We start from the raw sequence: 55277 nt of genomic DNA on the forward strand, positions 1-55277 counted from the left end.
ATCGCGGCCGCCATCGACAAGAGCCCCGCCGCCACACGCCAGATCGCCTACCGCGCCCGCAAACACGTCGACGCCCGCCGCCCGCGCACACCGGCTTCCCCCGAAGAAACCCAGGCAGCGCTGAATTCGTTCCAGTCCGCACTCGAGACCGGGGACCTACAGGGACTGCTCGACGTCCTCGCCCCGGACGTCGCCTTCGTCAGCGACGGCGGCGGCTTCAAACTGGCGGCCCTGCAACCGGTCGTCGGCGCCGACAAGGTACTCCGCTACATGGCCGGCAGCCTCGCCAAGGCCGGCGGCATCTTCACCAGTGAGAGCACGACAGTCAACGGCAACCCCGGACTCATCCTGCGCGTGGACGGCGAGATCGACGGCGTGCTGTCCTTCCGCGTGGAAAACAGCCGTGTCGCCGGCCTCTACTACGTCCGCAACCCCGAAAAACTCACCCGCATCGAGTCCGAAACCGCCCTCGCCTCCCGCTGACCCTCCCCCGCGGCACGGCCGACCGAGGTGCGCGTCAGCAGCAGAAGCAGGTGTAGACGCGGCTGATCTTGCCGTAGTTGCGGAACGTAAGACAGGGGCGCGGGCGGTACGGGGATCTCCCTGTACCGCCCGCGCCCCTGTTGTTGGCCTACGAGGTGTTCGACCAGGTCGGCGCGGGTGGCGGCGAGCAGGGCGGCGGACCGAGCCGGCGTCACCACGTCTGCGGGCACGTCACCCGGGTTGCGGCGGTCGTGGCGCCTCGGGGAGAACCTGGTACACCAAGGGCGTCGACCTGTGGTGCGCGCCGACGGTGGACGACCGGGACGCCCGGCCGCCACGCGGTCCACTGCGCCGGTCGGGCTCGGACGGAGCCACGCTAGGACCTGTCCGGCCGACCATGCCGCAGACGCGGGGTGCGGCACGCACCGCCGCTCTCCTGCGACCTGATCGGCCGGACAGGCCCTAGGCGCGCAGCACCGACGGTCCTTCCTCGGCGATGCGGGCAACCACCTCAGGGGGTAGCCCGTCGTCGGCCACGATGGTGTCGAGCCGGTCGAGCGAGGTCACCTTGAACCGCTCGACGATCCCCCACTTCGTGCTGTCGGCGAGCAGTGCGACCGAGGAAGCCGCTTCCATCACGGCCTGCTTGAGCAGCACTTTGTCGGTGGAGTGGCTGGTCACACCGTGGGCCAGGTCCCACGAGCCGGCGCTCAGAAAGCCGATGTCGATGTTCAGCGCCCCGATGGCTTTGGCGGCAAGCGGTCCGCTGCTCGAACCGCTCGAAACGTCTACCTCACCCCCGGTGTGAATGGCTTGCACGTTCGGAAGGCCGCAGAGTGCGAGGGCGGCGTGGAAGTCGTTGGTGACGACGGTGAGGTCGGTGCGGGCGGCCAGAAAGGGGACCACCGACTGGCACGTCGTGCCCGCGTCGAGGAACACCACCATGCCGTCTTCGACAAGGCCCGCGGCGGCCTCGGCGATGGCTTGCTTGCGGGGCAGTTCGAGCACGGCCCGCGATGCCCTCTCGCGGGGCGGTGCGTTGCCGACCCATTCCGCCAGCCTGACCCCGCCCTGCACCGAGACGACCTGACCGCTCTTCTCCAGTGCCGCGATGTCCCGGCGCACCGTCATGTGGGAGACGTTCAGCCGGTCGGTGAGCTCGTGGATGCTCAGCACCCCGCTGCTCCGCAGCAGGCGGAGGAGTTCCTGGTGTCTCTGTTCGGGGATCAGAGGTGCCCTGCTCATCACGTCTCCTCGAGGACGGGACCAATGAAGATCAGGTTAACTTCCCGCCCGCCGACTAGTGACAAGTTGTGAATCCATGTTCTAGCGTGTTCCACCATGGTAACGAAGTTTAAATCCCTTGACGCGATCACCAGCACGGGCGCTCTCCTGATCGTCCGCCTGGACAGCGCCGAGGAAGCCCTGGCCGTGTCGGAAGCAGCCATCGAGGGCGGTATACGAGCGCTGGAGATCACCCTCTCCGTTCCGGGCGCACTGGATGTCATCTCGAAGCTCTCCGGCAGGTACGGCAAGGACGGTGTGGTCGTCGGCGCCGGCACGGTGCTGGACGACCACGCGGCGCATGCCTGCATCTCGGCGGGCGCCGGACTGCTGGTCAGCCCGAACCTGAACCCCGCGATGATCGAGACGGCCAACCGCTACCAGGCCGTCACGGTGAGCGGGGCCTTCACCCCGTCGGAGATCGTCGACACGATGCAGGCGGGCGCCGACATCGTGAAGCTCTTCCCGGCCGAATTCGTCGGCCCCGAGTACGTCCGAACCGTCACCGCCCCTCTCCCCCAGGCACCCCTCATGCCCGCGGGCGGCGTCACCCCGGACAACGTGAAGGCCTGGTTCGACGCCGGCGTCGTCGCGGTCGGCGTCGGAAGCTCCGTAACGAAGGCAGCCCGGCCCGACGGCGACTACCGCCGGGTCACCGAGGCCGCCAAGACCATCCTGCAGGCCATCGGGGAAGCGCGCGGCTGACGCGTGAGCCACCTCTCCTAACGATTCCCGAGCACCCCTTGCAGTGATTCGTCCCCTTCCACAACCCTTGCGGTGATCCCCCCAGGAGACTCTCCATGTCCCAGCCGCTCTCCAGCCTCGAGGCTCCCGACACCGATCGCCTCGACCCGGTGAAACCGATCCGCATCCGCTGGGTGCTGGTCGCACTCCTCGTCATCGGCGGTGTCGTCAACTACCTCGACCGCGCCAATCTGAGCATCGCCAACACGACCATCTCGAAGGAGTTCGACCTGAGCTCCACCCAGATGGGGCTCCTGCTCTCGGCGTTCGCCTGGCCCTACGCCCTCGCCAATCTCCCGGCCGGCTACCTCGTCGACCGCTTCGGCCCCAAGCGGATGTACGCCTGGGCAGCCGGGCTCTGGTCGCTGGTGGCGATGGTCTCCGCGGCGGCCAGCTCCTATGGAGCGATGTACGCGGCGCGTGTGGCCCTCGGCGTTGCCGAGGCCCCGTTCTTCACCTCCAGCCTGAAGGTCAACGAACGGTGGTTCGCCCAGAACGAGCGCGCGCTGCCGATATCGATCGTCAACACCGGGTCGCAGATCGCCAACGCCCTCGCTCCGCCCCTGCTCACCGCCCTCATGCTGCTGCTCGGCTGGCGCGGCATGTTCATCACCATCGGCGCACTGGGCATCCTGATCGTGCTGGCCTGGCTGCGTGTGTATCGCGACCCCACGCTGCGCGAGCAGATGGCGATCAAGGGTGAGAAGGTCGAGCCCCCCGCGCCTGTCAGCGAGAAGAAGGCCGGCTGGGGGCAGCTGTTCCGGCAACGGAACACCTACTTCATGGTCATCGGCGCCTTCGGCATCTTCTACACGGTATGGGTCTACCTGACCTGGCTGCCCAGCTACCTGGAGACCTCCCGCGGCTTCAGCCTCTCCACCACCGGCTGGCTGGCCTCCGTGCCGTTCCTCTGCGGCATCGCCGGCGTCCTCTTCGGCGGCTACCTCTCCGGACGCCTCATCCGCCGGGGCGTCTCCCCCGTCATGTCGCGCAAAATCCCGATCGCCGCCGGCGCGGCCTTGGCGGCCGCCGCGGTGCTTCCCGTGGCCTACGTCGAGAACACCCCGCTCGCGATCGCACTTCTCTCCGTGGGCTATTTCGCGGCACAGATGCCGATCGGCTGTCTGTGGACCCTGGCGTCCGACGTCGCGGAGCCGCACCAGGTGGCTTCACTGGGTGCCATCCAGAACTTCGGCGGATTCCTCGGCGCGGCGCTGGCCCCCATCGTCACCGGAGCCATCCTCGATTCCACGGGGGGCAACTACAACTACGTGTTCGTCGTCGGCGGAGTGCTCCTGCTCGTCGGCGGTATCTCCTACCTGTTCTTCGTCCACGACCGCCGGTCCGCGACGGTCTGACACACCGCCGGGGCGATCCCACCTGGTTCGCCCCGGCATGCACCCTCATGAGAGCCGCAACATGACCACTCCACGGGCCTACTTCGTGATCGGGCCGGCCGGGTCCGGGAAGACCAGCGTGGCCCGGCTGCTCGCCGAGCAGACCGGCGCCGCCTACATCGACAAGGACACCGCCGGCACCCGCTTCACCGAGGCGCTCCTCGAACTCGCCGGCACGGACAAGACCGAGCGGGATCTCAACCCGTACTACCAGTCCGTCGTGATGGAACTCGAGTACCTGACCATCCTCGACCTGGCCCGCGACAACCTGACCGTGGGCCGGCCGGTCGTACTCGACGCGCCCTTCGGCCGCTACTTCTCCCGCCCCGACTACCTCACCGAGGTCGCCGAGCGCCACTCCTGGCCCCGCGAAGTCGAACCGGTGATGGTGCGGGTTCAGGTCGACTCGGCCACCGCCCGCGAACGCATCCGCGCACGCGGCTACGCACGGGATCTCTCCAAGCTCGCCGATTGGGACACCTTCTGGAAGAAGGCACAGAACAACGAGTGCCTCTGGTCGAGCCGACACCAGCTGGTGTTCGACAACCGGGCCGACGGCATCACCCGGGCTGAGGTCGCTCACGCCCTGGACGGCCTGACCTGACACTCGCGTCAGCCCTCGCCGACGCCATGGCGCGGTTCCTGGTCCTCGTCGTTCAGCCCAGGTCGGACATGTCGAGTACGAAGGTGATGCTGTCGGCGATCGTGTCGGCGTTCGGTGGTGGCGATGGCGGCGGTACGGCGTCCGCGGCGGCGGTTCGTGGCCATGGAATGGTCCCTTTCTTGATCTTTGATGGGGTCGGCTCTGGGTCGAAGGGCGAAAGATCGGGCGTGGTACGCCGGGCAGGGCGGGCTCCGGGAAGGCCGGTCCCGGTGAGCCGCTGATCGGCGGGTCAGGCCCAGGGCTGGTCCACGGGTGCCACGGGTGCCACGGGTGCCGCGGGTCGCTTGCGGCGGCTCGCGAGGAGACCGCCGGCCGCGCCCAGCGAGACCAGGCCCATGCCGACGGCGGCCATGATCCCCTTCGCGCCGTCCATGGTGAGGTAACAGACCGCGGCCACGCCGCCGTTGAACAGGAACAGGAACCAGAGCACCGGCGGCGTCGACAGGAACGCCTTGATCTTCGGCTTCTTCGCGATGCGCGACCCCGCCAGCAGCGAGACGGCGATGCCGGCATAGGTGGCCACGTCCTTCTCCGTGCCGTCCAGGACGGCACCGGAGGCGGAGCTCGCGGCGAGGCCGCCCACGAAGAACGACCAGAGCAGCAGGTTGGCGACGAACGACTTCACTGGAGCGAGCAGCGACTTCACGGAATGGTCCTTCGGGAGGGAAACGCGGGCGACTCGAGGCCCACGGATCGGTCGCGACCTCTGCCGACTACGATCCCGTCGCACGCTCGCCGCCACGAGGGACCGTCCTCCCGACTCCATGGTGTAGCCCGTTACACCCTGGGATCGATCACCCGCCGACCGTCACGCGCCCTCCGGACTTGATCCGCGTCCGAGGCGGGCCCTGGCGTGCGTGCGTTCAACCTCCGCTGACAGACTTCCCACAGGGGGGCTTTATGTTGGTCGGCGAGCGTGGGGTGCATGCATGGACATGACCACAAACCACGTACCCCCGAAACCGAGCGCAGCCGCCGCTGGTTCATGAACAAGTCGCTGCTCGTCGGCGGTGTCGCCGCGGTGGCGACCATGACCGGTTGTTCCGCGAGCGATTCCGACTCCGCCGGCGCGTCCACCACCTCGTCGGCCTCCGGCCCTCCGAACGGCATGCCGTCCGGCGCTCCCTCGGGCGCTCCCTCCCGGGGGCCCGGCGGAGCGCCCGGCGGGGGCGGTATGGGTCCCGGGGCCAGCGAGGTGAAGTACGACGACTTCACCGGTCTCACCACCGACGGGAAGACCGTCGACGACCTGTACTCGATCCACTCCACCGACGTCTCCACGGACGCGCTGGTCAAAGCCGCGCAGACCTTCCTCGACAACCTCTCCACGAAGCAGCGGAAGGCGACCCTGTTCGACATCCAGGCCGACGAATGGCTGGCCTGGAGCAACGTCGACGGGTACGAGCGCGAGGGCGTCCGGATGGGCGACCTGACGACCAAGCAGCGCAACCTCGGATACGCCCTGCTCGGCGCGGCCCTGTCCGCCGACGGGCTCACCCAGACCCGCAACATCATGAAGCTCAACGCGTACCTGGGTGACTACAGCGGCGGCAACCAGGAGACGCTCACCGAGGGCCACTACTTCTTCACCCTCATGGGCACCCCCTCGACCACGAAGCCGTGGGGCTTCCAGTACGAGGGTCACCACGTGGCCATCAACTACTTCGTCCTGGGTGACCAGGTCGTCATGACGCCGACCTTCATGGGCTCCGAGCCGACTTCGGCCACGTACAAGGGCGAGAAGATCGCCCTCTTCAAGAAGGAGACCAAGGCCGGTCTGACGCTGCTGCGTTCCCTGAGCGACAGTCAGCAGACCAAGGTGATCTCCTCGACGGTGGAGAAGAGCGGCACCGACATGAAGGCCGGCGCGGGCTCCGACAACCTCGAGCTCGCCTACGAGGGCCTGCCCGGCTCCGAACTCACCGACGCGCAGCGCGACAAACTGCTCGACCTGGTGCGGGTGTATGTCGGCTACATGGACGCGGGCCACGCCGAGGTGCGGATGAAGGAGGTGGAGGAGCACCTCGACGACACGTACTTCTACTGGCTCGGCGAGACGAAGGACAGCTCCGCGTTCTACTACCGCGTCCACAGCCCGGTCGTGCTCATCGAGTACGACGCCCAGTCCCCACTGGCCTTCGGCAACAAGGGCAGCGGCGGTGGCATGGGCGGCCCCAACGGGACGCCGACGCAGCAGCACATCCACACGATCATCCGCACCCCGAACGGCAACGACTACGGCGTGGACCTGCTCAAACTCCATCTGGAGAACGATCACTGAGCAGACTCGAGGAGGGGGCCGCGGGCCGGCACCGCGCGCGAGTTAACCTCGGTTCATTCGACAGACGCAGCAGCCAGGAGGCAGCAATGGCGAAGGTACCGGCCGCGGCGGTGGCCGCGGGTGGGCTCATCGGCGGGTACGGCGTGGCTCGTTGGACCAAGAAGCGGCAGCTCGGCGGGGTCGTACTGGCCGCTGCCGGAGCCGCGGCCGCGCAGCAGTGGCGGCAGCAGGCCGGCGGGAAGGCCGCCGGGGCACTGACCGCCGCGTACGTCGCCGCCTTCGCCGGGTCTCATCCGCTGGCCAAGAAGGTGGGTGCCTGGCCCTCCGTGTTCGGCGTCGCCGGGGCCGTGGCCCTCGCCTCGTGGGTCGTGGCCGACCGGCGAGCCTGAGCCCGTACGACCGATCGCCCTGTACGGCCCACGGTCACGTGCTTGCGTACGGGTCCGTCCCGGACGCAGCCCCGAGCGCGACCCCCGGCTTCGACTCGCCCCCCACGCCCTGAAACGCCCGCCTATACCCGTACGGACTCGTCCCCACCACCCGCTTGAACCGCTCCCGGAACGCCGTCGGCGAGCCGAACCCGGCCTGCGCCGCGATGCGCTCCACGGGATACGTCGTCGTCTCCAGGAGGAACTGGGCGCGGCGCACCCTGGCCCGGTGCAGCCACTGCAAGGGCGTGGTGCCGGTCTGTTCGCGGAAGCGGCGGTTGAGCGTACGGGTACTCATGCCGGCGTGGGCGGCGATGTCCTCCAGGGTCAGGTCGCGGTCCGCGTTCTCCTCCAGCCAGCCGAGGAGCGGCTCCATGGTGGCGCCGGCCGGTACCGGCGGCCGGGACTGAATGATGAACTGGGCCTGCCCGCCCTCCCGTTCGAGCGGCATGACGGACATCCGGGCGGCGTGCGCGGCGACGGCCGAACCGTGGTCCCTGCGGATCATGTGCAGGCACATGTCGAGCGCGGCGGCCGCGCCGGCCGAGGTGAGGAACTGGCCGTTGTCGACGTAGAGGACGTTCGGGTCGACGGTCACGGCGGGATACATGTCCGCCAGGTCCTGGGCCGCGATCCAGTGGGTGGTCGCGCGCAGCCCGTCCAGGAGGCCGGTGGCGGCGAAGACGAAGGCGCCCACGCAGACCGAGGCGATCCGGGTGCCGTTCGCGGCCGCCGCGCGCACCGCCTCCGCCACACCCGGCGGGAGCGGGACGGTCGGGTCGGCGACGCCGGGCAGGATGATCGTGTCGGCGTCGGCGAGGGCCTCCAGTCCGTACGGGGCGCGCAGCGCGAACGGGCCCGCACTCACCTCGTCGCCCGGCGAGACCGAGCAGACGCGGATCCGGTAGGCCTCACGACCGTCCGGCAGCCGGGCCCAGCCGAAGGTGTCGATCGGGGCGGAGAGGTCGAAGGGGATGACCTGGTCGAGCGCCAGTACGGCCACGGTGTGCATGGCCAGAGTGTAGGCATACGGTGGGTTCTGGCCAAGGGTGCGGGAGGTGCGTGCATGATGCTTGCCGGCTTGCCTCCCCGCCTTCCAGGCCTGGCGAGAATCCGTTGCACCCTGGCAGAACTGTCACTTCTGCGGGGTTTGGGTCCGCCCGTAGCGTCACCCCGTGACCAAGTTCCTTCTCGCCGTGCACGTCCTCGCCGCGATCGTCGCCATCGGGCCCGTCACGGTCGCCGCCAGCATGTTCCCGCCCATCGCGCGCAAGGCCCTCGCCGAGCCGGGGGACGCCCAGGCCCGTTCCGTCGTCCGGCTGCTGCACCGCATCTGCCGGGTCTACGCCACGTTCGGCGTCGTCGTCCCCGTCTTCGGGTTCGCCACGGCGAGCACCATGGGTGTGCTCGGTGACACCTGGCTGATCGTCTCCATCGCGCTGACGGCACTCGCCGCGGTCGTGCTCGGCGCGCTGGTCCTGCCCCGGCAGACCGCGATCATGGAGGGCATCTGGGACGGCGTCGGCGCGGTGACTCCTCGGACCACGGCCCGACTCGCCATGTTCACCGGCATCTTCAACCTTCTCTGGGCCACCGTCACGATCCTGATGATCGTTCGCCCGGGGTCCACGACGGGGGCGTAGGTGTATTGATCACCACCACTGCGCGAGCGTCAGTTCCTCTCTCCCCGAATCCCCCGAATCCCCCAGTTCTCCCGACTCCGCCCTGAACTGCCGCGCCACCGCCGCCGCGACCAGCGCCCCCGCCGAGATCACCAGCGTGAAGAACGCCCAGGCCAGCGGCCAGATCGCCGCGTCCGGAGGCTCCGGGTGGGTGTGGAAGGAGACGTACATCAGCGTGGCCGGCGGCACCGCCACCAGCAGCAGCGGCCAGGCCAGCGCGTCCCGGTGGCCGAAGTAGGCCGCCAAGAGCAGCAGGGCGACGGCGAGGAGGACGACGCCCGGGACGGTCACCGGGGTCGTCTCGGTGATCGACCCGCTCGTCTCGGGGCGACTGCGCAGATCCCAGGGGAGGCAGAGGAGGTACGCCGCGCAGGAGAGGGCGGCGCCGAGCACGCGCGTCAGCCAGCGTTCCGGCCAAGGGCGCGTTCGCAGCGGGCTCAACAGCTTCTCGGTCATGCGTACGAGGGTTCCGCGGCCCGGGGCGGCCCGACAGAGTACGGGTACTCAACGGGTACTCAGACGCCGCGCCTGATCCCCGCCGCTCACGCCCCACACTCACACCCTCTGCGCTCACGCCCCCACCATCCGCGACAGCGTAAAGATCAGCAGCCCCGCCAACGACCCCACCACCGTGCCGTTGATCCGGATGAACTGCAGGTCACGGCCGATGTGGGCCTCGATCTTCTTGGTCGTGTGCTCGGCGTCCCAGCCGGCGACCGTGTCGGTGATGAGGGAGGTGATCTCCTTCCGGTACGTCGTCACGACGTACGCCGCAGCACCCTCCACCCAGCCGTCGACCTTGGCCTGGAGCTTGGGCTCGGTGGCCATGCGGGCGCCGAGGGACAGCAGCGAAGCGCGGACGCGCAGCCGCAGTTCGCTGCGCTCGTCCTCGGCCGCGGACACGATCATGGACCGTACGGCGGTCCAGGCGGAGGCGATCAGGTCCTGGACCTCGCCGCGGCCGAGCACCTCGCCCTTGAGCCGCTCCACGCGCGCGCGGGTGTCGGTGTCGGACTGGAGGTCGGCGGCGAAGTCGCCGAGGAAGCGGTCGAGGGCGCCGCGGGCGGGGTGGGAGGGAGCGTCGCGCATCTCGGAGAGGAACCGGAGCAGTTCCTTGTAGACCCGCTCGCCGACCTTCTTGTCGACGAACCGCGGGGTCCAGCCGGGCGCGCCGCCCTGCACCGCGTCCATGACCTGCTCGTCGTGCAGCACCAGCCAGTCGTGAGCCTTGACGCAGATCAGGTCCACGACCCGCTTGTGGCCACCGTCCGCGACGATCTTCTCCAGCATCTTCCCTATGCCGGGCGCGATCTCCTGGGCGTCCGCGCGGCGCGTGATCGCCTCGCCGACCACCGCCTGCACGTCGGAGTCCCGCAGGACGGTCAACGCCCCCCTGAGAGCGGTCGCCAGCTCCGCCGTGACCCGGTCGGCGTGGTCCGGTTCGGCCAGCCAGGCACCCAGCCTGCCGCCGATGCCGACGGCGCGCAGACGCTGTCGTACGACCTCCTCCGAGAGGAAGTTCTCGCCGACGAACTCACCTAGCGACACGCCCAACTGGTCCTTCTTGGTGGGGATGATCGCGGTGTGCGGGATGGGCAGGCCGAGCGGGCGGCGGAAGAGGGCCGTGACCGCGAACCAGTCGGCGAGCGCGCCGACCATGCCGGCCTCGGCCGCCGCGGCGACGTAACCGGCCCAAGGGCCCGCGCCCTCCTGGGACGCCCACTTGGCGAGGACGTACACGAGTGCGACGAAGAGCAGCAGGCCGGTCGCCGTCACCTTCATACGGCGCACCCCGCGGCGTTTCTCCTCGTCGGCGGGGCTGAACGTGTTCATCGCGCGGCCCACCGGGCCGGGGGCGGTCGTCGTGCGGCCCACGCGGCCGAGGGAGGTCGTCGTCGCTTGGTTCGCGGGGGCGCCGGGCCGGGCATGCTGCCCTTCGGCGCCCACTTCATCCGGTTCTGTACGTTCCATCCGCTCCACCCGTTCGATGGCCTTCGATGCCTTCGATGACCTTCGATGGCCTCTTGCCCATGGCTCATTGTCTCTTTGCCCCTTCCTGACCGACTCCCGGAACGAAACAGGAGTTCCCGGCGTCTTGTCCGGAGGGGGCAAAGTCCGGGGGATCTCAGGGGGCACCTGGCTGCATCTCCGGGAGATCTCCGGGGCACCCCGGGGAATCTTCGGGGTGCCCCGGGGCACCCCGGCGGCATCCCGGTCGGGGCCCCGTCGATCTTGCCCCCACCCCATGCAGCATCATGTGTTCATCACATCGGAGCCTCGGGCTCCCATCGCTCGAGGAGACACGCACCGCATGACCAAGCGTCATGGTTATGCCCTGCTGGCCGCGATAATCGCCGTGATCGTGGTCATTTCCGGCGCCATATACATGGGCGCCGCATCCGACATCGGCAGCGGCAGCGGCCCCCGGAACGCCCTCCGCAACAACCCCACCCCACGGAACTCGGCCGCGCCCGCCTCCGTCGGCACCTGGGTCAGCACCTGGTCGACGTCCCCCGCCGGAGCCGAGCCCGGCACCGAGACAAACGGCATGGCCGGCCGCTCCGTGCGCAACGTCGTGCACGTGAGCGTCGGTGGCACGAGTGCCCGCATCACCCTGTCCAACCTCTACGGACAGCAGCCGCTGAACATCACGCACGCCTCGATCGCCGTCGCCGCGGCCGAGAACGACGCGGCCGACACCGCCGCGTCGGCGGAGGCCGACACCATGCGCCGCCTCACCTTCGGCGGCCGCACCACGGTGATCATCCCGGCCGGGGAGCAGGTCATCAGCGACGCCGTGCGCGTCGGGATCCCGCAGGACTCCGACGTCCTCGTGACCACGTACTCCCCGACCCCGTCCGGTCCGGTCACCTACCACCGCAACGCGCGACAGACCTCGTACCTCGCCGAGGGCGACCGCACGGAGGACGTGACCGGCACCGCGTACGCGGAGCAGACCACGTACTGGCGCTATCTGACCGCCCTCGACGTGCTGAGCGACGAGTCGTCCGGCACCGTCGTCGCCCTGGGCGACTCGCTCACCGACGGCGTCACCTCCACGGACGACGCCAACCACCGCTGGACGGACATCCTTTCGGACCGGCTGCGGACCGCGCCCGCCTCCGGCGACGCGGCCGACGTGCCCCGCTACAGCGTCGTCAACCAGGGCATCAGCGGCAACCGCGTACTGACCGACGGGCTCGGCCTGCCCGCCGACAACCCGAGCGGCCTGAACCGCTTCGACCGCGACGTGCTCGCCCGCACGAACGTCAAGGTCGTCGTCATCGACCTCGGCGTCAACGACATCCTGCGCGGCCCCAGCCGGATCGACCCGGAGACGATCACCGACGGGCTGCGCGAGCTGGTCCAGCGGGCGCATGCCCGCGGGCTGCGGGTTGTCGGTGCGACGCTGATGCCGTTCGGGGGGCACCGTGGCTCTACCGACGCCCGTGAGGCCGTACGGCAGGCCGTCAACGAGGAGATTCGGGCGGGCAAGGTGTACGACGCGGTCGTCGACTTCGACAAGGCGGTACGCGATCCGTACGATCCGCGTCGGATACGGGCCGATTACGACTCCGGGGATCATCTGCACCCCAGCGACAAGGGGTACGAGCGGATGGCGGACGTGTTCGACCTGGAGGACCTGAAGGGGTCGGCTCCGGCGGAGCTGTAAGTGTGGGTGTGGGTCGCGGGTCGGCTGCGGGCCGTGGGGGCTGATCGCGCCCCCGCGGCGAAGCCGCACCATGTCGACCACGGCCGGAGATCAGACAGTCACCGTTCCTCCGACGAACGCGCAGTTCCCCGCGCCCCTGTCGGGCGCTCCACGCCCGCCCCAGATCAGTAGTCGCCGCTCCTCCGCCTGTCACGGTCCTCGCGGCGTTCCCGGTGGCGCTCGCGGCGCTCCCCGTGGCGTTCGCGGTGTGTCTCGTGGTGGTCGCGGATCAGGTCGTGGGCCTCGTCGAGCGCGTCGAACACGACGTCGAGGCCGTTCTCCCGCGAGCCCTCCAGCTCCCTGCGGGCGGCCTTGCGCTCCAGCTTCTCCTGGCGGCGCTCCTCCTTCAGGCGCAACCGCTCGGCCCGGGTGATCTTCCGCTCGACGCCGACACCGCCCCAGAAGGCGAAGCCTGTGACGATCACGCGCGGGCCGCCGGGGTCCCCGGGCCGCCCCTCCTCGCGGTGGTCGAAGCCGCCCATGATGCCTATACCGCGGACGACGACCTCGACGCCCGGCGGTACGACGACATTCATACCGCCCATGATCGCGACGCAGTTGATGACGACCTCGCGGTCGGCGAAGTTCGCGTCCCGCAGGTCGATCTCGCCGCCTCCCCAGAACGCGAAGGAGTTGAACCGCTTGGGCACGGTCCAACGGCCCTTGCGCTGGAACCCCGCCATGATCGCGACACCCCACGAGGACGAGCCCTCACCGCCGACGATCCGGTCCGCCCACGCCCCGCCGCTCCCCACCGGCTGCTTGACCATGGAGACGGGCGCCACGGCCGCCGCGCCCGGCAGATCGCGGGTGATCGGCGCCAACTCCCCGTACGTACGTGCCTTGTACGTCGCCTCCAGCCGCTCCTCGAATTCCTCCATGTCGAGGCGGCCCTCCGCGAGGGCGTCCCTCAACTGTTCGGAAACTCGCTCACGGTCGGCGTCGGAGGCGCGCAGCTCCGGTTCGTCGGTCATGTACAGCAGCCTACGAGTTCCCCGCCCGGGGGGCTACGAGAGAGCTTTCTCCGGCGGGGGTTTGGGGGTGCCCGCCGTGGAATTGCCCGCCGTGGAATTGCCCGCCGCGGACCTGTCCCCCATGGAATGCAGCATCTTGGCGATGACCGCCTCGATGTCGGGCTCCCGCACCGAAAGATCCGCCAACGGATACTCCGCCGCGATCCGCGCCACCAGCGGAGCCGCCGACGCCGCCGCCGGGAAGGCGAGCCACTGCCGCGGCCCCTCCACCTTCACGACCCGCGCCGACTCCACCTCGATCGGCGGGAGTTCGCGCTCCAGATCGACCACGAGGGTCCGCTCACTCTCCCCCACCTCGTGCAGCCCGGCGAGCGGGCCGTCGTACATCAGCCGCCCGTGGTCGATGACCATCACGCGCTCGCACAACTGCTCGATATCCTGCAGATCATGGGTGGTGAGCAGCACCGTCGTGCCACGTTCGGCGTTCAAGTCCCGCAGGAACTCCCGGACTCTCGCCTTGCTGATCACATCGAGCCCGATCGTCGGCTCGTCGAGATAGAGGATCTCCGGATCGTGCAGCAGGGCCGCCGCGATGTCGCCGCGCATCCGCTGGCCCAGCGAGAGCTGGCGCACCGGGACGTCCAACAGGGCGCCCAGTTCGAGGAGTTCGACACAGCGGTCGAGGTTGTCGCGGTAACGGGCGTCCGGGATGCGGTACATGCGATGCATCAGGCGGTACGAGTCGATCAGCGGGAGGTCCCACCACAAGGTCGTCCGCTGCCCGAACACGACCCCTATGCGTTGCGCGAGCCGGGTGCGTTCGCGGGTCGGGTCGATGCCCGCGACCCGCAGCCGGCCGCCGCTCGGGGTGAGGATGCCGGTCAGCATCTTGATGGTGGTCGACTTGCCGGCGCCGTTCGGGCCGATGTAGCCGACCATCTCGCCGCGCGACACGGTGAAGGAGAGGGAGTCGACGGCCCGCACCTGGCGCCGCTCACTGCGCAGGAACCCGGTCTTCTTGCGCACGTCGAAGACCTTTTCGACGCCGTCGAGTTCGATGAAGTCACTGTCCACGTCCACGTCCGTCCACGTCCACATCCACATCCATGCCCACGTCCATGTCCACGGCTGCCGCCACTCTCAACTCCCCGTGCTGCGATACGAACGAAGTCCCGCCCGCCACGCGACCCCCGCCAGCGCACAGCAGCCCGCCGCGACCAGTGGTGGTGTGAAGGCGACCCACGTCGGCAGGTCGATCGGATAGGGCCGTCCCAGCACATACAGCGCGGGCAGCCAGTTGGCGAAGGCCAGCGGGAGCACGAACGTCACCCCGCGCACCAGGTCCTGGGCGAAGACGGTCGGCGGGTACTGCAGGAGCGTACTGCCGCCGTACGTGAAGGAGTTCTGCACCTCGGAGGCGTCCTGGGCGACGAACTGGAAGGCCGCCCCCGCCACGAACACCGCCGAGAAGATCGCACCGCCGCTGAGCAGCATCAGCGGAATCAGCAGCAGTTTCAGCGGCGTCCAGGAGATGTCGAGTACGGCGATGGCGTACCCGAGGACCAACAGCCCCTGGGCGATCCGGCCGAGACGACGCAGCGCGAAGCGGTCCGCCGCGACCTGCGCGAGCACCGGCACGGGGCGCACGAGGAGCGTGTCGAGGGTGCCGTCGCGCACCCGGCGCCCGAGCCGGTCCATCGAGCCGAGCGCCAGGTCGGCGAGGCCGAAGGCGGTGCCCGCGACGCCGTAGAGAAAGGCGATCTCGGGCAGGCTGTAGCCGCCGAGCCGGTCGATCTGCGAGAACATCAGCAGGATCGCGACGAAGTCGAGGCCGGTCAACACGAAGTTGGCCACGGCGGTCAGCGCGAAGGAGGCCCGATAGGCCATCGTGGAGCGGATCCACATGGCGGCGATCAAGCCGTAGGCGCGCAGCCCGTCGCGCACGCGGGCGTACGCCCCTTGCCTGGCCCATGAGTTGTCGCTCGCGCTACCGACAGCCCACATCGGCTCCGGCACCCGGCTACCGCTACCCACCCTGCACCACCACCCTCCGCGTCGCCGCCGACTGGATCAGCCGCCCCAGCCCCAGCAGCCCGATCGCCCAGGCCGCCTGGAAGGCGTACGTACCCAGCGGATCCGCCTCGCCGAGCAGCACGTCCGCGGGGGCCTGGATCAGGGACGCCCAGGGCAGGGCGCGCGCCACCTCGCCGAACACGCCCGGGAAGAGGTTCAGCGGCAGCAGCATCCCCGAGCAGAAGACCCCCAGGATCATGGACATTTGTGCCACGCCCGCCCCGTCGAGGAGCCAGAACGCGGACAGCGCCACCAGATACCGGATCGAGAAACTGACACACACTCCGAGGGCGACCGCGACCAGGAAGGCGATCCAGGTCATTGGATCGGCGGGCAGGGCGAGTTCGAAGCACAGCGCGCCGAACGCCAGCGGAACCACGCCGCGCCCCAGCAGATGGAACAGCGCCCGTCCCACGTCGTGGGCCAGCCACCACAACTGGAGGTCGGCGGGCCGGTACAGATCGATCGCGATGTCACCCGTACGGATGCGCTCGATCAACTCTTCCTCGAAGCCGCCGCCCATCACGGCCACCACCATGATCATCGCCTGGGACAGCCACACATAAGTGAGCGCCTGGGCCTGGTCGTAGCCGCCGAGGTGCGGTTTGTCGTCCCACAGCGCGATGAAGACGTACGCCAGGATCAGCCCGAAGACGGTGTTGGTGAACACTCCGGCCGCGGTCGCGGTCCGGTAGGTGGCGAAGCGCCGGAACGCGCCCTTCGCGACGGTCGTGTACAACCGCCCTGTCCCCACGAGGAAGTCCTCCTTCTTGCGCCAAGAGAGCCGGTTGGGAGCCGTTTTGGCCGAAGCGGAGGAGCCTAGCCCCCCGTCGGCTTCGGCTGCCAGGCATTTTCCGGCCGTGACGCGTGCCGGGATCCGGGAACGGAACGCATGGTGCGACAGTCTTCAAGTGGGGGCGCACAAGGCGTACGAGGGCGTACAGGAACGTACGACGCGAAACAGGAGTCCGGCGAACAAATGAATGACAAGCCGCAGCCGCAGCGGAACAGCCAGGGCTGGGCGCCCAGGGAACCGGAACCAAGACCGGCACCACAAGAAGCACCAGGCAAGCCCGGCAAGCCGGGCAAGAAGCCCAAGCCCGAGCGCACCGGCCGGCGCCGTCTCATCCCGACCTGGCGCATGGTGCTCGGCGGCTTCATCATCGCGATCATGATCCTGGCCGGGATCTTCGTGCTCGGCTACTACCTGGTCCAGATCCCGCCCGCGAACGCCGCCGCGACCAAGCAGAGCAACGTCTACCTGTACGCGGACGGCAGCCAACTCGCCCGCGACGGCGAGGTCAACCGGGAGATCGTCTCGCTCGCGCAGATCTCCAAGGACGCCCAGCACGCGACACTCGCCGCCGAGGACCGGGACTTCTACACCGAGTCGGCCATCGACCCCAAGGCGATGATCCGCGCCGCCTGGAACACCTCCACCGGCAAAGGCCGGCAGTCCGGCTCGACGATCACCCAGCAGTACGTGAAGAACTACTACCTGGGCCAGGAACAGACCGTCACCCGGAAGGCGAAGGAGTTCTTCATCTCCATCAAGCTCGACCGGGAGAAGAGCAAGCCCGAGATCCTCGAGGGCTACCTCAACACCAGCTACTTCGGCCGCAACGCGTACGGCATCCAGGCCGCCGCGCAGGCGTACTACGGCGTCGACGCCAAGAAACTGACGGTCGGCCAGGGCGCCTACCTCGCGGCGCTCCTCAACGCGCCCAGCGAGTACGACGTGATCGCACACCCCGAGAACAAGTCCGCGGCGGTCGCCCGCTGGAGCTACGTACTCGACGGCATGGTCGAGAAGAAGTGGCTGACCGAGGCGGACCGGGACAAGGTCACGTTCCCGATGCCGAAGGAGGCCAAGGGCTCGGCGGGCATGTCCGGCCAGCGCGGCTACCTGGTGCAGGCCGTCAACGACTACCTCATCTCCCACAAGGTCATCGACGAGGACACCCTCACCACCGGCGGCTACCGCATCACGACCACCCTGCAGAAGTCGAAGCAGGACGCCTTCGTCAAGGCCGTCGACGACCAGGTGATGGACCACCTCGACAAGAAGAACCGCAAGGTCGACCGGTACGTCCGCGCGGGCGGCGTCTCCATCGACCCGGCCAGCGGCAAGGTCGTCGCGATGTACGGCGGCATCGACTACACCCAGCAGTACGTCAACAACGCGACGCGCCGGGACTACCAGGTCGGCTCCACCTTCAAGCCCCTCGTCTTCGCCTCGGCCGTCCAGAACCACTCGCAGACCCAGGACAGCCGCATGATCACACCGAACACGGTCTACGACGGCACCGACCAGCGGTCCGTGCGGGGCTGGAACGGCGGCTCGTACGCGCCCGAGAACGAGGACGGCTACTCGTACGGCCAGATCAGCGTGCGCACCGCCACCGACAAGTCGGTGAACTCGGTGTACGCACAGATGGCCGTCGACGTCGGCCCGGACAAGGTCAAGCGGACGGCTGTCGCCCTCGGCCTCCCGTCGGACACTCCCGACCTGACCGCCACCCCGTCCATCGCGCTCGGCCCGGCGACGGCCAGCGTCCTCGACATGGCGGAGGCGTACGCCACCCTCGCCAACCACGGCGAGCACGGCACGTACACCCTGGTCGACAAGATCACCAAGGACGGTGCGGAGGACGTACAGCTGCCGCGGCAGGTGACCAGGCAGGCAGTGAGCCGCGAGGCCGCCGACACGACCACCGCCGTCCTGCAGAGCGTCGTCGAGGGCGGCACCGGCACGGCCGCGCTGGCCGCCGACCGGCCCGCCGCCGGCAAGACCGGCACCGCGGAGGAGGACCAGGCCGCCTGGTTCGCGGGCTACACCCCCGACCTCGCCACCGTCGTCGCCGTCATGGGCCAGGACCCGGACACGGGCGCGCACAAGCCCCTGTACAAGGCCCTCGGCCAGGCCCGGATCAACGGCGGCGGCTACCCCGCGCAGATCTGGGCCCAGTACACGAAGGCCGCGCTCAAGGGCACCCCGGAAAAGGACTTCGACCTTCAGCTCCAGCCGGGCGCGGAGGAGCAGCAGCTCCCGCCCGCCGAACCCGCCGAAGAGTCCCCCGACACCGGCGACGAGGACGACGAGGCGGCGGACGACGACGAGACGGAGGGCGGCGAGACGGACGACAGCCAGGAGACCGGAGGGCAGACGCAGGGCCAGACCGAGGGCCAGACGACAGGCCAGACACAGGGGCAGACCGCGGGCCAGACCGAAGGTCAGACCCAGGGCGGGACGAACGGCGGCACGACCGACGGCGGAACCACCACCGGCCAGACCACCACGGGCGGCACGCCCACCACAGGCGGCACCACCGACGGCGGAACCACCACGGACGGCGGCACGACCGACGGCGGTACGACGGGGACGCCCGGCATCACCGCGGGCACGGGGCCGCTGAGCCGCATCAGTGCCCGGAGGTGAGCTTCAGCCCCACCACGGCCACGATCAGCAGACAGACGAAGAAGATCCGGGCGGCGGTCGCCGGCTCCCCCAGCACGACCATGCCGAGCACCGCCGCCCCGGCCGCGCCGATCCCGACCCAGACGCCGTAGGCGGTACCGATGGGCAGCGACTTCGCGGCGTACGACAACAGGACCATGCTCGCGACGATGCCGGCACCCGTGAGGACGCTCGGAACCAGCCGCGTGAAACCGTCCGTGTACTTCATCCCGATCGACCAGCCGACTTCGAGCAGACCGGCGACGAGCAGCAGGACCCAGGCCATGACGGCACCTCCGTGATCGATCAACAGGGGTGCGTCGTCTTTGCGGTCCCGGTACGGCGCGTCTCGTCGGGGTCCCCCAAAGGTAGCAAAGAGCCGCCAAAGGGGCTGGTGACGATGGTCACCAGCCCCTTTGGCGTACGTCCTACAGGTACAACCCCGTGGAGTCCTCGGACCCCTCGAACCGGTCGGCCGCCACGGCGTGCAGATCCCGCTCGCGCATCAGCACGTACGCGATCCCCCGCACCTCGACCTCGGCTCGGTCCTCGGGGTCGTAGAGGACGCGGTCGCCCGGTTCCACCGTCCGTACGTTCTGCCCGACCGCGACGACCACGGCCCAGGCGAGGCGGCGGCCGACGGCCGCCGTCGCCGGGATCAGGATGCCGCCGCCGGAACGCCGCTCACCCTCGGCGGCGTCCTGCCGGACCAGCACGCGGTCGTGCAGCATCCGGATGGGCAACTTGTCGTCATGGTGGATGCTCTGCTTGTCCCGATTGGCGCTCACGCCCCGAACCTACCTGCCTTCGACCGGTCCGTACGCCGCCGGGTCAGCGCTTGCGCCGACGCGAGCCGACGGTGAGCAGTCCTACGACCCCGACCACGACCAGGGCCACGGGCACGATGCGCTCGAGTCGCGGCGCGCCCTCCTCGGTGACGAACCGGCCCGTCACGTCGGTGACGACACGGTTGACGCCGACGTAGGCGCGGCCGAGGGTGTGGTCGATGTTCGAGGCGACCTTGGCCTTGGCGTCGCCGACGATGGTCTTCGGGTGCACCCGCACGCCGATCTCGTCGAGCGTCTCGGCGAGGGTTTCGCGGCGGCGCTTGATGTCCGCCTCGATCTGCGCCGGAGTCCTGGTATCCGACGTTCTCGACGTATCCGACACCGCGCTGCCTCCGTGGTCGTGTGCTGATCCGTACCGTTTCCGATTCCGTGTCCCGACAGTCTGTCAGCTCGGACCACGCCGCACCCCTCGGCACCCCCCATTACGCTCGTCCGTAGTTCCGTACGCAGTTCCGTAAGCATTCCCGGCCACGTGAGGTACCGATGAGCGAGCGACTCCAGCCCGGCGACACCGCCCCCGCCTTCACCCTGCCCGACGCCGACGGCAACGAGGTGTCTCTCGCCGACCACAAGGGCCGCAAGGTCATCGTCTACTTCTACCCGGCCGCCCTGACCCCCGGCTGCACGAAGCAGGCCTGCGACTTCACCGACAACCTCGACCTGCTCGCGGGCGCCGGCTACGACGTCATCGGCGTCTCCCCCGACAAGCCCGAGAAGCTCGCCAAGTTCCGCGACAAGGAGTCCCTCAAGGTCACCCTGGTCGGCGACCCCGACAAGACCGTCCTGGAGGCGTACGGCGCCTACGGGGAGAAGATGAACTACGGCAGGACATACGTCGGCGTCATCCGCTCCACGATCGTCGTGGACGAGGAGGGCAAGGTCGAGCGCGCCCTGTACAACGTGAAGGCGACGGGCCACGTGGCCAAGATCATCAAGGACCTGGGCATCTGACGCCCGGCCCCTCACGAACGGCCCAAACCGGACGATACGGTGCGGGTCGTTCCCATTCCGGGAATCACCAGTAACTGGTTCAGGGGGACAGCGGGCGCCAGCAGGCTTCTCACCGGGAAACCCCCGCTCCCTCCGGGCCACCTGCCCGGTACGATGACACGCGGCTAGCGGCGGTGGCGCAACTGGCGACGCAGCAGACTTAGGATCTGTGGCCCGTGAAACGGCTTGAGGGTTCGAATCCCTTCCGCCGCACCCATGGACGGTCTGCGAATCCCTTTGATTCGCAGACCGTTCCTGCACGTGCGCTCAGCTCAACAACTCCCCCACCACCGGCACCAACGCCCGGAACGCCTTCCCCCGATGGCTGATCGCGTTCTTCTCCTCGGCGGACAGCTCGGCGCACGTGCGCGTCTGCCCCTCCGGCTGGAGGATCGGGTCGTAGCCGAAGCCGTTCGTGCCCACCGGCGCATGGCGCAGCACACCCCGCAGCTGCCCCTCGACCACCCGCTCCGTGCCGTCCGGCAGCGCCAGCGCCGCCGCGCACGCGAAGTGAGCCCCCCGGTGCTCGTCGGCGATGTCGCCGAGCTGGGCCAGGAGGAGGTCCAGGTTCGCGCGGTCGTCGCCGTGGCGGCCCGACCAGCGGGCCGAGAAGATGCCGGGGGCGCCGTTGAGGACGTCGACGCAGAGGCCGGAGTCGTCGGCGACGGCGGGCAGGCCGGTGGCCTGAGCGAGGGCGTGGGCCTTCAGGAGGGCGTTCTCGGCGAAGGTGACGCCGGTTTCCTTGACGTCGGGGATGTCGGGGTAGGCGTCCGCGCCGACGAGGTCGTGGGTGAGACCTGCGTCGGCGAGGATCGCCTTCAGCTCGGTGAGTTTTCCGACGTTGCGGGTGGCGAGGATCAGGCGGGTCATGCCCACCAGTATCCCGAGTCCCCCGCGGTGTCCGTTACGGCGTGCAGACCTTCGTCAGTTCGCCCGCCGCGTCCGTGACGGGGCTGACGTCGGGGGTCTCGTCGCCGTTCTTGATGGCCGTACGGACATTGCCCACGGCCTCGCTCAAGTCGTCGACGGCCTTGTTGACGTCCGTGTTGTCTGTCTTGTCGCCGATCTCGTCGAGGTTCTTCTCGATCGCGTCGAGGGACTCGTCGGTCTGCGTCGGGTCGTTCGCCGCGTTCTCCACGGCCTGCTGGAGGTCGGTGACGCTGTCGGCTATGGAGTCGGCGGCCTGGACGCAGTCCAGGGCCTTACTGACGGCGTCGCAGCCGACGGCCGCCGGCAGGGCGACGAGTGCGGCGACGACGGCGAATGCGGCGGTGCGGCGACGGTGGCGCGCGGCCATGGAACGGTCCCTCCCCGTGGACAAGATGTGATCGACCCCGTGGTGGCGTCGGCCGGCCCCGTGGTGCGACCGGCTCGACCCCGTGGTGGCGTCGGCTCGACCCCGTGATGGGGCCGACCGAGCGCACGGCTGGACCGTACGCCCGTACCCATAAGAACGCGAAGGGTTATTCCGTGGTTGCCTCGAGGGTCGCCTCGAGGGCCGCCCGCTGGATCGCCGCGAGCTCGTCGCAGCCCGACACCGCGAGGTCGAGCAGGGCGTTGAGCTCCTTGCGGTCGAAGGGCTCGGCCTCCGCGGTGCCCTGGACCTCGACGAAGCGGCCGTCGCCGGTGCAGACGACGTTCATGTCGGTGTCGGCCTTCACGTCCTCCTCGTAGCAGAGGTCCAGCAGCGGCACCCCTCCCACGATGCCGACCGAGACGGCGGAGACCGTGCCGGTCAGGGGCTTGCGGCCGGCCTTGACCAGCTTCTTGGCCTGCGCCCAGGCGACCGCGTCGGCGAGCGCCACGTACGCGCCCGTGATCGCCGCCGTACGCGTGCCGCCGTCGGCCTGGAGGACGTCGCAGTCGAGGACGATGGTGTTCTCGCCGAGCGCCTTGTAGTCGATGACGGCGCGCAGGGAGCGGCCGATGAGCCGGCTGATCTCGTGCGTACGGCCGCCGATCTTGCCGCGTACGGACTCACGGTCGCCGCGGGTGTTGGTGGCGCGGGGAAGCATGGAGTACTCGGCGGTGACCCAGCCCTCGCCGCTGCCCTTGCGCCAGCGCGGGACGCCCTCGGTGACGGAGGCGGTGCAGAACACCTTGGTGTCGCCGAAGGAGACGAGGACGGAGCCCTCGGCGTGCTTGCTCCAGCCGCGCTGGATGGTGATGGGGCGCAGCTGTTCGGGGGTGCGGCCGTCGATTCGAGACATGGCGACGAGCCTAGCCGCAGATGGGTGAGGGGCCGCGTCCGGTTACGGAAGCAGCCCCTCAGGAGTGAGCGTGGGGCCTGGTGCGCCCCCTCGGCTCACATCATGTCTTCGATCTCCGAGGCGATGGGGTCGGCGTCCGTGCCGATGACGACCTGGACGGCGGTGCCCATCTTGACGACGCCGTGGGCGCCCGCGGCCTTCAGGGCGGCCTCGTCGACGAGGCTCGAGTCCTCGACCTCGGTGCGGAGCCGGGTGATGCAGCCCTCGACCTCCACGATGTTCTCGATGCCGCCGAGCCCGGCGACGATCTTCTCAGCCTTCGTGGCCATGTCCTACTCCCTGATCCGAACCGCTTTGTCGCAGTAACCCACAGTTGGCCCATCTTTGCGAGCCGTCATGTCGTACGTGCCGAATGACGGCGCCGCGACGGAACGACCGACCGACCGCCGACTGGTCTACACCAGTTGATGAACAGTCGACAACCCCACCCCGGACCTGTGGACATGTCCGGAATCTCGCCCGGAATCCCTTCTTCCTGTTATGGTCCAAGGCACAAAATCGGCGGGTTCCTTATCCGGGCTTCACCGTGCTACAACAGGTCTACACCACTGAGTGGTGTAGACCACGTCGCCCCCACCCCCTTCCTGTCCCCTGGGTGGCGTCGCCATGCCCACTGGAGGAAGTTGTGACCACGGCCAGCGCCGCTCCCGCGGCCGGCAAGAAGAAGGGCGCCGGCGCGATGGCTGTTCTGCAGCGCATCGGCCGCAGCCTGATGTTGCCGGTCGCCGTACTGCCCGCCGCCGCGCTCCTCGTGCGGCTCGGCGCCGACGACATGCTGGGACGTGAGTCCTTCCCCTCGTTCCTGACCAAGATCGCCGGTTTTATGGCGGCCGGCGGCAACGCGATCCTCGACAACATGGCGCTGCTCTTCGCCGTGGGCATCGCGATCGGCTTCGCGAAGAAGTCGGACGGCTCGACGGCGCTCGCGGCCGTGGTCGGCTACCTGGTCTTCAAGAACGTGCTGGCCACGTTCACCGACAAGAACCTGCCGCAGGTGGCCACGGCCGTCGACGGCAAGGTGGTCATGGTGGACGCCCCGGTGGACGCCAAGGTCCTGGGTGGCGTGGTGATGGGCATAGTCGTCGCCCTGCTGTACCAGAGGTTCTACCGGACCAAGCTGCCCGACTGGGCGGGCTTCTTCGGCGGCCGCCGCCTCGTCCCGATCCTGTCCGCCCTCGCGGGGCTGGTCATCGGCATCGTCTTCGGTTACATCTGGCCGGTCCTCGGCACCGGTCTGCACAACTTCGGTGAGTGGCTCGTCGGTTCGGGCGCCGTCGGCGCCGGCATCTTCGGTGTCGCCAACCGCGCGCTGATCCCGATCGGCATGCACCACCTGCTGAACTCGTTCCCGTGGTTCCAGGCGGGCGAGTACAACGGCAAGACCGGTGACATCGGGCGCTTCCTGGCCGGTGACCCGACCGCCGGGCAGTTCATGACCGGCTTCTTCCCGATCATGATGTTCGCGCTCCCGGCCGCCTGCCTGGCGATCGTGCACTGCGCCCGCCCCGAGCGCCGCAAGGTCGTCGGCGGCATGATGTTCTCGCTCGCGCTGACCTCGTTCTTCACGGGCGTCACCGAGCCGATCGAGTTCACGTTCATGTTCATCGCGCCCGTCCTGTACGCCATCCACGCGGTCCTCACCGGTGTCTCCCTGGCGCTGACCTGGGCGCTCGGCATGAAGGACGGCTTCGGCTTCTCGGCCGGCGCGATCGACTTCGGCCTCAACCTCGGCATCGCGAGCAACCCCTGGGGCCTGGTTCTGGTGGGCCTCTGCTTCGCGGTGGTCTACTACGTCGTCTTCCGCTTCGCGATCATCAAGTGGAACCTGCCGACACCGGGCCGCGAATCGGACGAGGAACTGGCGGAGCTCCTCAAGGCGGAGGCCAAGTAGGCCGCACGCCCACGCCCACGCCCGCACAGGCGCACGCACACGCCGAGGCCCCCGGAGATTTCTCCGGGGGCCTTGTCGTGCGTACAGGGTCTAGATCTCGTACGACAGCCTGGGCATCGCCAGTTCCACCGGCCCCGCGTACACCTCGCGGGCGTCGGTCAGGTTGATCTGCGGGTCCGTCCACGGCGGGATGTGGGTGAGCAGCAGACGGCGGGCGCCGGCGCGGCTGGCCGTCTCGCCCGCCTGGCGGCCGTTGAGGTGGAGGTCGGGGATGTTCTCCTTGCCGTGCGTGAAGGCGGCCTCGCAGAGGAACAGGTCGGCGTCCCGGGCCAGTTCGTCCAGGGCCTCGGTCACGCCCGTGTCCCCGGAGTACGTCAGTGACTTCCCGCCGTGCTCCACGCGGATGCCGTACGCCTCCACGGGGTGGCGCACCCGCTCCGTGTGCACGGTGAACGGGCCGATCTCGAACGTGCCCGGCTTGACCGTGTGGAAGTCGAACACCTCGCTCATGGAGGAGGCGGTGGGGGTGTCCGCGTACGCGGTGGTCAGCCGCTGTTCCGTGCCCTCGGGTCCGTAGACGGGGATCGGGCCGGCGCGGCCGCCCTCGTGGCGGTAGTAGCGCGCGACGAAGTACGCGCACATGTCGATGCAGTGGTCGGCGTGCAGATGGCTGAGGAAGATCGCGTCGAGGTCGTAGAGACCGCAGTGGCGCTGCAACTCGCCAAGGGCACCATTGCCCATGTCAAGGAGCAGCCGGAAGCCGTCGGCCTCGATGAGGTAGCTCGAGCAGGCCGATTCCACGGACGGGAACGACCCCGAGCAGCCGACGACGGTGAGCTTCATAAGAGCTGGAACCTCCGCGCTGGCAGGAAGTGCAGAGAGTAAATGCGATGAACAGATACTCGGATGCAGATACGGGAACGGGGGTCGTGCGGTCCGTCGAGCGTAAGGCGCAAAAGGACGGGTCGCTCCTCCACCAGGGGCCGTTGTGGGCGAACTCACCTGTGCTGTCACCGGTTCGGATGGACCTTCGGCCGGACCTTCGGCTGGACCCGAGATGCGCGGGCCGTGCGGTGAGGGGGCGCGGCAGGGGAGCGGGCCGGGGTGCGCGCCGGTACCTTCGTTGCTATGGACACGTCCTGGTGGCTCGCGCTGGCGGCTGTGGTGCTGCTCGCGTTGGTCGCGACGCTGGTGGACGGCTGGGGGCGCCGTCAGTATCGGCATCGGCATCGGCATCGGCCGATCGCCGGTACGCGTCGGCCGTCCGGGCGGCCGGGTGGGCTGCCGGGCCGACTGCCGGGTGGAGCGCGGCGGCGGGCGCCTCGGCCGCGGCCGGCGGAGATCTGGTGGGCGAACGTTCCCTACGAGGACGGGCCCGGGGACAAGGACCGGCCGTGTCTGGTGCTGTCCGTGCAAAAGGACTGTGCGGTCGTCGCGAAGATCACCAGCAGGTATCACGACGATCGGGCCGGGGTGATTCCGTTGCCGCCCGGTGCGGTGGGGGATGCGCACGGGCGGGCGAGTTTTCTGGAGACGGATGAGCTGCGGGAGGTGTCTGTGTGGGACTTTCGGCGGCGGGTGGGGGTGGTGGATCCGGCGCTTTGGGATCAGGTGCGGTACCTGGGCGGGTGAAGGGTTTTTCGCCCCCGCCGCCCCTACCCGTCCCGTCCCCCGGGGGCTCCGCCCCCGGACTCCCGGCAGGTGGTTCTTTGGGTGCAGGGCGGTGGGGGCTGGGCGCGCAGTTCCCCGCGCCCCTGGGTAGGTCAGCCTGTCCGGCGTTTGAGGACCAGTCCGTTCAGGCCGAACGGGGGTCCGGGGGCGGAGCCCCCGGGGGACGGGAAACCTACGCCCAGAGCTGGCCCTGGAGTGTTTCGATTGCTTCCTCTGTTGTGGCGGCGGTGTAGACGCCTGTCGACAGGTACTTCCAGCCGCCGTCGGCGACGACGAAGACGATGTCGGCGGACTCTCCCGCGGCCAGCGCCTTCTTGCCGACGCCGATCGCGGCGTGCAGCGCGGCGCCGGTGGAGACGCCCGCGAAGATGCCCTCCTGCTGAAGAAGCTCCCGCGTGCGGGTCACGGCGTCGGCCGAGCCGACCGAGAACCGGCTGGTGAGGACGGACGCGTCGTACAGCTCGGGCACGAAGCCCTCGTCGAGGTTGCGCAGGCCGTACACCAGGTCGTCGTAGCGAGGCTCCGCGGCGACGATCTTGATGTCCGGTTTGTGCTCACGCAGGAAACGGCCGACGCCCATCAGGGTGCCGGTGGTGCCGAGCCCGGCGACGAAGTGCGTGACGGAGGGGAGGTCCGCCAGGATCTCCGGGCCCGTCGTCGCGTAGTGGGCGCCCGCGTTGTCGGGGTTGCCGTACTGGTAGAGCATCACCCAGTCCGGGTGCTCGGCCGCCAGTTCCTTCGCGACGCGTACGGCGGTGTTGGAGCCACCGGCAGCGGGGCTGGAGATGATCTCCGCGCCCCACATGCCCAGCAGGTCACGCCGCTCCGACGAGGTGTTCTCCGGCATCACGCACACCATGCGGTAGCCCTTGAGCTTCGCCGCCATGGCCAACGAGATGCCGGTGTTGCCGCTCGTCGGCTCCAGGATCGTGCAGCCCGGCGTCAACCGGCCGTCCTTCTCCGCCTGTTCGATCATGTGCAGCGCGGGACGGTCCTTGACCGAGCCGGTCGGATTGCGGTCCTCCAGCTTCGCCCAGATGCGGACGTCCTCGGACGGCGAAAGGCGTGGCAGGCGCACAAGCGGTGTGTTGCCTACCGCGGCGAGCGGGGAGTCGTAGCGCATCAGAGGTCAGCAGCCGATCAGACCATGCCGCCGGCCACGGCCGGCAGGATCGTCACGTTGTCGCCGTCGGTGAGCTTGGTGTCGATGCCGTCGAGGAAGCGGACGTCCTCGTCGTTCAGGTAGACGTTGACGAAGCGGCGCAGTTTGCCGTCGTCCACGATGCGGGCCTGAATGCCCGCGTGCCGGGTCTCGAGGTCTGCGAACAGCTCGGCGAGGGTCTCCCCGGCACCCTGGACGGCCTTCTCGCCGTCGGTGTAGGTGCGAAGGATGGTGGGGATGCGGACCTCGATGGCCATGGTTGCGGGCTCCTGTCGGGAGAAAAGTCAGGTCGGGGTGCGCGCGGCAGCGCGGGAAAAGCAGGGGTGACGCCGGTTGCGCAGCCGCGGCTCACGGCCGTACGGCGGCAGGATCAGCGCGTACAGATGGCGCTTTGCAGCCTGCACAGGTCGACGTGCAGCCGCGCCACGAGCAGCATGCCCGGCGTCTTGTCGCTCACGTCGTGGGAAACCATGCGCTCATCGTATCGATTCCCGGTCCGGGTCCTGGAATGTGATCTCAGATAGTGGATGAATTCTGACCAAAGTTCGGGATGGGGGCCCGACCGAGGCAGATCGGATGCGGGGATCAGTAGGCCTCCACCACCGTGACCTCCTCCTCCGTCACTTCCCCTTCGACGATCCGGTACGAGCGGAACTGGAAGGGGCCCGCGTCGTCCGTGTCCGCGGTGGACACGAGGACGTAGTGCGCGGCGGGCTCGTTGGCGTAGGAAATGTCCGTGCGGGAGGGGTAGGCCTCGGTCGCGGTGTGGGAGTGGTAGATGACCACCGGCTCCTCGTCGCGGTCGTCCATCTCGCGGTACAGCTTCAGCAGGTCGCCCGAGTCGAACTCGTAGAACGTGGGCGAGCGGGCGGCGTTGAGCATGGGGATGAAGCGCTCGGGGCGGCCCGAGCCCTCCGGGCCCGCGACGACGCCGCACGCCTCGTCGGGGTGGTCCTGGCGCGCGTGGGCGACGATCTGGTCGACGAGGGTCTGGGTGATGGTCAGCATGCTGGCCAGGATAAGCAGAAGGGCCGCTCCGTACCGAGGGGTGGTACGAAGCGGCCCACATGGTGAACCGGGGAGTCCGTGCGGGTCAGCCGACCTTCTCGAAATCCGGCTCGCGGCGCTCGGTGACCTGCGGGTTGCGGGCCTTGAGCACCTTCCAGCCGATGCCGAGCGCGGCGGCCCAGCCGGCCATCACGTACAGGCAGACGCGGGAGTCGGCGTCGTACGCGATCAGTCCGGTGACGAAGAGCAGGAACGCGACGGCGATCCAGCTGCACTTCGCGCCGCCCGGGGCCGGGAAGGAGGACGCGGGCAGACGTCCGGCGTCGACCGCGCGGCGGTACAGGATGTGGCTGATCAGGATCATCAGCCAGGTCCAGATGCCGGCCGCGGTGGCCACGGAGACGACGTAGCCGAAGGCCTTCTCCGGGACGATGTAGTTCAGGATCACGCCGATGCCCATGAAGAGCATGGAGACGGTGATGCCGATCGCGGGGGTCTTGGTCGAGGAGAGCTTGCTGAAGACCTTCGGGGCCTCGCCGTTGTCCGCGAGGGTGCGGAGCATGCGGCCCGTGGAGTACATGCCGGAGTTGCAGGAGGAGAGAGCCGCGGTCAGAACGACGAAGTTGACGATCGCGGCGCCCGCCGGGATGCCGATCTTCGCGAAGGCCGCCACGAAGGGGCTGACGCCCGGTGCGAACTCTGTCCACTTCACGACGCAGAGGATGACCGTGAGCGCACCGACGTAGAAGAGGGCGATGCGCCAGGGGAGGGTGTTGATCGCCTTCGGGAGGGTCTTCTCCGGGTTCTCGGACTCGCCCGCGGTGACGCCGACCAGCTCGACGGCGAGGTAGGCGAACATGACGCCCTGGAGGGTCATCAGGGACGAGCCGATGCCCTTGGGGAAGAAGCCGTCGAACTGCCACAGGTTGGCGACCGACGCGGTGTCACCGGCGGAGCTGAAGCCGAAGGTGAGGACGCCGAGGCCGATCACGATCATGCCGATCAGCGCGGTGACCTTGACCATCGAGAACCAGAACTCGATCTCGCCGAAGAGCTTCACCGAGATCAGGTTCGCCACGAAGAGGACGAGCAGGAACACCAGCGCCGTCACCCATTGAGGGATGGACGGGAACCAGTAGTTGACGTAGATCGCGGCGGCCGTGAGTTCGGCCATCCCGGTGACCACCCACATCAGCCAGTACGTCCAGCCGGTGAAGTAGCCGAAGAACGGGCCGAGGAACTCGCGGGAGTACTCCGCGAAGGAGCCCGAGACCGGGCGGTAGAGGAGCAGCTCGCCGAGCGCCCGCATGATGAAGAAGATGATCACGCCGGCGATGGCGTACATGAAGATGAGGCTGGGCCCGGCCTTGGCGATGTTCGCCCCGGCACCCAGGAAGAGGCCGACGCCGATCGCGCCGCCGATCGCGATCATCTGGACCTGACGACTGCCGAGCCCGCGCTCGTACCCCTCTTCGGGGGCGTCGCCGCTCACGGCCTCACTGCCGGCACGACTCTCGTCGTGCTTACCGACCTGCGATGAGGTCATGTGTGGTGCGCCTTTCTCCATGCCGATCCGAGCCAGTCCCTTGGCTTCGGATCGTTCCGATCCCCCCGGATAGGTGGAGCTTGTGCCTGACCGGCGATCCGCCGGTCGGTGGCGCACCCGGCAGGACATGGATGGTGTCCCGTCGGGCGGTCGTGAAGATTTATCACGGCCGCAACATTGATCGGTTGGGGCGCCTGTAAGCCACACCACAGGGAGAAGTGGACAAATGGGACTCAGGGCCACATAACAGGCCTCATCGGTAATGCGATCGTTATCCGGAGTTGAGCGTCCGCTGAGCGAACGGCACGTGAACGCGGCGGATCACGGCATCAACGTCTCGACCAGCGTCTCCTGGAGCCCGCCCAGCCAGAGGTACGCCATCACCATCGGCTTGCGCGGGTCCTCGTCCGGCAGGCGGTAGAGGAGGTCGGTGTCCTCCTCGTCGACGACGTCGAGCCGGGCGCCGATCGCCAGACGCAGGTCATTGAGGGCGCGCAGCCACTGCTCGGACTCCTCCGCGGAGAGCTTGAGGACCGCGCCGCCGTCGCCCGCCGTGGTGAGCGCGTCCAGCGAGCGGATCACCGCGAGGGCGTTCTCACGCTTGCCGGCGCGCAGGTCGTTCTCGGTGAAGCGGCGGAACTCCGCGGAGTGGGCGCGCTGCTCATCGGCCTTTTCGGGTGAGCCGGCCTCGACGTCGGGGCCGCTGTAGGCGTCGGGGAAGAGGCGCCGCAGCACGGGGTCGGCGGGCGGCTCGCTGGGGCCCTCCGCGAACAGCTCGGCGAGCGGGTCGTCGGGGGCGTTCTCCGCGGGGCCGGGACCGATGAGCTCCAGGAGCTGGACGGCGAGGGAGCGGATGATGGAGATCTCGACCTCGTCGAGCGCGACGGCCGCGCCGCCGCCGGGGAGCGGTTCGAAGTGTCCTGGCATGGAGTGAGTTCGCTACTTCCGGTCCTGCTCGCGGTTTGTTGAGAGCTCGCGGTTTGCGAGAGCTCGCCGTTGGTGAGAGCTCTCGGCTTGTGAGAGCTCTCGGCTTGTGAGAGCTCGGGCTATTTCCGGTCCTGCTGAAGAGTGGCCCACAGACCGTAGCCGTGCATGGCCTGTACGTCGCGCTCCATCTCCTCGCGCGTGCCGCTGGAGACGACCGCCCGGCCCTTGTGGTGGACATCCAGCATGAGCTTGGTGGCCTTGTCCTTGGTGTAGCCGAAGTACGCCTGGAAGACATACGTCACGTAGCTCATGAGGTTGACCGGGTCGTTGTGGACGATGGTGACCCAGGGAACGTCCGGCTCGGGTACGGCGAAGACCTCCTCCGCCGACTCGGTCTTTTCGATCTCTAGGGGTGCGGGAGCCGTCACACGGCCCATGCTGCCACCAGAGAGGAGCCCTCGCACAAACGGGTCCCCCAAATCGGACCCACAAATCGTCAGAGTGACGAGATGGGGGTACCATCCGGTTCTATGCGGCATCCCCCGGGGGACAACCCCCGGACCCCCGGCCGAGACTGGGGTGCACCGGCGCAATACGGCGAGGAGAAGACAGTGAACCCAGCGGACCTTGGGCTGCCGGTGGACGTTCCCTCGACGGCGCTCTTCACGGACCAGTACGAGCTGACGATGCTGCAGGCCGCGCTGGCCGCCGGGACCGCCGAGCGGCGCTCGGTCTTCGAGGTCTTCACCCGGCGGCTGCCCGACGGGCGGCGGTACGGGGTCGTGGCGGGCACCGGGCGCGTTCTCGACGCCGTGGAGAACTTCCGGTTCGACGCGGACGTCCTCGGCTTCCTGCGCGAGAACGCCGTCGTGGACGAGCCGACCCTGAAGTGGCTCGCCTCGTACCGCTTCAGCGGGGACATCTGGGGCTACCCCGAGGGCGAGGTGTACTTCCCCGGCTCGCCGATCCTGCGGGTCGAGGGGTCCTTCGCGGAGTGCGTGCTCCTGGAGACCGTGATCCTCTCCATCCTCAACCACGACTCGGCCATCGCGGCCGCCGCCTCCCGGATGGCCTCGGCCGCCGGGGGGCGGCCACTGATCGAGATGGGCGCCCGGCGCACGCACGAGCTGTCCGCGGTCGCCGCGGCGCGGGCGGCGTACATCGGGGGCTTCGCGACCACCTCCGACCTGGCCGCCGGCTTCCGCTACGGCATCCCGACCGTGGGTACCTCCGCGCACGCCTTCACCCTCCTTCACGACCGCGAGCGGGACGCCTTCCAGGCCCAGGTGAACTCGCTCGGCCGGGGCACGACTCTGCTCGTGGACACGTACGACGTGGCCGAGGCGGTGCGGACGGCCGTCGAGGTGGCCGGGCTCGAGCTGGGTGCCGTGCGGATCGACTCCGGGGACCTGCTGCTGGTCGCGCACCGGGTGCGGCAGCAACTGGACGAGCTGGGCGCGACCAGCACGAAGATCACCGTGACCTCCGACCTGGACGAGTACGCGATCGCCTCGATGGCGGCGGCGCCCGTGGACGCGTACGGCGTCGGCACCCAGCTGGTGACGGGTTCCGGCCATCCCACCTGTTCGATGGTCTACAAGCTGGTCGCCCGTGCCGAGTCGGCGGATCCGAAGGCGGCGCTGGAGCCCGTGGCCAAGAAATCCACCGGCGGCAAGACTTCGATCGGGGGACGCAAGTGGGCCGCTCGACGGCTGGACGAGTACGGGGTCGCCGAGGCCGAGGTGATCGGCACCGGGCCGGTCCCCGGTGAGCTGGCCACCCGGCAACTGCTGGTCGAGCTGGTCAAGGGCGGTCAGGTCGTCGCCCGCGAGCCGCTCGACGCCGTACGCGACCGGCACGCTGCCGCCCGCGCGAACCTGCCGCTCTCGGCGACGCAGCTCTCGCGCGGGGAGCCGGTCCTTCCGACGGAGTACATCTGAGCGGTCCGCCCGAGCACGCCTGAGCACATCCGGACGATACGTCCGATACGCCCCCGGAGTACGCCGGGGGCGTGCGCGGGCGCCGCTCCGGCCGCCTTCAGCCACCATTGGGCGAACGCGAATGAACGGGCGGACAGCGGGAATGCAACGGCAGTCCGCCATAAGAGCCTCAGCCGTAGCCCATTGCCCCCTCCCGCGCCGCGCTCGGAGTCTCTAGGCTCGGTTCCATCGGCCGGCCCGCACCCGCACCCAACCGCCGACCCCATAGTCGAAGGACACCGACCATGCGCCGCGCCTTGATCGTCGTAGACGTGCAGAACGACTTCTGCGAGGGGGGCAGCCTCGCGGTGGCCGGGGGTGCCGATGTGGCCGCCGCCATCACGGAGCTGATCGGGCAGGCGCCCGCCGGCTACCGCCATGTCGTCGCGACCCGTGACCTCCACATCGCCCCCGGCGGCCACTTCGCCGACAACCCCGACTTCGTCCACTCCTGGCCCGCGCACTGCGTGGCCGGCACGGAGGGGGTGGGCTTCCACCCGAACTTCGCCCCGGTGGTCGCTTCCGGCGCGATAGACGCCGTCTTCGACAAGGGCGCGTACGCGGCGGCGTACAGCGGCTTCGAGGGCGCCGACGAGAACGGTGTCTCGCTGGGCGACTGGCTGCGGGCCCGCGAGATCGGCGAGGTGGACGTGGTCGGCATCGCCACGGACCACTGCGTGCGCGCCACCGCGCTGGACGCCGTACGGGAGGGCTTCCGTACGCAGGTCCTGCTGGACCTCACCGCCGGGGTGGCCGAGGAGACCACCGGCCGGGCCTTGGAGGAGCTGCGGGAGGCCGGCGTGGAGCTTTCGGGCAAGCCGGTCGTATAGGCGAGGGCGAATCCCCGAATCCCCTCACCGACAGACTCACCCCTGTGGTGCCGGGCGTCTCAGCAGCGCTCTGATCGGGTGCCACAGCTCCTGCGCGAGCTCGGGCGCCACGACACCGTTGTCAGAGGCCGTGTGAAGGGCGGCCGCGCCGGTGGCCGTGCGCCATATCAGACCGTCGGGGTGGTGCAGGACCGCGGTGATCTCGTCGGGGGTGGGCGGGGCCGCGTTGCCACGGAGGTAGACCGCGCGCAGGCCCAGGTTGCGCAGCCGGGTCAGGGCGCGGGCACGGTTCTGGGCCAGCACCAGGACGCGTACGCAGCCCCGTGCCGAGCCCGGCGGGCTGGGCAGGTTCAGCGCCACCACCACGCTGCCGTTCGGCAGCTTGCAGAAACCTCCTGCGGCCATGCAGTCACACCCCCGTGCGCACCGGTGTCAATAAGAAATCCACAGGACGCACCTAAACACGATCGGCGGCAACCCGCCAGGGGCTGCCGCCGAATCATGCTCTGACCTGCGCAAATGCCGACTACTTCACCGCGGCGCCAACCTTGAGCGTGATCGTGGAGCCGTTCAGGGCCTCCTTGACGATCTTGATCTTGGTGTTGGTGTCAGTGATCTCGACACCGGCGCGCGGGGCCGTCTCGTCGTAGTACGTACTGGTGTGGTCGTTGAACGTCGACACACCCTTGCTCGACGGGATCTTCGTCGCCACGTCCGCGTTGTGCAGCGTGAGACCGTCCGTGCGGTAGAGGCTGAACGGCGAGTCGTACGCCTGGATGCGGCCGCGCATCACCGTGCCGTCGGACCACTTCAGCGCGGTCGGGTGGGAGTCCACCGGCAGGATCAGGCCGGCGCCCGGGTGGACGCTGGTGTTGTTGTCCGCCTGGGAGGTGTCCCACTTCCAGATCAACAGGCCGTTCTGGTAGGGGAAGTGCTCCACCCAGGACGGACGGGTCGAGAAGCCGAAGTTGTACGGGCCGACCTTGAGGGTCTTGTCGTACGACACGTACTGGCGGTTCTCGGCGATGTAGTACTGCGCGTAGTCGTCCGTGATGGACGCGCCGATACGGGAGAAGCCGTCCGCGGTCCAGGCGGCGTCCGCGCTCTCCGCGTCGTCGAGGAAGACGGCGGTGCCGTCGGCGGTCACGGAGATCGAGTCGGCCGCGAAGCCCTTCTGGGCCACTCCGCCGTCCGTGGCGTAGCGGAAGCGCAGCTTGATGCTCTGGCCCGCGTAGGCGTCGAGCGGGTAGGCCAGCTTCTTGTACGCGTCCGTCGTGCCGTCCAGGGCCGGCTTGCCGCTGCCGTCACGGCTGATGGCCGCGCCGTCCGCCGTGCCGTCGATCGCCGTCCAGTTGGACCCACCGTCGGTCGACACCTCGGTGTAGAGGTAGTCGAAGCCGGCCTCGATGTCCCACCAGCCGTCGAGGGTCAGCGTGGCGGCGGACTTGCCCGTGAGGTCCACGGAACGGGTCAGCGTGTTGGTGAGGTTGTCACCGCTGCCGCTCCACCACTGGTTCGCGCCCTGCGCCGGTTCGACGATCTCGTTGGTGACCGTCTTCTTCGGCAGCTCGACCACGAGGGCCTGCGCGTCCTTGGTGTTGTACTCGGCGACGCCCAGCTTGTGGGTCGACGCCGTCGCGGCCTTCGCCGTGTCGTAGTCGAGCCAGCCCAGCTGGAGCTTGTCCCAGGCGTTCATGTCGCCGGGGAGGTTGCCGATCTCGTTCTTGCCGGTGCCGAGCCAGGAGCCGGAGGACATCAGCGTCCAGAAGCCCGTGGAGTTGTCACCACCGTTGGTGTCGTAGAGGTCCGGCAGACCGAGGTCGTGGCCGTACTCGTGGGCGAAGACGCCGAGTCCGCCGTTCTCCGGCTGAATGGTGTAGTCGCCGACCCAGATGCCGGTGTCGCCGATCTGGGCGCCGCCGAGCTTGTTGTCGGCGGGACCGGTCGAGCCGGCGTCGGTGCCGAACGCGTACCAGCGGTGGGCCCAGATCGCGTCCGCGCCCTGCGCACCGCCGCCCGCGGACTCGTCCTCGCCGGCGTGCACGATCTGGAAGTGGTCGATGTAGCCGTCGGACTCGTTGAAGTCGCCGTCGCCGTCGTGGTCGTAGCGGTCCCACTGGTCGTACTCGGCCAGGTCCGCCTTGATCTCCGCGTCGCTCGCGCCTGCCGCCTTCTGCTCCGCGACCCAGGCGGTGACACCGTCCTGCACCGCGTACCAGGCGCCAGTGGGGGCGTCGTTGGAGCCGTAACGGGCCTCGTTGTAGGGGACCTTGACCCAGTCGGTGACCTCACCCTCGACCGAGTAGCGGCCGGAAGACTGCTTCTCGTAGTACGTCTTCAGCGAGTCGACACCCTTGCCGGTGCCGAAATAGAGGTCGTTGAAGTGCTCCTGGTCAAAGTCCGCCTGCCAGGCCGTGCTGTTGTCCTGGGTGCGGTCCGGCTCGGCTATCTCGTTGTGCGCCGGGCCCACGGTGCCGCCGTAGCGGCTGTCGATCTGGTCGCCGAACTCGACCAGGATCGTGAAGATCTTGTCCGTCTTCTCACGGCCGAGCTCGACGTACTTGCTGTCGCCCTTCTTGCTGTCCAGCCGGACGACCTTCGAACCGTCGCGGTCCTTGACCTCGGCGTCGCCGGATATGACCTGGTTCAGTGCCTCCTGGCGCTGCGCTTCCTGAGTCTTGCTCAGCGGGCCGTCGAGGTCGTGCTCCTGCTGGTTCTTGGCCGACTGCGGGTCCTGCCGGTTCACGGCGGCCGTGTCGATCGGCGCGTCGGCGTGCGCCACGGCGAACGTCGAGAATGTGGCGGCGGCCGTCGTGAGGGCCACGCCCACCGCGGCCGCTCTGAACGTCCATGGTCTGCTGGTCACTTGAAGTCCTCCCCTGCGTTCGTTCGCGCGGAGGGGGGATCCCGGATCGTGGAGTTCCGCGCGCTATACGCGTGTCAAGTGACGACATTCGACCGGAGTTACCAGAGAAAAGACAGGTCTTGACTTGTGCCGGTCAACTGCACTATGCGGAGCGGAAGTTCGGTATCCGAACCGCGTGGACCCCCTCAACGGGCGCGCTCACCGGTCCACGTGATGGACGCGATGACTCCGTGCGCCCCCTGTGCATCGGCACCGTGGGTTAGGTCACGCTTACCGGGCGTTCCACTCGGGCATGCAGGCGAATAGAGTCAATCGGTAGAGCGTCGGAATGTCGACGGATTACCGAATCGACACCGTTGTCTTCCCCCGATTCGCAGCCCCACCCCGACTGTTGTCCGCACCCTCCCCCATCGCGAGAGGTATGGGGGGAGTACCCCCACCCCGAGGAATCGCCATGCCTCGTCCGACCGCCGCACTGCCTCGTCCGACCGCCGCACAGCTCGCCTACGGTTCCTGCACCGTGATCTTCTCGACGCTCGCCATGCTGCTGCTGTCTCAGACGAGTTCGGGCCTGGGGATCGCGGTGATCGCCCTGTCGGCACTCGCTCTGGGACTGCTCGTCGCCTTGACGATTCCGCTGCCGAAGCGCGCGCCGGCGGTCGCTGTGCCGCCCACCGCGGCCGCTGCCATGGAGGCACGGGTTCCGGTGCGGCGCGAGACCGCGTCCGTCGCCGCGTCCGTCGCCGCGTCCCTCTCCGTGCCGGCCGGCGCGGCGCCCGAGCCGGTCCGAGAACCAGCGGGCCCGTGAACGCACACGAACCGGCGGGCCCGTGAACACAAGTGAACCGGCGGGCTCGTGGATCACGGACCTGCCGCGCTCACCGCGTCTGCCGGTCGGCCGTCTCTTGGCTTCGCGTCTCTTCGCGTCTCTTCGCGTCTCTTCGCGTCTCTTCGCGTCTCTTCGCGCCGCGGCTGACCGCGTACGTCAACCTGTGGCGACCACCACCGTCTTGGCCGCCTTGTCGTGGATGCCCTGCTTGTAGGGCTTGTCGAAGAAGCTCCAACCACCCGCGATCGCGGTCCAGATGCACGCGCAGCAGAACGCGAACGGGAGCCACAGGACCAGCGCGCGCACCAGCGAGGTCTGTGCGGAGGGCGTGGAGCCGTTGTCGAGGTTGGCCACGCGCAGCTTGAACAGCTTCTTGCCGAGGGTCTGCCCCGACTTGGCGATCATGATGGTGTCGTAGCCGGTGTAGAGCACCGCGACGAGCACGGCCTGCCCGAGGCCCTTGCCGTACTCGACCTCGTCCGCGTTCACGGTGTACTCGTCGATCCCGAACGCCCAGGTCAGCAGCCACACCACGATGCCCACGAGGATCATGTCGAGGATCCTCGCCAGCGTGCGCTTGCCGCTGTCGCCGAGCGGGGGCATGCCGGCCAGCGGGTCGCCGCCGTAGGGGCCGCCACTGCCGTAAGGGCCGCCCCCACCGCCGTACGGCTCCCCGCCGCCGTAGGGGGGCGGCTGCTGACCGCCGTAGGGCGGGGTGTCGTACGGGGAACCCTGGGGCGGGGTGGGCGGGGTGCCCTCGTGCGGGGAGCCACCGCCGTCAGCCGGAGGGGGCTGCTTCTTGAACGGGTCTTCGTCCGGTGGCGGGCCGGAGCCGGGGGGCGGCGGTTCGCTGCTCATGGCCCGAGTCGACCGCGAACCCTCCGGTCGCGCATCCGGCGAGCGGCCGTCCGGGGGACGCCCGGGACACGGGCGTCCGGACGGCCGCGGGGGCGGCTGTGCGGGCGGTTACGCGGCCACGAAGGTGTGGGCCGCCTTGTCGTGCCAGCACTGACGCCAGGGCTTGTCGAACAGGCACCACAGGATGCCGACGACGCCGATGACGAGGAGGCCGGGGACGCTGTAGACGAGCCAGCGGCGCAGGGCCAGGCCGAAGGACGGAGGTTCGTGGCCCTCGATGTCCCGGACCTCGATGCCGCACAGCTTCTTGCCGAGGGTGCGGCCCCACTTGGCGGTGGGGAGCGCGTCGTAGAGGACGCCGAAGAGGAGCAGGACGGCCAGCACGATGCCGAGGTAACCCGCGGTCGTGCCGTCGAGCAGCCAGACCGTGACGGTCTCGCCGGACTGCTTGGCCGCGTCGACCTTCGCGTCGATGTGGTCGATCGCCTTGGTGCCCAGCGGTACGGCGGCCACGGCGGTGACGCCGGCCAGGACGACGGTGTCCAGGAGTCGCGCGGCCAGCCGCTTGCCGAGGCTCGCGGGGCGTGCCGCGGACTGCCTGCGGGCGGCCGCCTGGAAGATGTCCTCGACCGGTGCCTTCCACGGCACGACGGGCTGCCCCTCGTCGGCCGGGGCGCCCGCGAGCCGGTGCACCTGCTGGGCCCAGGAGGGCTGTCCGCCGCCGACACCGCTGGCCATGGGCATGGCGGCGGGCCCGGTGGACTGCTGGGGGAGGGAGGGGCTGGACGGACCGGCGGGACCGGACCCGGCGGGCGCCTGCGCGGCAGCGGCCTGAGCCGCTTGGGCCGCCTGGGCTGCTTGGGCGGCCTGAGCCGCGGCCTGGGCCGCCTGTCCGGCGCCGAAGCCGCCGCCGGAACCACCCGCCGCGGACGTGTCCGCCCCCGGTGCGCCGGTGGCCGGATCCGTGCCCCCGGCCTGCGCCTCCTGCTGCTGCCCCGTGCGCGGGGAGCGCGCGCCGAAGGTCATGGTGCCCTCGGCGGGGGCGGGGTCCTGGGCCCCCGGGGTGCCGGTGGGGTGACCGGTACCGGCGAACTGCGCACCGCTCGCGGCGGCCCCGTTCCCGGGTGCTCCCGCGTCCCGTCCGGCCCCGGTACCCTCCGCGGTCGGACGGCGGAACAGCACCGCCCCGTCGGGCGCGGGAGGCTGGGAGCCACTGCCCGAGCCCGCGGGCGGGAACGTCGCCGTGCCGTCCGTGCGGGAGGAATCGCCGTCGGGCTGGACGACCGCGTCACCGGGCTCCGCCGCGCGCGGCACGCGCGGGTCGGAACCCTGGGGCCCGCCCCAGGACACTCGGCGGTCCTTATCGCGGCCGAAGCCCGACTGCTGGGAGCGGTCGGCGCCCCACGCCGTCGCGGGCTCCGGCCGACTGCCGTGCTGCGCCTCGGCCGGGGGCAGCCGCTGCGGCTCGGCCGCGGGTCGCGGGTCCTCGTCGAAGAAGTGCGGCCCCGTCTCCTCCGCCGGAATCGGCGCGGGGGCGGGCACGGTGGCCGGTCGCGTGCCGGGCGGCGTGATCGGCACGCCGTCGGACGGCGCCGGACGGCTCGTACCCGGTACCCAGGCGGCACCGTTCCAGTACCGGACATATCCAGGAATGGAAGGGTCCGGGTAGTACCCCTCGCGGGGCTTGTCGTCACCGGGGGCCGGGGTTGGGGCGCTCATGTCCGTCGTCCCGTATCTGCTCGGAGGTTTCTTGGAGGGTCCACATCTATCAGACCGGCGCACGCGTCACGGCCGCTCCCGCCGTACCCACCCCATTCGAGCAACGTTCCGCCACCTCTGGACACCACCCGAAGGACACCGCCCGAAAAAAGTTCTCCGAACTCGCGTAATGGTTCCGTGTGAACGCGCTCTCCACTCGTACGGGCCCGCCCTCAGGGCCCCGTACCCGAAGGGAAGGGCATCGACATGCACACCGTGGTGGAACGCGAACTCGAGCTCAAACTCGTCCTGTCGCCCCGACGCAGCATCCCCGTGCCGGCCCGGCTCAGCTACTACAGCGACGAGCCGTACGCCGTCCACATCGCCTTTCACATCGACTCCGAGCATCCCGTCGACTGGACCTTCGGCCGTGAACTGCTCATCGAGGGGGTGTTCCGGCCGTGCGGTGACGGCGACGTGCGGGTGTGGCCGACGAAGGTCGCGGGCCGCAGCGTCGTGCTGATGGCGCTGAGTTCGCCGGACGGCGACGCCCTCCTCGAGGCGCCCGCCGCGCAGGTGTCCGCCTGGCTGGAGCGCACCCTGCGGGCGGTCCCGCCGGGCTCCGAGGCGGAGCAGCTCGGCATCGACGACGGCCTCGCCGAGCTGCTCGCCCCGACCCCGGCCGACGACCTGTGGCTGCGCGGTCCGTGGCCGTCGGACGAGTCGAAGGACGGGGAGTAGGCCTGGGTGTCAGAAGACCTTGCCCGGGTTCAGCAGGCCCAGGGGATCGAACGTCGTCTTGATCCCGCGCTGCATCTCCACCCCCACCGGGCCGATCTCGCGCGCCAGCCACTCCTTCTTCAGGACGCCGACGCCGTGCTCGCCGGTGATGGTGCCGCCGAGTTCCAGGCCGAGGGCCATGATCTCGTCGAAGGACTCGCGGGCGCGCCGGGACTCGTCGGGGTCGGTGGCGTCGAAGCAGACGGTGGGGTGGGTGTTGCCGTCGCCGGCGTGCGCGCAGACGCCGATGGTCAGGGAGTACTTGTCGGCAACGCGCTCGATGCCTTCGAGCATGTCGCCGAGCCGGGAGCGCGGCACGCACACGTCGTCGATCATCGTCGTGCCCTTGACGGCTTCGAGCGCGGTGAGCGACAACCGCCGTGCCTGGAGGAGGAGTTCGGACTCCGCCGCGTCCTCCGCGGGGACCACCTGCGTGGCGCCCGCGGCCTCGCACAGGGCGCCCACCGCGGCGAGGTCGGCTGCCGGGTCGTGGGTGTCGAAGGCGGCGAGGAGGAGGGCCTCGGTGGTCTCCGGGAGACCCATGTGGGCGAGGTCGTTGACGGCCTTCACCGTCGTACGGTCCATCAGTTCGAGGAGGGAGGGGACGTGACCGCCCTCCATGATCCTGCACACGGCGTCGCAGGCTGCCCGCGCCGACCCGAACTCCGCGGCCAGCACCAGTTGCTGGGGCGGCTGCGGCTTGAGGGCCAGAATCGCCCGTACGACGATGCCGAGCGAGCCCTCCGACCCGACGAAGAGGCGAGTGAGGTCGTACCCGGCGACGCCCTTCGCCGTACGGCGGCCGGTGGACATGAGCCGACCGTCGGCCAGTACGACGTCGAGGCCGAGGACGTACTCGGCCGTCACCCCGTACTTCACGCAGCACAGCCCGCCGGAGGCCGTGCCGATGTTGCCGCCGATCGTGCACATCTCCCAGCTGGAGGGGTCCGGCGGGTAGTACAGGCCGAGTTCGCCCACGGCGCGGGAGAGCGTGGCGTTGATGACGCCGGGTTCGACCACGGCGACCCGGTCGACCGGGCTGATCTCGAGGATCCGGTCCATTTTCACCAGGGACAGCACGATGCAGCCGTCGGAGGCGTTGGCGGCGCCGGACAGGCCGGTGCGGGCACCCTGCGGGACGACGGGGACGCGCAGCTCGGTCGCGGTGCGCATGATGTGCTGGACCTGTTCGACGGTGCGCGGCAGGACGACGACGGCGGGCGTGCCGGCCTCGCAGAAGCTCGCCATGTCGTTGGCGTACGAGACCGTGACGTCCGGGTCGGTGAGGACCGCCTCGGTCGGCAGGCCGACGAGGAGTCGGTCGACGAGGTTGCCGGTGACGTCGTCGCGCGGGGCTTCGATACGGCTCATGATCACAGCGTCGCACCCGGGGCCATCGGTGTGAACCCCGTCTGCGGCACCCTTTGTGTGCCGGGATGTGGTCTTCGTACTGGAGCACAGTGAAGGACATGCAGATCGAAGAGCGACAGCCGGTTCTCACCGGACTGCAGCCCGAGGGGCCCTCCGGGGGGCGGCGCCGCTCCTCCGTCGTGAAGCGCGCCCTGATCGGTGTGGTCGCCGGGTGTGTCGTCCTCGGCGGGGTGCTGGTGCTGCTGCCCTCGGCCCTGGACTCCGCGCCGCCGCCCTCGCCGGGGCCGGTGGTGGCGCGGGCCGCGGCGGGGCCGGTGGCGGCGCGGGCGCGGGCGGCTTCGGGGGCCGGGGTGCCCGCCGCGCTGCCCGATCTGGCGGCGCTCATCGGCGACCGCGAGGCCCATCTGCGGGCCCATCCGCGCGACGAGCAGTCGTGGGCGGTGCTCGGTGCGGCGTATGTGGAGCAGGGGCGGCGGACGGCGACGCCCGCGTACTTCCCGAAGGCCGAGCAGGCGCTGCGTACGTCGCTGGCCGCCGCGCCGAAGCAGAATGTGGCGGCGCTGGACGGGCTGGCCGCGCTCGCCAACGCGCGCCATGACTTCCGGGCGGGCCGGAAGTGGGGCGAGGCGGCGCTGAAGCTGGCGCCGAAGCGGTGGACGACGTATCCGCTGCTGATCGACTCCTACACCGGCCTCGGCGACTACAAGGCCGCCCGCACGGCGCTGGAGAAACTCCAGGGGCTGCACTCGGGACCGCCGGTGCTGGTAGAGGCCTCGCAGGTGTACTGGGAGCGCGGCTGGCGCGAGGACGCGGTGGCCGCGCTGGCGGACGCGGCGGCGGGTTCGGGGACCCCGGCCGAGCGGGCGGCCTGGCTGGAGGAGTCCGGCCGGCTGGCCTGGGAGCGCGGGGACCGGGAGGAGTCGCTGCGCTTCTACGAGAGCGCGCTGCGCACCGACCGCGACAGGCACAGCGCGCTCGCCGGGCAGGGGCGTGCGCTGGCGGCGCTCGGGCGCACGTCGGAGGCGCAGCGTGCGTACCAGGCGGCGCTCGCCAAGCAGCCCGAGCCGCGGTACGCGCTGGAGCTGGGCGAGTTGTACGAGACGCTGGGGCTCGCCGACGCGGCGCGGGCGCAGTACGACCTGCTGCGGGAGCGGGTGCGGACGGAGGCCGCGAACGGCGTCAACAACGAGCTGCTCCTCGGGCTGTTCGAGGCCGACCACGGTGATCCGGCGACCGCCGTGCGCCGACTGCGCGCCGAGTGGAAGCGGCAGCCCGGGATCGCGGTCGTGGACGCGCTGGGGTGGGCGCTGCACCGGGCGGGCCTCGACGAGGAGGCCCTGAAGTTCGCGACGAGGGCGACGGACAAGCTGCACGGAGGCGGCGTGCGCAGTGCGCTGTACATGTTCCACCGGGGTCAGATCGAACGTGACCTGGGCCTCGCCGGCTCGGCCCGCCGCCACCTCGAGGAGTCCCTCCGCATCAACCCGTACTTCTCCCCCGCCTTCGCCCCCATGGCCAGACAAGCCCTGGACGCCCTCGGCGAACCGGCCGCCGAGCCCCTGCCACAGACTGCGCAGCCGGTAGCCGGTAGCCGGTAGCCGGAGTTCTACAGGTTGCCGCGCTTCTCCTGCTCCCGTTCGATCGCCTCGAACAGCGCCTTGAAGTTGCCCTTGCCGAAGCCCATGGAGCCGTGCCGTTCGATGATCTCGAAGAAGACGGTCGGGCGGTCCTGGACCGGCTTGGTGAAGATCTGGAGCAGGTAGCCGTCCTCGTCGCGGTCGGCGAGGATCTTGAGCTCGCGCAGGGTGTCGACGGGGACGCGGGTGTCGCCGACCCATTCGCCGAGGGTGTCGTAGTACGAGTCGGGGGTGTCGAGGAACCGGACCCCGGCCGCCCGCATCGTCCGTACCGTCCGCTCGATGTCGTTGGTGTTGAGCGCGATGTGCTGGACGCCCGCGCCGCCGTAGAACTCCAGGTACTCGTCGATCTGGGACTTCTTCTTGGCGATGGCGGGCTCGTTGATCGGGAACTTGACCTTGAGCGTGCCGTCGGCGACGACCTTCGACATCAGCGCGCTGTACTCGGTGGCGATGTCGTCGCCCACGAACTCCTTCATGTTCGTGAAGCCCATGACCTTGTTGTAGAAGCCGACCCATTCGTTCATCCGGCCGAGTTCGACGTTGCCGACGCAGTGGTCGATGGCCTGGAAGGTGCGGTGGGCGGGCGGCTCGACGATCGGGTCGGCGGCCGTGTAGCCGGGGAGGTACGGGCCGTCGTACCCGGTCCGCTCGACGAGCGTGTGCCGGGTCTCGCCGTACGTGGCGATCGCGGCCATGACGACCGTGCCGTGCTCGTCCTTCAGCTCGTACGGCTCGGCGAGCGGGCGGGCGCCGTGCTCGACGGCGTACGCGTACGCGGCGCGCGCGTCCGGGACCTCGATGGCGAGGTCGACGACGCCGTCGCCGTGCGCGGCCACGTGCTCGGCGAGGAAGTGGCCCCAGGTGGTGGCGGGCTTGATGACGGAGGTGAGGACGAAGCGCGCCGAGCCGTTCGTGAGGACGTACGAGGCGGTCTCGCGGCTGCCGGTCTCCGGTCCGGAGTAGGCGACCAGCCGCATGCCGAAGGCGGTGGAGTAGTAGTGCGCGGCCTGTTTGGCGTTGCCGACGGCAAAGACGACCGCGTCCATTCCCTTGACCGGGAAGGGGTCTGCCTGCCGGGCGGTGTCGGGAGTGCGGTGTGTGGTCTGCGTCATGGGGGAAGCGTCGCCCCGGTCTGCAAGCTGCGCAATAGTTTGCGGATTCACTGGTCAATCTGTTCAGTGGTGGGTAGGGACCGGTTGACTTTCTGTACAAGATGACCAGCCCGCGAGGGAGCCGGAGGGGCGCGCCTGTGCCGAGAGGACGAACGCGCGGAGGCCCGAAGGGCTGAGCACGATCGTCCTCTCGGCACAGGCTGTAGCGCCCCGCAGGCGAACGAGCCAAAAAAAGGGGGAGGCTGTCGTGGCGATCGACCATCTGGATGGGCGGATCATCGTGCTGCTGGCACGGGAGCCGCGCATCGGCGTCCTGGAGATGTCCCGGCGGCTCGGCGTCGCGCGCGGCACCGTGCAGGCCCGCCTGGACCGGCTTCAATCGAATGGAGTCATCCGGGGATTCGGCCCGCAGGTGGATCCCGCCGCGCTCGGATACCCCGTCACGGCCTTCGCGACGCTGCAGATCAGACAGGGCCAAGGCCCCGACGTACGAGCCCACTTGGCGACCGTTCCGGAGGTGCTGGAGCTGCACACCACCACCGGTGGCGGCGACATGCTGTGCCGGCTGGTGGCCCGCTCGAACGCCGATCTCCAACGTGTGATCGACCGGGTAGTCGGTTTTGATGGCATTGTCCGGGCCTCCACGGCGATCGTCATGGAGAACCCCGTTCCGCTGCGGATCATCCCGCTGGTGGAACAGGCGGCAACCGAGCACTGACCGATGACCGGGTGAGGTGGCGTGAACTTCTGGGAGTACGTGAGCAGCCACCATCAGCAGCTGCTCACGGACGCGTACCAACACGCCAGCGCGGTCTTCCAGTGCATGGTCGTCGCGACCGTGATCGGTGTGGTGATCGGCGTCGCCACCTATCGCAACGACGTGGCGGGCAACCTCGCCACGACCACCACCTCCGCGATTCTGACCATGCCGTCGCTCGCCATGATCGGTCTGCTGATCCCGATCGTGGGCCTGGGTGTCCCGCCGACGGTGATCGCGCTGACGCTGTACGGGCTGCTGCCGATCGTGCGCAACGCGATCGTGGGCCTGCGCGGCGTCGACCCCACGCTGGTGGACGCGGCGACGGGCATCGGCATGTCGCGCCTGGCCCGGCTGGCGCGGGTCGAGCTGCCGCTCGCCTGGCCGCCGATCCTCACCGGGATCCGGATCTCCACGCAGATGCTGATGGGCATCGCGGCGATCGCGGCGTACGCGTCCGGGCCCGGCCTCGGCAACGAGATCTTCCGTGGCCTCGCCTCCCTGGGCAGCAAGAACGCGCTCAACCAGGTGCTCGCGGGCACGCTCGGAATCATCATCCTGGCACTGCTGTTCGACGCCGCGTACGTCCTCATCGGACGGTTGACCATCTCCAGGGGGATCCGTGCCTGAGACGCCCACGGACACCGAGGCGCAGACCTCCGGCGCCACCATCGAGCTGGAGCACCTCACCAAGCGCTACCCCGGCAGCCGCGACCCCGCCGTGGACAGCGTCAACATGGAGATCAAGGCGGGCGAGCTGGTCGTCTTCGTGGGCCCCTCGGGATGCGGCAAGTCCACCACCCTGAAGATGATCAACCGGCTCATCGAACCGACGGGCGGACGCATCCGCATCGGCGGGGAGGACGTCACCGACATGGACCCGGTGAAACTGCGTCGCAAGATCGGGTACGCGATCCAGTCGTCCGGACTCTTCCCGCACATGACGGTCGCCCAGAACATCGCCCTCGTACCGAAGATGGCCGGCTGGCCGAAGGGGCGGATCAAGGCGCGCGTCGCGGAGATGCTGGACCTGGTCGGCCTCGACCCGGGCGAGTTCCACGGCCGCTATCCGCGCCAGCTCTCCGGCGGCCAGCAGCAGCGCGTGGGTGTGGCGCGGGCGCTCGCGGCCGACCCGCCCGTCCTGCTGATGGACGAGCCCTTCGGAGCCGTGGACCCGATCACCCGCGACCACCTCCAGGACGAGCTGATCCGGCTCCAGCACGAGCTGCACAAGACGATCGTCTTCGTCACCCATGACTTCGACGAGGCGATCAAGCTCGGTGACCGGATCGCGGTCCTTCGCGAGCGCTCGCACATCGCGCAGTTCGACACCCCGGAGGCGATCCTCACCAACCCGGCCGACGACTTCGTGTCCGGGTTCGTGGGCGCGGGGGCGGCACTGAAGCGGCTCAACCTCACCCGCGTACGGGATGTGGAGGTCACCGACTACCCGACCGTGACCGTGGACCACCCGCTCCAGGAGATCTTCAACAAGCTCCGGAGCAGCGGTACGAACGAGATCCTGCTGCTGGACAAGCGGCGCCGCCCCTACAAGTGGCTGCGGCGCGGCGATCTGATGCGGGCCAAGGGCTCGCTGGCGCGGGCGGGCACGCTGGTGCACGACACGGTGACCCTGGACGCGACGCTCCGGGACGCCCTGGAGGCCGTGCTCATCGACAACACGGGCCGGGTCGCCGTCACCGGGCGGCGCGGCGAGTTCATCGGCGTCGTCGACATGGAGACGCTGATGAACTCGGTGCAGGAGATGCTGGAGGCCGACCGGCTGGAGGCGATGGAACACCAGCACGAGCTGGAGGAGGCGCGCGCCCAGCAGACCCACTTCGAGCAGGAGGGCGTGGGCGAGGGGGAGGCGAAGGCGTGAGCACTCCCCCGCAGGAGCAGCGGCCCGAGGGCGAGCACGAGGTCAAGGGTCTCGCCTTCCGGGACGAGGGCGAGGCCGAGCAGGAGGCCCCGCCGCCGCGGACCGTCACGCTCAAGCCGCGCATCACCTGGCAGAAGCTGACCTTCCTGCCCACCCTCGTCGTGGCCGTGCTGCTCGCCACCTGGATCTGGTTCCAGCAGGCGCAGCTCGACGCGATCTCCGAGAACGCGCTGTCGAACGGGCAGGTGTCGAAGGCCCTGTGGCAGCACATCCAGCTGACCGCGATCTCCACGTTCTTCGTGCTGATCATCGCGATCCCGCTGGGCGTCCTGCTCACCCGCAAGGCGTTCCGGAAGGCGACGCCGTTCGCGATGACCGTCGCCAACATGGGTCAGGCCACCCCGGCGATCGGCCTGTTGGCGCTCCTGGTCATCTGGCTCGGCACCGGCGAGAAGTCGGCCCTGATCGGCATCATCATCTACGCCATCCTGCCGGTCCTCTCCAACACGATCGCCGGGCTGAAGGCGAACGACCCGACCCTCCTGGAGGCCGCGCGCGGCATCGGCATGTCGCCCCTGGGGGTGCTGCAGCGGATCGAACTCCCGCTGGCCGTCCCGCTGATCCTCGCGGGGGTACGCACGGCGCTGGTCCTGAACGTGGGCACGGCGACCCTCGCCACCTTCGGCGGGGGCGGCGGTCTCGGCGTTCTCATCACCACCGGCATCACCACCCAGCGCATGCCCGTCCTCGTCCTCGGCTCGATCCTCACGGTCGCGCTGGCGCTGCTCGTGGACTGGCTCGCGTCACTGGCCGAGCTGCTGCTGAGGCCACGTGGGCTGGAGGCGGACTCATGAGGCGCGGGCGTACGTGTCCGGTGCTGGCCGGGGTGCTGGTGCTGGCCGCCGGCTGCGGGCTGACCAGCGGCTCCCCCATGGTCGACGACGTGGAACCCGGTTCGATCGGGCAGGGGCTGCCGCTCGAGGGCGCCGACCTGACGGTCGCCTCGAAGGAGTTCACCGAGCAGCTGATCCTCGGCGCGATCATGGGCATCGCCTTCGAGGCGGCCGGCGCGAACGTGCTCGACCGCACCGGGATCCAGGGGTCGATCGGCGCCCGCGAGGCACTCAAGAGCGGTGACGTGGACGGCATGTACGAGTACACGGGCACCGCCTGGATCACGTACCTCGGCAACAGCACGCCCATCCCCGACCCGCAGCGGCAGTGGCAGGCGGTGCACGACGCGGATCTGAAGAACGGGATCACCTGGCTGCCGCCGTCCACGCTCAACAACACCTACGCGCTCGCCATGAACCAGGCCAACTTCAAGAAGTACCGCACGACGACGCTCTCGGACGTGGCCGCGCTGTCCAAGTCGGACCCGGGCGCGGTCACGGTGTGCGTGGAGAGCGAGTTCGCCAACCGGGCCGACGGTCTGCCGGGCATGCAGAAGGCGTACGGGATGGATCTGCCCGCCAAGAACATCACGCAGATGGACACCGGGATCATCTACACCCAGGTGGCGAAGGGGAGTTGTACGTACGGCGAGGTGTTCACCACCGACGGGCGCATCAAGTCGATGAACCTGGTGGTGATGGCGGACGACAAGAAGTTCTTCCCCAACTACAACGCGGCACCCGCGATCAACTCCAAGGCCCTGGAGAAGTACCCGGCGATCGCCGAGGTCCTCGACCCGATCACCAAGAAGCTCAACAACACGGTGGCGCAGGAACTGAACGCCAAGGTGGACGTGGACGGGCAGGACCCGCACCAGGTGGCGCTGGACTGGATGAAGCAGGAGGGGTTCGTCAAGGGAGGGTGACGACTCACCCCGGGTGGCCGTCGCCGCGCGTCAACAGCTCGGTACCGAGCCCGTGCCCTTCTCCAGGGCGACCAGGGCATCGACCGTGCCCTTCAGCGTGGTCACCGGAATCAGCCGCAGCCCCTTCGGCAGCTCCGTCTCGGCGTCCGCGCACTCCGCCTTCGGGACCAGGAACACGGTGGCGCCGTCGCGCCGGGCGGCCTGTGTCTTCAGGGCGACGCCACCGACCGCGCCCACCGTGCCGTCGGCGTCTATCGTCCCCGTACCCGCGATGTTGCGGCCGCCCGTGAGGTCGCCGCCGCTGCCGTCGCCGTCCAGCTTGTCGATGATGCCGAGGGTGAAGAGCAGCCCGGCGCTGGGCCCGCCGACGTCGGCCAGCCGGAGCGTGACCTTCACGTCGTTCTTCTCACCGAGGTAGGACAGGGCCGCCTCGGTGGCCGTGTCCTGGGACTCCCGCATCTCGGCGGCGTTGTGCTGCTCGATCTCCTTGACGGTGTCCCCGCTCGGGTAGACCGAGTCGCGGGGCATCACCGCCCGGTCCGTACGGAACCAGCTGTCGACGACGTCACCGAGGCCGACGGTCGCGTCCGGCCCCGTCGCCTCGATCGTCGTCATCCGCAGCTGCCCGCTGGTCTTGCGGGTGGGCGCCCCACTGATCGTGATCACCGGTTCGCCCTTGTTCTCGCCGAGGACGTTCGCCGTCATGCCGGGCTGCGTCAGGGAGAAGGGCAGCGGTGCGAACGCCGCCGTGGCGAGCAGGGCCACGACGGGCAGGGCGCAGACGGCGACGGCCCGGGGGCGCGTGAGGCGAGAGAGCACGGGATCAATCTAACTTGACCGCTGGGTAAGGCCCCCGTACAGGTCCCGCCGCGCGGTCGTGAAGCGCCGCAGCGCCTCCGGCAGCGGTTCGATACCGATGCCCGGGGTGCGCGGAACCGGCAGATGTCCGTCCACCAGGACGAACGGCTCGGTGATGTCCTCGGCGAAGTAGCGGCTGGACGCGGAGGTGTCACCGGGGAGGGTGAAGCCGGGGAGCGCGGCGAGCGCGAGGTTGGGCGCGCGGCCGATGCCCGTCTCCAGCATGCCGCCGCACCACACCGGCACTCCGTGCGCGTGGGCGACGTCGTGGACGCGGCGGGCCTCCAGGTAGCCGCCGACGCGGGCGGGCTTCACATTGACCACCCGGCAGGCGTCCATGGCGATCGCGGACGCGGTGTCGCGGGCGCTGTGCAGCGATTCGTCGAGGCAGACGGGGGTGGCGAGGCGCTGCTGGAGCCGGGCGTGGGCGTGCAGGTTGTTCTCCTCCAGCGGTTCCTCGATGAGCAGCAGCCCGAACTCGTCGAGCCCCCGCAGTCGCTCGGCGTCCGCGAGCGAGTACGCCGTGTTGGCGTCGACCTGGAGCGGCAGCGCATCCCCGAAGCGGTCGCGCACGGCCCGTACGGGAGCCAGGTCCCAGCCCGGTTCGATCTTCAGCTTGATGCGGACGTACCCCTCGTCGAGATAGCGCTCGACGTCGTCGAGGAGCGCCCCGAGGGAGTCCTTGATGCCGACGGACACGCCTGCGGGTACCCGGTCGTGGACGGCCCCGAGGTAGGTCGCCAGCGACATGCCGTACGCGCGCAGCTCGGCGTCGAGGACCGCCGTCTCCAGGGCGGCCTTGGCCAGCTCGTGGCCCTTGATCTTCGCCATCGCGGGCGCGAGCGCGGCGGCCGTGAGGTCGGGCAGGGCGGCCACGCGCGGCAGCAGGAAGTCGCGGAGCACGATCTCGGCGCCGGTCACGAACTCCGAGCAGTACAGCGGCTCGGGGTCGGCGGCGAACTCCGACCAGCCCTCGGCCGTGTCCGTGACGACGTGCAGCAGGAAGGTGTCCTTCGTCGTCATCGTGCCGAAGGAGGTGCGGAAGGGGGTGACGAGGGGGAGGGCGATGTGGACGACTTCGACGCGTTCGAGCTTCATGCGGCGCCTTCCGTGGAGGGGCGGGTGAGGGTGTACCAGCCGTCGCGGGACATCCCCGTGGCGACGTACCCCTCGGCGAAGGCCTCCTTGAAGACCTCGCGGACGGCGTGGCGCCAGCGCAGCGCGAGCGACGGCTCGGCGGCGCGCAGCTTGACGATGTCGTCCGGGACACGGCACCACACGTACCGGCCGGCGAGGTCGCGGCGCGCGAGGGGGGCGCCATCGGGGGCGACGCGAGTGGCGGGGGCGCCTTCGCGGTCGCCCGGGTGCTGCGGCGTACGGGGATGGACGAGATCCCAGGTCACCGTCAGCCGGTCGCTCTCGTCCCCGTCGTTGACCCCGTCGGCCATCGGCCCGTAGAAGTCGACGAGGTACTCGGTGCCGGTGGCGCCCAGTTTGACCAGGTTGAAGCGGGCGTTGCGGCCGACCAGGGGGTCGAAGGTCCAGCGCATGGTGCGGGCGCCGTGCTCCAGGGCCCAGACGCGCTGGGCCTGCTTCACGGCGTACCCGACCCCGCGGTCGGAGGCGGCGGCAGCGGCCACGAAGGAGTACACGTCGGCGTGGGCGGGCGGCCCGAAGACGGCGACGGCGGCTCCGGCGAGACGGGTTCCGTCATAGGCCGCGTGCACCGCGCCGCCCGCGTGGACGAGGCTGTGCAGCACCTCGGCCGGGTAGGGCGGGGTGCTGCGCGGGGTCTGCCAGACGTCGCTGAAGAAGTCGGTCACGGCGGCGATGCCGGTGACGTCGTGGACGGTACGGAGGGTGACTCCGGCCGCGCGGGCGGCGGCCGCAGCGAGATCACGTGCTCCCGTGGCTCCTGTCATGAGTCGAGTCTCGGAGCTCGCGGCCGCGCTCACGTTGTGCGGCAGGACAACACCCGCGTACGTTCGTGATGAGATCGGCTAACCAACCTGGAAGGGGCCCGCGTGGACGCCTGCACCCTCGGCGACCTGCTGGACGTCATCGGCGGCCCCTCCGTACGGCTGCACACCGCGCCCCGCGGGCTCACCGTGCCCGTCACCGAGGCGCTGCTGTACGACGCCCACGCGCCGCTCCCGCGTGCCCCCGGGGCGCTGCTGCTGGCGGTCGGGGTGCGCGCGTCCGCGGCCGGGCCGCTGGCGCGGGCGGCGGCCCAGGCCGGGATGAGCGGGCTCGTCGTACGCGGCCCGGACGGCCCGCTCGCGGAGGCGGAGTCGGCGGGTGTGGCCCTGCTCTCCGTGGACGAGGACGCCGCCTGGCACCAGGTGCACCTGCTGTTCGCCTCGGCGATCGGCGCGCTCCCTCAGGGGCCCGGCCTCACCGGGACAGGAGGGATCCCCGGGACGGCCGCCCTCGGTGATCTGTTCGCCCTGGCCGACGCCGTCGCTGCGGCCGTCGGCGGCGCCACCGCCGTCGAGGACCCGCGGCAGCGGATCCTCGCGTACTCGACGGTCCCGGGCCAGGCGGTGGACGAGGACCGCCGCCAGGGCATCCTCGGCCTCCAGGTGCCGGGGAGCCCGGAGAACTCGGAGCAGTACCGGACGCTGTTCGCGGCGCGGGGAGTGGTCCGGCTGCCCGCGCTGGCCGGGAGGGACAACCTCCCCCGCCTCGCCGTGGCCGTCCGCGCCGGCGGCGAGACCCTCGGGTCGCTGTGGGTCGTCGACGACGGCGGCCTCGCGCCGGACGCCGAGGAGGCGCTCACGCAGGGGGCGTCCACGGCGGCGCTGCTCCTGCTACGGGCGCGGGCCGCGCAGGAACTGGCCCGGCACCAGGACGGGGACCTGCTGCGCCGCCTGCTCGACGGCACCGCGGACCCGGCGGGCGCCGCCCACCGCCTGGGCCTGGACACCGTACGGGTGGCCGCGTTCGTCCTCGACTCCACGGCGCCCGCCCCCGACGGCGAGCAGACCGCGCTACGGCTCCTGGACCTCGTACGACTGCAGTGCGAGACCCGCTACGGGCGGCAGGCGTGCGTGTTGGTCGACGGGGTCGTGTACGCGCTGCTGCCGGCGCCCGGCGAGCACGGCGGGGCGCGTGAGCCGCAGGGGCGCGCCGGTGTCGAGCGGCCGAGCGCGCCAAGGCCCGGAGGGGTGAGCACGGTCGGCCGCTCGGCACCGGCCGGAGCGCCCCGGAGGCGAACAAACAGACACAGCCACAAGGGGCTCGCCGAGGACATCGTGCGGCGGGCCGGACAGGCGCTGCGGGTGCCCGTGCGGGCGGGCCTCGGGGATGTCGTGGCGGGGCTCGCGGAAGTGCCGGCCTCCCGCGCCGACGCGGACCTCGTGCTGCGTGTCGTGGGACCCGAGCTGCCGGTGGCGTCGGTGGACGAGGTGCGCCCGCGCGTCACCCTGCTCCGGCTCACCGAAGTACTCGGCGAGCGGCGGGAGTTGAGCGCCGGATCGTGGCGGGGGGTGCTGGCGTACGACACCGAGCACGGCACCGACTACGCCCGCACCCTCATCGCCTGGCTGGACGCGGGCTGCGACATGGCGGGCGCGGCGCGGCTGCTCGCCGTGCACCCCAACACCTGCCGCTACCGCCTCAAGCAGGCCCAGCAACAGCTCGGCATCGACCTCGACGATCCCGACGAACGGCTGGTGCTGTGGCTGCAGTTGAGGACGCTGGGCGGGCTCGACGCCCGCCACTGAGCCGCCTTCAGTTCACGTCCACGTCCTCGAAGACCTCCAGCATGCGCGTCAGCACCCGTACACACGTCTGCACGTCCGCGTCGGTCAGGTCGCCGCGCACGCGCTTCAGCAACGCGCTCTCGCGGGTGATCACCGCGTCGATGGCCGAACGGCCGTCGTCGGTCAGCCGGATCAGCGAGGACCGCTGGTGCGCGGGGTTGGCCATGGCCTCGACCAGCCCGTGGGCCGCCGCCTCATTGACCATCCGCTGCACGAACTGACGGCTGAGCGCCTGCGCGCGCCCCATCTGGGGGACCGTCAGGGGGCCCTGCGCACGCAGGAGGTCCAGGACGGCGCGCACGCCGATGGACAGGCCTTCGATCGGCTCGTTCAGCTCCACCTTGCGGGTCACGCGCCGATACAGGGGCCCCAGCACGGCGAACACCTCGTACAGGCGGGGGGCGAGGTCATCGGGGGCCAGTGGGTTGTTCTCGTCGGACTTGCTGTCGTCGGGTTCGCTGTCGTCGGGTTCGCTGTCGTCGGTCATGGAAACAGGATGACACCTTGGTTGCCAAGTCCCCGCCAACATGACACCTTAGTTGTCATGACTGATGCCGCTCAGGTGTTCATGTTCGAGTCCGCCGACGGCCCGCTCGCCTACCGCGAGGCCGGCACGGGCCCCCCGCTGGTGCTGCTGCACGGCGGCTTCACCGACCACCGCATGTGGGACGCCCTGGTGCCGCTCCTCGCGGTCGGCCACCGGGTGATCGCGCCCGACGCCCGCGGCCACGGCCGGTCGGCC

Annotated in this window: 57 protein-coding genes, 1 tRNA gene, 1 pseudogene and 1 riboswitch (1 of these 60 running past the window's edge); of the genes and pseudogenes, 25 read left to right on the top strand and 34 right to left on the bottom strand. The window is 69.8% G+C overall.

The features are described 5' to 3' along the window. Positions 1-483, top strand: a pseudogene (locus tag AB0D57_RS09515) (RNA polymerase subunit sigma-24); the annotation flags it as partial. A 462-nt stretch (positions 484-945) separates the two neighbouring features. Here AB0D57_RS09515 and AB0D57_RS09520 read toward each other — a convergent pair. After that, positions 946-1728: a DeoR/GlpR family DNA-binding transcription regulator gene (locus AB0D57_RS09520; RefSeq protein ID WP_362069374.1), complete on the bottom strand. Its 783-nt coding sequence runs from the start codon at positions 1726-1728 to the stop codon at positions 946-948. Between the two features lie 96 nt (positions 1729-1824). Between AB0D57_RS09520 and eda the strand changes: the two genes are divergently transcribed. The 3 genes from eda to AB0D57_RS09535 all read left to right on the top strand — a co-directional run bounded on the left by eda (position 1825) and on the right by AB0D57_RS09535 (position 4512). Beyond that, positions 1825-2472, top strand: coding sequence for a bifunctional 4-hydroxy-2-oxoglutarate aldolase/2-dehydro-3-deoxy-phosphogluconate aldolase (eda, locus tag AB0D57_RS09525; protein WP_362069377.1), 648 nt, complete (start codon positions 1825-1827; stop codon positions 2470-2472). Positions 2473-2567: 95 nt separating this feature from the next. Then, a complete protein-coding gene (locus AB0D57_RS09530; RefSeq protein WP_362069380.1) occupies positions 2568-3869 on the top strand; it encodes an MFS transporter in 1302 nt (433 codons plus the stop codon). Between the two features lie 61 nt (positions 3870-3930). Next, a complete protein-coding gene (locus tag AB0D57_RS09535; protein ID WP_362069383.1) occupies positions 3931-4512 on the top strand; it encodes an AAA family ATPase in 582 nt (193 codons plus the stop codon). 289 nt (positions 4513-4801) lie between these two features. On the opposite strand, the gene AB0D57_RS09540 is transcribed toward AB0D57_RS09535, so the two are convergent. After that, complete coding sequence (locus AB0D57_RS09540) at positions 4802-5218, bottom strand: hypothetical protein (RefSeq protein WP_362069386.1); 417 nt, start codon at positions 5216-5218, stop codon at positions 4802-4804. A gap of 279 nt (positions 5219-5497) precedes the next feature. Here AB0D57_RS09540 and AB0D57_RS09545 point away from each other — a divergent pair, with 279 nt between their 5' ends. Together AB0D57_RS09545 and AB0D57_RS09550 are read left to right on the top strand one after the other, a co-directional pair. Next, a complete protein-coding gene (locus AB0D57_RS09545; protein ID WP_362069389.1) occupies positions 5498-6853 on the top strand; it encodes a DUF3500 domain-containing protein in 1356 nt (451 codons plus the stop codon). 86 nt (positions 6854-6939) lie between these two features. After that, entirely contained in the window at positions 6940-7242 is a 303-nt protein-coding gene (locus AB0D57_RS09550) for a hypothetical protein (RefSeq protein ID WP_362069392.1), read from the top strand. 34 nt (positions 7243-7276) lie between these two features. Here AB0D57_RS09550 and AB0D57_RS09555 read toward each other — a convergent pair whose 3' ends face one another. Further along, a complete protein-coding gene (locus AB0D57_RS09555) occupies positions 7277-8293 on the bottom strand; it encodes a helix-turn-helix domain-containing protein (RefSeq protein ID WP_362069395.1) in 1017 nt (338 codons plus the stop codon). A 163-nt stretch (positions 8294-8456) separates the two neighbouring features. Between AB0D57_RS09555 and AB0D57_RS09560 the strand changes: the two genes are divergently transcribed. Continuing rightward, positions 8457-8924, top strand: a complete 468-nt coding sequence (locus AB0D57_RS09560) for a hypothetical protein (RefSeq protein ID WP_362069398.1) — start codon at positions 8457-8459, stop codon at positions 8922-8924. A gap of 9 nt (positions 8925-8933) precedes the next feature. Here the strand turns inward: AB0D57_RS09560 and AB0D57_RS09565 are convergent, their stop codons facing one another. Continuing rightward, positions 8934-9419, bottom strand: coding sequence for a hypothetical protein (locus AB0D57_RS09565; protein ID WP_362069401.1), 486 nt, complete (start codon positions 9417-9419; stop codon positions 8934-8936). A gap of 114 nt (positions 9420-9533) precedes the next feature. Beyond that, the gene (locus AB0D57_RS09570; RefSeq protein ID WP_362069404.1) at positions 9534-10934 is read right to left on the bottom strand and encodes a DUF445 domain-containing protein; all 1401 of its coding nucleotides are present in this window, start codon (positions 10932-10934) and stop codon (positions 9534-9536) included. Positions 10935-11274: 340 nt separating this feature from the next. Here AB0D57_RS09570 and AB0D57_RS09575 point away from each other — a divergent pair, with 340 nt between their 5' ends. After that, a complete protein-coding gene (locus tag AB0D57_RS09575; protein ID WP_362069407.1) occupies positions 11275-12636 on the top strand; it encodes an SGNH/GDSL hydrolase family protein in 1362 nt (453 codons plus the stop codon). 164 nt (positions 12637-12800) lie between these two features. Here the strand turns inward: AB0D57_RS09575 and AB0D57_RS09580 are convergent, their stop codons facing one another. The 4 genes from AB0D57_RS09580 to AB0D57_RS09595 are packed head-to-tail and all read right to left on the bottom strand — an operon-like array spanning position 12801 to position 16476. After that, positions 12801-13649 carry a DUF1707 domain-containing protein gene (locus AB0D57_RS09580; RefSeq protein ID WP_362069410.1) on the bottom strand — a complete coding sequence of 283 codons (849 nt, stop codon included), beginning with the start codon at positions 13647-13649 and terminating at the stop codon, positions 12801-12803. Between the two features lie 33 nt (positions 13650-13682). Further along, positions 13683-14747: an ABC transporter ATP-binding protein gene (locus AB0D57_RS09585; protein WP_362069413.1), complete on the bottom strand. Its 1065-nt coding sequence runs from the start codon at positions 14745-14747 to the stop codon at positions 13683-13685. Between the two features lie 42 nt (positions 14748-14789). Further along, positions 14790-15653, bottom strand: a complete 864-nt coding sequence (locus tag AB0D57_RS09590) for an ABC transporter permease (RefSeq protein ID WP_362069416.1) — start codon at positions 15651-15653, stop codon at positions 14790-14792. 22 nt (positions 15654-15675) lie between these two features. Beyond that, positions 15676-16476 carry an ABC-2 family transporter protein gene (locus AB0D57_RS09595; protein ID WP_362069419.1) on the bottom strand — a complete coding sequence of 267 codons (801 nt, stop codon included), beginning with the start codon at positions 16474-16476 and terminating at the stop codon, positions 15676-15678. A gap of 225 nt (positions 16477-16701) precedes the next feature. On the opposite strand from AB0D57_RS09595, the gene AB0D57_RS09600 reads away from it, so the two are divergent. Continuing rightward, positions 16702-19161 (top strand): transglycosylase domain-containing protein, encoded by a 2460-nt coding sequence (locus AB0D57_RS09600; protein WP_362069422.1) that lies wholly within the window; start codon positions 16702-16704, stop codon positions 19159-19161. Here the strand turns inward: AB0D57_RS09600 and sugE are convergent. From sugE to AB0D57_RS09615, 3 genes are all read right to left on the bottom strand, one after another. After that, positions 19145-19465: a quaternary ammonium compound efflux SMR transporter SugE gene (gene sugE, locus AB0D57_RS09605; protein WP_362069425.1), complete on the bottom strand. Its 321-nt coding sequence runs from the start codon at positions 19463-19465 to the stop codon at positions 19145-19147. The genes AB0D57_RS09600 and sugE overlap by 17 nt on opposite strands. A gap of 28 nt (positions 19466-19493) precedes the next feature. Then, a riboswitch (guanidine-III (ykkC-III) riboswitch) is annotated at positions 19494-19563 on the bottom strand. Positions 19564-19607: 44 nt separating this feature from the next. Beyond that, positions 19608-19910 (bottom strand): co-chaperone GroES, encoded by a 303-nt coding sequence (locus AB0D57_RS09610; protein WP_362069755.1) that lies wholly within the window; start codon positions 19908-19910, stop codon positions 19608-19610. A 100-nt stretch (positions 19911-20010) separates the two neighbouring features. Continuing rightward, complete coding sequence (locus tag AB0D57_RS09615; protein ID WP_362069428.1) at positions 20011-20349, bottom strand: DUF3618 domain-containing protein; 339 nt, start codon at positions 20347-20349, stop codon at positions 20011-20013. 161 nt (positions 20350-20510) lie between these two features. Between AB0D57_RS09615 and bcp the strand changes: the two genes are divergently transcribed. Next, positions 20511-20978, top strand: coding sequence for a thioredoxin-dependent thiol peroxidase (bcp, locus tag AB0D57_RS09620; RefSeq protein ID WP_362069431.1), 468 nt, complete (start codon positions 20511-20513; stop codon positions 20976-20978). A gap of 167 nt (positions 20979-21145) precedes the next feature. Beyond that, a tRNA-Leu gene (locus AB0D57_RS09625) sits at positions 21146-21230 on the top strand. 54 nt (positions 21231-21284) lie between these two features. Here the strand turns inward: AB0D57_RS09625 and rdgB are convergent. From rdgB to AB0D57_RS09645, 4 genes are all read right to left on the bottom strand, one after another. Beyond that, positions 21285-21887 carry an RdgB/HAM1 family non-canonical purine NTP pyrophosphatase gene (gene rdgB, locus AB0D57_RS09630; protein ID WP_362069434.1) on the bottom strand — a complete coding sequence of 201 codons (603 nt, stop codon included), beginning with the start codon at positions 21885-21887 and terminating at the stop codon, positions 21285-21287. Between the two features lie 34 nt (positions 21888-21921). Further along, a complete protein-coding gene (locus AB0D57_RS09635) occupies positions 21922-22314 on the bottom strand; it encodes a hypothetical protein (protein ID WP_362069437.1) in 393 nt (130 codons plus the stop codon). A gap of 166 nt (positions 22315-22480) precedes the next feature. Continuing rightward, positions 22481-23227 (bottom strand): ribonuclease PH, encoded by a 747-nt coding sequence (gene rph, locus AB0D57_RS09640; RefSeq protein ID WP_362069440.1) that lies wholly within the window; start codon positions 23225-23227, stop codon positions 22481-22483. Positions 23228-23322: 95 nt separating this feature from the next. Next, positions 23323-23556, bottom strand: a complete 234-nt coding sequence (locus AB0D57_RS09645) for a PTS glucose/sucrose transporter subunit IIB (protein WP_362069443.1) — start codon at positions 23554-23556, stop codon at positions 23323-23325. Between the two features lie 356 nt (positions 23557-23912). Here AB0D57_RS09645 and AB0D57_RS09650 point away from each other — a divergent pair, with 356 nt between their 5' ends. Further along, positions 23913-25178 carry a PTS transporter subunit EIIC gene (locus AB0D57_RS09650; protein WP_362069446.1) on the top strand — a complete coding sequence of 422 codons (1266 nt, stop codon included), beginning with the start codon at positions 23913-23915 and terminating at the stop codon, positions 25176-25178. Positions 25179-25268: 90 nt separating this feature from the next. On the opposite strand, the gene AB0D57_RS09655 is transcribed toward AB0D57_RS09650, so the two are convergent. Then, positions 25269-26021, bottom strand: coding sequence for an MBL fold metallo-hydrolase (locus AB0D57_RS09655; protein WP_362069449.1), 753 nt, complete (start codon positions 26019-26021; stop codon positions 25269-25271). 285 nt (positions 26022-26306) lie between these two features. On the opposite strand from AB0D57_RS09655, the gene AB0D57_RS09660 reads away from it, so the two are divergent. Then, the gene (locus tag AB0D57_RS09660; protein WP_362069452.1) at positions 26307-26810 is read left to right on the top strand and encodes a type II toxin-antitoxin system PemK/MazF family toxin; all 504 of its coding nucleotides are present in this window, start codon (positions 26307-26309) and stop codon (positions 26808-26810) included. A 211-nt stretch (positions 26811-27021) separates the two neighbouring features. Here the strand turns inward: AB0D57_RS09660 and AB0D57_RS09665 are convergent, their stop codons facing one another. From AB0D57_RS09665 to clpS, 7 genes are all read right to left on the bottom strand, one after another. Next, a complete protein-coding gene (locus AB0D57_RS09665) occupies positions 27022-27972 on the bottom strand; it encodes a cysteine synthase (protein ID WP_362069455.1) in 951 nt (316 codons plus the stop codon). 17 nt (positions 27973-27989) lie between these two features. Further along, the gene (locus AB0D57_RS09670; protein WP_362069458.1) at positions 27990-28268 is read right to left on the bottom strand and encodes a MoaD/ThiS family protein; all 279 of its coding nucleotides are present in this window, start codon (positions 28266-28268) and stop codon (positions 27990-27992) included. Positions 28269-28381: 113 nt separating this feature from the next. Then, entirely contained in the window at positions 28382-28483 is a 102-nt protein-coding gene (locus AB0D57_RS09675; RefSeq protein WP_313904860.1) for a putative leader peptide, read from the bottom strand. Between the two features lie 113 nt (positions 28484-28596). Further along, a complete protein-coding gene (locus AB0D57_RS09680) occupies positions 28597-29019 on the bottom strand; it encodes a M67 family metallopeptidase (RefSeq protein ID WP_362069461.1) in 423 nt (140 codons plus the stop codon). A gap of 85 nt (positions 29020-29104) precedes the next feature. Further along, positions 29105-30565, bottom strand: a complete 1461-nt coding sequence (locus tag AB0D57_RS09685; RefSeq protein WP_362069464.1) for an amino acid permease — start codon at positions 30563-30565, stop codon at positions 29105-29107. Between the two features lie 321 nt (positions 30566-30886). Continuing rightward, on the bottom strand, positions 30887-31492 hold the full coding sequence (locus AB0D57_RS09690) for a DUF2017 domain-containing protein (RefSeq protein WP_362069467.1): 606 nt from the start codon (positions 31490-31492) through the stop codon (positions 30887-30889). 119 nt (positions 31493-31611) lie between these two features. Next, positions 31612-31929 (bottom strand): ATP-dependent Clp protease adapter ClpS, encoded by a 318-nt coding sequence (clpS, locus tag AB0D57_RS09695; protein WP_362069470.1) that lies wholly within the window; start codon positions 31927-31929, stop codon positions 31612-31614. Positions 31930-32103: 174 nt separating this feature from the next. On the opposite strand from clpS, the gene AB0D57_RS09700 reads away from it, so the two are divergent. Both AB0D57_RS09700 and AB0D57_RS09705 read left to right on the top strand, forming a co-directional pair. Next, complete coding sequence (locus tag AB0D57_RS09700) at positions 32104-33432, top strand: nicotinate phosphoribosyltransferase (protein WP_362069473.1); 1329 nt, start codon at positions 32104-32106, stop codon at positions 33430-33432. 284 nt (positions 33433-33716) lie between these two features. Further along, entirely contained in the window at positions 33717-34301 is a 585-nt protein-coding gene (locus AB0D57_RS09705; protein ID WP_362069476.1) for an isochorismatase family protein, read from the top strand. A gap of 36 nt (positions 34302-34337) precedes the next feature. Here AB0D57_RS09705 and AB0D57_RS09710 read toward each other — a convergent pair whose 3' ends face one another. Further along, positions 34338-34706: a hypothetical protein gene (locus AB0D57_RS09710; protein ID WP_362069479.1), complete on the bottom strand. Its 369-nt coding sequence runs from the start codon at positions 34704-34706 to the stop codon at positions 34338-34340. A 121-nt stretch (positions 34707-34827) separates the two neighbouring features. Beyond that, a complete protein-coding gene (locus AB0D57_RS09715) occupies positions 34828-37167 on the bottom strand; it encodes an immune inhibitor A domain-containing protein (protein WP_362069482.1) in 2340 nt (779 codons plus the stop codon). A 475-nt stretch (positions 37168-37642) separates the two neighbouring features. Here AB0D57_RS09715 and AB0D57_RS09720 point away from each other — a divergent pair, with 475 nt between their 5' ends. Continuing rightward, complete coding sequence (locus AB0D57_RS09720) at positions 37643-37975, top strand: hypothetical protein (RefSeq protein WP_362069758.1); 333 nt, start codon at positions 37643-37645, stop codon at positions 37973-37975. A 177-nt stretch (positions 37976-38152) separates the two neighbouring features. Here the strand turns inward: AB0D57_RS09720 and AB0D57_RS09725 are convergent, their stop codons facing one another. Both AB0D57_RS09725 and AB0D57_RS09730 read right to left on the bottom strand, forming a co-directional pair. After that, positions 38153-38854, bottom strand: a complete 702-nt coding sequence (locus tag AB0D57_RS09725; RefSeq protein ID WP_362069485.1) for an RDD family protein — start codon at positions 38852-38854, stop codon at positions 38153-38155. 108 nt (positions 38855-38962) lie between these two features. Then, on the bottom strand, positions 38963-40573 hold the full coding sequence (locus tag AB0D57_RS09730) for an RDD family protein (RefSeq protein ID WP_362069488.1): 1611 nt from the start codon (positions 40571-40573) through the stop codon (positions 38963-38965). A gap of 246 nt (positions 40574-40819) precedes the next feature. On the opposite strand from AB0D57_RS09730, the gene AB0D57_RS09735 reads away from it, so the two are divergent. Further along, on the top strand, positions 40820-41293 hold the full coding sequence (locus AB0D57_RS09735; protein ID WP_362069491.1) for an SsgA family sporulation/cell division regulator: 474 nt from the start codon (positions 40820-40822) through the stop codon (positions 41291-41293). A 9-nt stretch (positions 41294-41302) separates the two neighbouring features. Here AB0D57_RS09735 and AB0D57_RS09740 read toward each other — a convergent pair whose 3' ends face one another. After that, positions 41303-42709, bottom strand: a complete 1407-nt coding sequence (locus AB0D57_RS09740; protein WP_362069494.1) for an FAD-linked oxidase C-terminal domain-containing protein — start codon at positions 42707-42709, stop codon at positions 41303-41305. Positions 42710-42801: 92 nt separating this feature from the next. Here AB0D57_RS09740 and AB0D57_RS09745 point away from each other — a divergent pair, with 92 nt between their 5' ends. Further along, a complete protein-coding gene (locus AB0D57_RS09745; protein WP_362069497.1) occupies positions 42802-44301 on the top strand; it encodes a tetratricopeptide repeat protein in 1500 nt (499 codons plus the stop codon). Between the two features lie 8 nt (positions 44302-44309). Here AB0D57_RS09745 and hppD read toward each other — a convergent pair whose 3' ends face one another. Beyond that, positions 44310-45455 carry a 4-hydroxyphenylpyruvate dioxygenase gene (hppD, locus tag AB0D57_RS09750; RefSeq protein ID WP_362069500.1) on the bottom strand — a complete coding sequence of 382 codons (1146 nt, stop codon included), beginning with the start codon at positions 45453-45455 and terminating at the stop codon, positions 44310-44312. Between the two features lie 247 nt (positions 45456-45702). Between hppD and AB0D57_RS09755 the strand changes: the two genes are divergently transcribed. Genes AB0D57_RS09755 through AB0D57_RS09775 form a run of 5 tightly spaced genes read left to right on the top strand, consistent with a single transcriptional unit; the run spans position 45703 to position 49913 of the window. Continuing rightward, positions 45703-46173, top strand: a complete 471-nt coding sequence (locus AB0D57_RS09755; RefSeq protein ID WP_362069503.1) for an Lrp/AsnC family transcriptional regulator — start codon at positions 45703-45705, stop codon at positions 46171-46173. A gap of 21 nt (positions 46174-46194) precedes the next feature. Then, positions 46195-46842: an ABC transporter permease gene (locus AB0D57_RS09760; protein ID WP_362069506.1), complete on the top strand. Its 648-nt coding sequence runs from the start codon at positions 46195-46197 to the stop codon at positions 46840-46842. Then, positions 46835-48094, top strand: a complete 1260-nt coding sequence (locus AB0D57_RS09765) for a betaine/proline/choline family ABC transporter ATP-binding protein (RefSeq protein WP_362069509.1) — start codon at positions 46835-46837, stop codon at positions 48092-48094. Before AB0D57_RS09760 ends, AB0D57_RS09765 begins: the two co-directional genes overlap by 8 nt. Next, positions 48091-48948 (top strand): ABC transporter permease, encoded by an 858-nt coding sequence (locus AB0D57_RS09770; RefSeq protein ID WP_362069512.1) that lies wholly within the window; start codon positions 48091-48093, stop codon positions 48946-48948. Before AB0D57_RS09765 ends, AB0D57_RS09770 begins: the two co-directional genes overlap by 4 nt. Beyond that, complete coding sequence (locus tag AB0D57_RS09775) at positions 48945-49913, top strand: glycine betaine ABC transporter substrate-binding protein (RefSeq protein ID WP_362069515.1); 969 nt, start codon at positions 48945-48947, stop codon at positions 49911-49913. Before AB0D57_RS09770 ends, AB0D57_RS09775 begins: the two co-directional genes overlap by 4 nt. Positions 49914-49943: 30 nt before the next feature. On the opposite strand, the gene AB0D57_RS09780 is transcribed toward AB0D57_RS09775, so the two are convergent. From AB0D57_RS09780 to AB0D57_RS09790, 3 genes are read right to left on the bottom strand one after another with little or no spacing between them, the layout of a single operon-like run. Beyond that, entirely contained in the window at positions 49944-50732 is a 789-nt protein-coding gene (locus AB0D57_RS09780) for a S16 family serine protease (protein ID WP_362069518.1), read from the bottom strand. Positions 50733-50741: 9 nt separating this feature from the next. Continuing rightward, the gene (gene menC, locus AB0D57_RS09785) at positions 50742-51869 is read right to left on the bottom strand and encodes an o-succinylbenzoate synthase (protein ID WP_362069521.1); all 1128 of its coding nucleotides are present in this window, start codon (positions 51867-51869) and stop codon (positions 50742-50744) included. Further along, positions 51866-52693: a chorismate synthase gene (locus tag AB0D57_RS09790; protein ID WP_362069524.1), complete on the bottom strand. Its 828-nt coding sequence runs from the start codon at positions 52691-52693 to the stop codon at positions 51866-51868. The genes menC and AB0D57_RS09790 overlap by 4 nt, the downstream gene beginning before the upstream one ends. 102 nt (positions 52694-52795) lie before the next feature. Between AB0D57_RS09790 and AB0D57_RS09795 the strand changes: the two genes are divergently transcribed. Next, on the top strand, positions 52796-54496 hold the full coding sequence (locus AB0D57_RS09795; protein WP_362069527.1) for a helix-turn-helix domain-containing protein: 1701 nt from the start codon (positions 52796-52798) through the stop codon (positions 54494-54496). 7 nt (positions 54497-54503) lie between these two features. On the opposite strand, the gene AB0D57_RS09800 is transcribed toward AB0D57_RS09795, so the two are convergent. Further along, positions 54504-55022 (bottom strand): MarR family transcriptional regulator, encoded by a 519-nt coding sequence (locus AB0D57_RS09800; protein WP_362069530.1) that lies wholly within the window; start codon positions 55020-55022, stop codon positions 54504-54506. Positions 55023-55079: 57 nt separating this feature from the next. Here AB0D57_RS09800 and AB0D57_RS09805 point away from each other — a divergent pair, with 57 nt between their 5' ends. After that, positions 55080-55277 carry the beginning of an alpha/beta fold hydrolase gene (locus AB0D57_RS09805; protein ID WP_362069533.1) on the top strand. The gene runs 624 nt beyond the window's last position, so the window shows 198 of its 822 coding nt (coding positions 1-198); it begins with the start codon at positions 55080-55082; the stop codon falls past the right edge of the window.

The organism is Streptomyces sp. NPDC048275 (genome assembly GCF_040652275.1).
GTDB lineage: Bacteria > Actinomycetota > Actinomycetes > Streptomycetales > Streptomycetaceae > Streptomyces.

Coding starts and splice junctions, on each gene's coding strand:
- AB0D57_RS09635 (WP_362069437.1), bottom strand. CDS start 22,314: ATGGCCGCGCGCCACCGTCGCCGCACCGCCGCATTCGCCGTCGTCGCC.
- rph (WP_362069440.1), bottom strand. CDS start 23,227: ATGTCTCGAATCGACGGCCGCACCCCCGAACAGCTGCGCCCCATCACC.
- hppD (WP_362069500.1), bottom strand. CDS start 45,455: ATGACGCAGACCACACACCGCACTCCCGACACCGCCCGGCAGGCAGAC.
- AB0D57_RS09570 (WP_362069404.1), bottom strand. CDS start 10,934: ATGGAACGTACAGAACCGGATGAAGTGGGCGCCGAAGGGCAGCATGCC.
- AB0D57_RS09685 (WP_362069464.1), bottom strand. CDS start 30,565: ATGACCTCATCGCAGGTCGGTAAGCACGACGAGAGTCGTGCCGGCAGT.
- AB0D57_RS09555 (WP_362069395.1), bottom strand. CDS start 8,293: ATGCACACCGTGGCCGTACTGGCGCTCGACCAGGTCATCCCCTTCGAC.
- AB0D57_RS09725 (WP_362069485.1), bottom strand. CDS start 38,854: ATGAGCAGCGAACCGCCGCCCCCCGGCTCCGGCCCGCCACCGGACGAA.
- AB0D57_RS09665 (WP_362069455.1), bottom strand. CDS start 27,972: ATGCGCTACGACTCCCCGCTCGCCGCGGTAGGCAACACACCGCTTGTG.
- rdgB (WP_362069434.1), bottom strand. CDS start 21,887: ATGACCCGCCTGATCCTCGCCACCCGCAACGTCGGAAAACTCACCGAG.
- menC (WP_362069521.1), bottom strand. CDS start 51,869: ATGAAGCTCGAACGCGTCGAAGTCGTCCACATCGCCCTCCCCCTCGTC.
- AB0D57_RS09680 (WP_362069461.1), bottom strand. CDS start 29,019: ATGCTGACCATCACCCAGACCCTCGTCGACCAGATCGTCGCCCACGCG.
- AB0D57_RS09675 (WP_313904860.1), bottom strand. CDS start 28,483: ATGGTTTCCCACGACGTGAGCGACAAGACGCCGGGCATGCTGCTCGTG.
- AB0D57_RS09790 (WP_362069524.1), bottom strand. CDS start 52,693: ATGACAGGAGCCACGGGAGCACGTGATCTCGCTGCGGCCGCCGCCCGC.
- AB0D57_RS09800 (WP_362069530.1), bottom strand. CDS start 55,022: ATGACCGACGACAGCGAACCCGACGACAGCGAACCCGACGACAGCAAG.
- AB0D57_RS09710 (WP_362069479.1), bottom strand. CDS start 34,706: ATGGCCGCAGGAGGTTTCTGCAAGCTGCCGAACGGCAGCGTGGTGGTG.
- AB0D57_RS09535 (WP_362069383.1), top strand. CDS start 3,931: ATGACCACTCCACGGGCCTACTTCGTGATCGGGCCGGCCGGGTCCGGG.
- AB0D57_RS09660 (WP_362069452.1), top strand. CDS start 26,307: ATGGACACGTCCTGGTGGCTCGCGCTGGCGGCTGTGGTGCTGCTCGCG.
- AB0D57_RS09670 (WP_362069458.1), bottom strand. CDS start 28,268: ATGGCCATCGAGGTCCGCATCCCCACCATCCTTCGCACCTACACCGAC.
- AB0D57_RS09705 (WP_362069476.1), top strand. CDS start 33,717: ATGCGCCGCGCCTTGATCGTCGTAGACGTGCAGAACGACTTCTGCGAG.
- bcp (WP_362069431.1), top strand. CDS start 20,511: ATGAGCGAGCGACTCCAGCCCGGCGACACCGCCCCCGCCTTCACCCTG.
- AB0D57_RS09645 (WP_362069443.1), bottom strand. CDS start 23,556: ATGGCCACGAAGGCTGAGAAGATCGTCGCCGGGCTCGGCGGCATCGAG.
- AB0D57_RS09550 (WP_362069392.1), top strand. CDS start 6,940: ATGGCGAAGGTACCGGCCGCGGCGGTGGCCGCGGGTGGGCTCATCGGC.
- sugE (WP_362069425.1), bottom strand. CDS start 19,465: ATGGCCTGGGTCCTGCTGCTCGTCGCCGGTCTGCTCGAAGTCGGCTGG.
- AB0D57_RS09520 (WP_362069374.1), bottom strand. CDS start 1,728: ATGAGCAGGGCACCTCTGATCCCCGAACAGAGACACCAGGAACTCCTC.
- AB0D57_RS09575 (WP_362069407.1), top strand. CDS start 11,275: ATGACCAAGCGTCATGGTTATGCCCTGCTGGCCGCGATAATCGCCGTG.
- AB0D57_RS09775 (WP_362069515.1), top strand. CDS start 48,945: ATGAGGCGCGGGCGTACGTGTCCGGTGCTGGCCGGGGTGCTGGTGCTG.
- AB0D57_RS09690 (WP_362069467.1), bottom strand. CDS start 31,492: ATGCCAGGACACTTCGAACCGCTCCCCGGCGGCGGCGCGGCCGTCGCG.
- AB0D57_RS09545 (WP_362069389.1), top strand. CDS start 5,498: ATGCATGGACATGACCACAAACCACGTACCCCCGAAACCGAGCGCAGC.
- eda (WP_362069377.1), top strand. CDS start 1,825: ATGGTAACGAAGTTTAAATCCCTTGACGCGATCACCAGCACGGGCGCT.
- AB0D57_RS09585 (WP_362069413.1), bottom strand. CDS start 14,747: ATGTGGACGTGGACGGACGTGGACGTGGACAGTGACTTCATCGAACTC.
- AB0D57_RS09580 (WP_362069410.1), bottom strand. CDS start 13,649: ATGACCGACGAACCGGAGCTGCGCGCCTCCGACGCCGACCGTGAGCGA.
- AB0D57_RS09745 (WP_362069497.1), top strand. CDS start 42,802: ATGCAGATCGAAGAGCGACAGCCGGTTCTCACCGGACTGCAGCCCGAG.
- clpS (WP_362069470.1), bottom strand. CDS start 31,929: ATGGGCCGTGTGACGGCTCCCGCACCCCTAGAGATCGAAAAGACCGAG.
- AB0D57_RS09565 (WP_362069401.1), bottom strand. CDS start 9,419: ATGACCGAGAAGCTGTTGAGCCCGCTGCGAACGCGCCCTTGGCCGGAA.
- AB0D57_RS09530 (WP_362069380.1), top strand. CDS start 2,568: ATGTCCCAGCCGCTCTCCAGCCTCGAGGCTCCCGACACCGATCGCCTC.
- AB0D57_RS09590 (WP_362069416.1), bottom strand. CDS start 15,653: ATGTGGGCTGTCGGTAGCGCGAGCGACAACTCATGGGCCAGGCAAGGG.
- AB0D57_RS09735 (WP_362069491.1), top strand. CDS start 40,820: ATGCACACCGTGGTGGAACGCGAACTCGAGCTCAAACTCGTCCTGTCG.
- AB0D57_RS09655 (WP_362069449.1), bottom strand. CDS start 26,021: ATGAAGCTCACCGTCGTCGGCTGCTCGGGGTCGTTCCCGTCCGTGGAA.
- AB0D57_RS09610 (WP_362069755.1), bottom strand. CDS start 19,910: ATGCTGCACGACCGCGTGCTGGTCCGGCAGGACGCCGCCGAGGGTGAG.
- AB0D57_RS09600 (WP_362069422.1), top strand. CDS start 16,702: ATGAATGACAAGCCGCAGCCGCAGCGGAACAGCCAGGGCTGGGCGCCC.
- AB0D57_RS09730 (WP_362069488.1), bottom strand. CDS start 40,573: ATGAGCGCCCCAACCCCGGCCCCCGGTGACGACAAGCCCCGCGAGGGG.